We start from the raw sequence: 45,457 nt of genomic DNA, 5'->3' as shown, positions 1-45,457 counted from the left end.
GCGGCAGTCGGCAGCGAGGGAGTGTCGGTCCCTCGCGCGATGATTGATTCGGGGGCGACTGCGAACCGACACGCCCGACCGCGTGTGTCAACCCCCGCGGTCGGGCGTGTCCAAACTCGACTGCCCCCGACTGCAATGATCGCGCGAAGGTACGACAACGCCGCCACACGAGTGAAACTCGCGCGGGGGAGCGAGGACGGCAGCGGCAGCGAATGTCGGTGGCTCGCGCGATCATTTGAACCGGGGGCGTTTGCGCCGCGACACGCCCGAGCGCGGGGGTCGGGGCGCGGGCTCGCGTTGCCGGGTCGACCGGGTGTTGCGACTTCCGCAAATGTCGGGCGCTGCTGGCGGCGGTAGGCTCAGGGGATGAGCGATCGGTCGGATCGGGGCTATGAGGGCCCGCCCGTGAATGTGCCGCCGCCTCCTGGGTGGCGGGTCGAGGCGGTTGCGTTGACCGCTGAGCCGCGGCGGGTTCCCGCTCAGGATCATGCCGCCATCGACGCCGCCGAGCAGCGGGCGCGGTTGCTCACCCATTGGCTCGCGCTCGCCGCCGTCGCGCTCATGTTCACCGTCCTGGTCATCGGGCTCCTCAACACCTGAACCCCGCCGCGACTCCTCAACGCTCCCCCGCCGCCGCGTTCGCGCCGCCCCCTCGACACGCGAAGGCCCCGCCGGGCGAAGCCCGGCGGGGCCTTTCTGCTTTCAGGGGTTCCTAAACCGTCCCGCCCCAGATCATCTCCGCTCCCGAGTGGCCCGACTGGAAGACCCACCAGGCCGACAGGAGCAGCAGCGCGAGCACGATCAGGCCGAAGACGAACATGATGACCTTTCGGCCCGTCGCCGCGGGGTCGTCGGCGTTCATCGGGACCGTGTCGCCCTCTTCCGAGGCGGCCGGGGCGGGCGAGTCGCCGCCCCGCTTCAGAGCCGCCCGCCGACCGCGGTCGAGGCCGGCGAAGAGGAACCACATCGGGATGAGCGCCACGAGCGTCCAGAAGAGCCAGTAGCCGTAATCGTGGTGCTGCTGGACCGCCTCGGGCCAGCCGTCGGGGTACTTGTGGTCGGCGAGCTGCTGCCCGCTCCAGATCGAACCGTACGCCGCAGCGGGGGTGACGAGCACCAGCGCCGCCACGGTCCACCCCACGAAGCGGCGGACGGGAGGCACGAAGAGGTAGGTCAGGCCGAGGAGCACGAGCAGGGCGACCAGGATGATCGGCGCGTGCACCGCCAGCGGGTGGACGGGCAGATCCAGAATCGTCGTCATAGAGTTCATTGAACCCTAAAGCGACTACCAACCGAAAGCGCCGGGCGAACTTTGGAAGTGGGCGGCGTAGCTCAGCACCGCGTCGGCGATGAGCTGCACCGCGATCGCGGCCAGGAGGACACCCGCGATGCGCGTCAAGACCTCGATGCCCCCGCGCCGCAGGATCTTCACCAGCACCCCCGAGAAGCGCATCACCAGGAAGATCGAGACGTGGATGACGACGATCGCCAGCGCGATCCACAGGTAGTTCGCGTTGGAGTCGGCCTGCTGCACGAACAGGATGACCGCCACGATCGCGCCCGGCCCGGCCAGCAGGGGCGTGCCCAGCGGGACCAGCGCGATGTTCGAGGTGGCCGACTCGGAGGTCTCGTCGACCTTGCCGGTGAGCAGTTGCAGCGCCACCAGCAGCAGCAGGAGCCCGCCCGCGCCTTGGAGCGCGGCGAGGTCGATGTGCAGATAGCTGATGATCTGCTGGCCCAGCAGCGCGAACAGCGTGATCACGCCCAGGGACAGGCATGTCGCCTGGAGCGCGGCACGGCTGCGCTGGCGCTGGTCCATCGTCCCGGTCAGCGCCAGATAGATCGGCACGATGCCGGGAGGGTCCATGATGACGAACAGGGTCACCAGGACCGTCAGGAAATACTCGACTCCACCCACACGGCGAGTATGGCAAGTTCGCCAGGTCACAGCCCCGAATTCGGCGGCTCCTGTTAGGTGGCGCTCATCGCCGGGCCGTTCAGCTCGCGCTGTAGACGGGCATGACGGCGCCGTCGGGCACGGCCAGCTCGGCGAGGAACGGCTCGTCGCCGGTCACGTTGTCGATGAGCAGCCAGGTCTCCTCGCCGGGGTTGCCGGTGATCAGCCAGCGTCCGAACGGGTCGGACCAATATCCTTCGACGTTGTAGAACCGATCGTCGTAGCCGCCGAGGTCCATGTACTCGGTCGGGTCGGCGTACATGAACCGCAGGTTCGCGACGGCGCTGGAGACCAGGTCGGCGTCGGCCGCGGCGTCGGCGAGCGCGTCTTGGATCAGTGCGGAGTCCAGATTCCCGCAGGTCTCGTCGTCGGGCGCGGTGAAGTCGCCGGGATTGAGGTCCGATACGCACACGAATTCGGGATCGGCGAAGTCGGCGATCACGGCCGTCTCGAACCCGGCCTCGCTCACCGATTCGAGGCCCCAGCCCATCTCGTAGTTGAAGTGGTAGGTGCCCACGCCGTCCTGGCCGGTGGTCGACCGCAGGTCGCCGGTGAAGACGGTGGTGGTGTCGGTCCAGTCCTCCAGGGTGAGCTCGTAGCTGGTGGTGAACTCGGTCAAGGCCTCTTCGACCTCGACGACGCCTTCGGAGAAGACGTACGTCTCGGTCGTGTAGTCGTCCATCGGCGTCGCGAGCGTGTACTCGGTGCCCGCGCTGTTGACCGTGGTGCGGGTGTCCTCCGACTGCTTGCCGATGGTGCTGCCCATGGTGCCGTCGACGGAGGTCAGGCCGATGTCGTGGGCCGTCTCGTAGAGGTAGGAGTCCGAGAGGCGGAAGACCTGTACCGGTTCGGTGTCGGTGAGCGGCACCAGTTCGCCGTACTCGTTGAGCACCTCGAACCCGAGGTCGGTCTCGACGAGGAACTCCATCGAGAGCTCGGCCTGCGCCTCGGCGGTGCTGGTGTCGGCCGCGGTGAGGCCGTTGTCGCCGTTGAGGCCCATCCAGGGCTGCCACACGACGACGGCCGCGCCGAGGACGAGGAGGCTGGCGCCGCTCGCGGCGGCGCCGATGCGGCGGCGGCGCTTGATGCGGCCCGCGCCGGAGATCGCCAGGGCCGCGAGCCCGGCGTCGTCGTAGTTCTGCGGTGCGCTCGCGGCCACGTCGGCGAGGCCTTGGCGCAGCAGAGACTCTATGTCCCCGCTCACGCCGCCTCCCGGGGTTCCATCGCGAGGCCGAGCGCCGAGGCGGGCGTCCCGAGCCGCTTGCGCATGCCCGCGAGCGCGCGGGAGGCCTGGCTCTTGACGGTGCCCACGCTGATCCCGAGGGTGTCGGCGATCTGCTGGTCGGAGCGGTTCTCGTAGTAGCGGAGGACGAGGACCGCGCGCTGGCGCTTGGGGAGCACGGCGATGTGGCGCCACATGGCGTCGCGCATCGCGGTGTGCTCGGTGAAGTCGCGGGAGTGGTCGGGGCGGTCCTCGAACACCTCGGTGGGCTTCTCGCGGTTGGACCGCTTGCGCCACCAGGAGGCGTTGGTGTTGTAGAGGATGCGACGGGCATAGGCGTCGACCGAATCAGTGGTTCTGATCCGTCCCCACGCCAGGTAGGTCTTCGTCAAGGTCGTCTGCACCAGGTCCTCCGCTGTCGCCCAGTTCCCCGTCAAGAGGTACGCCGCTCGGTGCAGTGCGGCAGAGCGCGCTGCGACGAACTCGCGGAACTCCTCGTCCTGCGACGATTTGGTCTCGCTCACGAGTCTCCCTCGGGGGGGTCGAACAACAGACGACATACCCCCGGCGGACGGTTGCCCCGTAGGGCGGAATTCTGCCAAAAGATGGGTGTCATTGGCAACCGAGGGTCGGTATGAAGGTGAGTATACGAAGTATCTGCAAGGCGGTGTGGCCCGGTATAGGGGGGCGCGACGGGCGTCATGGGACAAACGCGAACGCCCACCGGCCGCGGCCGGTGGGCGTCAGGTCTTGAAACGGTTTAAGCGTCGGCGTCCTTGCGGACGGGTTCTTCGGGGATGAGGTCCTCTTCGGGCTCGGCCTCGCGCTCGTCGACCGCTTCGGGCTCGTACATCTCCTCGCACATCTGGAGGTAGAGCTCGTTGGGGTTGGGCAGGTGCGGGACGTTGCGCAGGGCCTGGTCCTGGCCGGCGGACTCGATGATGAACTCGCCGTAGTTGAGCATCCGGCCCATCGGGGTCTGCGCGTACTTCATGTCGGTGACGCGGCCGAGCGGCATCATGGCCACCGAGCGGGTGATGACCCCTTGGATGAGCATGATCCGCTTGTTGGTGAGGATGAACCGGTCCATGTACCAGTCGAGGATCTTCCAGCCGACCGCCCCGAGGATGAGCAGCCACACCACGACCGTGATGGTGAGCGCGGTGTCGCCGCTCTGACTCTTGATCAGCAGGCCCGAGACCAGGCCCATGATGAAGGTCGCGAGCGTCCCGGTGACGTACCAGGGCATGAGGTGGACCCAGTGGCGGCGCCACTCGCCGCGGTACTTCTCGGTGGGGAACAGGTAGCGCGCGGAGATCGGGGACGGGACGTCGGGGACGGTGGGGGCGCGGACCCCGGCGAGCAGGCTCCCGGAGAGCCCGTCGTCGAAGCGGACGCCGTCGATGTCGCTCGCGGCGGCGGCGGGCGCGCCCGGCCCGGAGGCGAAGCCCGGCGGGTACTCGCGCGTGGGGGCGTCGGCGCCCGGGGCGGGGCCGTCGGAGGGGGCGCGCGGGCTCGGGGGTGGATCCAGCGGCTCGGTGTCCTTGTGGTCCCCCGAGCCGCCTGCACCGAATTCGGTCATGGCGTGGCCGTGATCAGGTCACGAGGTTCGTGAAGAACGCCGCGAAACCGTTGGCGGCGTCGAGGATTCCGCCTGCGAGGTTCCCGACCACGTCGCTGGCTTCACTTGGCCTGAAGGCTACAAAGAACACCAGGAACGCAAGTCCGCCCCAAGTCAGAAACTTCTTCAACTTCCTCACCCCTCCCGTCAAGGGTCCTGGCCGATCGTTCGTCTGGCGCAGGCTGGCACGAGTCTAGCGTACGAGCAGGACTCGGCTTTCAGTTTTGTGAACGGCCCCTTCGGCGTGAACCGAGGCGGCCGATCGCGGGATCCAGTGTAGCCAAGAGGCTCCACTTTCGCCCGACTCCGCCCGTCTACCAGCGGAATAGCCTATTCGTTTGTACCCACGGGAGCTTACCCCAAGTGACTTCCGGCTGGCTCAATGTAGGCGGATCCCTCTCGTTCGCCGGGGGAAGCGTCAGGTATCCGACAATCCGGCTCGCGAGGGGACCCTTCTAGAATGCCACCGCTGTATGACATACGGGGGTCCGCGAAGGGTCGGATTCCAGACGGTCCGCCCTAGGGCCGCTGCTCGAACACGTGTTCCCTCACCCACGCGTGCATGGCGATACCGCTGGCCACGCCCGCGTTGATCGAGCGGGTGGAGCCGAACTGGCTGATCGAGCAGACCACCGAGCAGGCCTCGCGCACCGGTTCGGACAGTCCCGGGCCCTCCTGGCCGAAGACCAGGACCGCCTTGCGCGGCAACGAGGTCGTCTCGATCGGGACCGAGCCGGGGAGGTTGTCGATCCCGACCACCGCCAGGCCCTCGGCCGCGGCGCGGGCCACGAAGTCCTCGACCGTGGGGTGGTGCTCGACATGCTGGTAGCGGTCGGTCACCATCGCGCCGCGGCGGTTCCAGCGGCGCTTGCCGACAATGTGGACGGTGTGGGCCAGGAACGCGTTGGCGTTGCGCACCACCGTGCCAATGTTGAAGTCGTGCTGCCAGTTCTCGATCGCCACGTGGAAGTCGTGTCGCCGCGCGTCGAGGTCGGCCACGATCGCCTCACGGCTCCAGTAGCGGTAGGCGTCGACCACGTTGCGGCGGTCGCCCGAGCGCAGCAGATCCGGGTCGTAGCGGGGGTCCTCGGGCCAGGGGCCCTCCCAGGGGCCGACACCGACCGGGCCCGCGTCCTCTCGGCCGAAGTCCTCGTCAGTCACGCCGACCATTGGAGCACGAAGGCAGGGCGCCGCCCCGGCGGCTACGGGGGAAACCGGCCGGGGCGACGGATACATACTAACGAGCGGACGCCTGCGAGCGAGCACACACCCAACTGAATTCCCTTGCCGCAGAAGGAAATCGGGTCGTAGAACGCCCCGCGTCACTCAAGTCCCGCGGCGCTTGCTCAGCGGCGCGTGAAGGCCCGCAACGCGTCCGGATTGGCCAGTGCGTCCTTGGCGATCGCCTCGTCGGGCTTGACGCCTTTGAGGATCTTCTTGACCGGGACCTCGACCTTCTTGCCGCTGAGCGTGCGCGGCACGGCCGGGACCTCGATGACCTCGTCGGGCAGGTGCCGCGGGGACAGCTGCCCGCGCAGCGCCGAGGCGATGCGCTTCCGCATCGCGTCGTCGAGCACGGTCCCTTCGGTGAGGGCCACATAGAGCAGCAGTCGGTCCTCGCCTGGATCGTCCAGGTGGACCACGAGCGAGTCGGCCACGCCTTCGACCGCCTCGACCACCGCGTAGAACTCCGAGGTGCCCATGCGGACGCCGCCGCGGTTGAGGGTGGCGTCGCTGCGGCCGGAGATCACCGCCGAGCCGCGGTCGGTAATGGTGATCCAGTCGCCGTGGCGCCAGATCCCGGGGAAGTCGGTGAGATAGGTGTCCCGGTAGCGGTGCTTGAGCGGGTCGCCCCACAGGCCCACCGGCATCGAGGGCATCGGTGAGGCGATCACGAGCTCCCCCTCCCGGCCGATCCCGGGGTTGCCTTCGGGGTCGAAGGACTGCACGTCCGCGCCGAGCGCGCGGCACGACAGTTCGCCGCGCCAGACCGGGACGGTGGGCGCGCCGCCGATGAAGCCGGTGCACAGGTCGGTGCCGCCCGAGAGGGACTGGAGCTGCGCGGTGGGGCTGATCGACTCGTACACGTAGTCGAAGCCGACCGCCGGGAGCGGGGCCCCGGTCGAGCCGATGCCGTGCAGGCGCGAGAGGTCGGCCTCTTCCGAAGGTTTGATGCCGCGGGAGCGGCAGGCCATGAGGAACGGGGCGCTCGTGCCGAAGAACGTGGTGCCGGACTCCTCGGCCAGGCGCCACATCCCGGCCGGGTCGGGCATCCCGTCGAACAGGACCACGCCCGCGCCCACGATCGGGGCCGAGACGAGGTAGTTCCACATCATCCAGCCGGTCGTGGAGTACCAGAAGAACCGGTCGCCCACGCCGAGGTCGTGGTGAAGGGCGTGCATCTTGGCGTGCTCGATGGCCATGCCGCCGTGCGAGTGCACGATGGCCTTCGGCAGGCCCGTGGTGCCCGAGGAGTACAGGATGTAGAGCGGGTGGTCGAACGTGAGGGCATCGAACTCGACGCCCTCGTCGTAGGCGCAGAACCGGTCCCAGGTCTCGCCTTCGACCTCGGCGTCCGGGTGCAGGTACGGGAGGGTCACGAACGCGGCGAGGCCGTCCAGGCCCCGCACGACCCGCTTGAGGTCGGCGGTGCGGTCGATCTCCTTGGGGCCGTACTTGTAGCCGTCGACGGCCACCAGGACCTTCGGCTCGATCTGCGCGAAGCGGTCGAGGACGGCCTTCGCGCCGAACTCGGGGGCGCAGCTGGAGAAGACCGCGCCCAGGCTCGCCGAGGCGAGCATCAGGGCGAAGGTCTCGGGGATGTTCGGCATCCAGGCCGCGACGCGGTCGCCGCGCTGGACGCCGTGGGCCACGAGCCCGGCGCGGGCGCGGGCGGTGGCCTCGCGGAGGTCGGCGAGGGTCCACTCGACCGGGTCGCGCGAGTCGGAGTAGGCGCGCACGAGCACGTCGTCCTCGGCCACGCCGGGAGCCGAGAGCACGGCCCGCGCGTAATTGAAGGTCTGGTCGGGGAACCACACGGTGTCGGGCATGGTCTCGTCGGCGAGCACCCGGTGCTCGGGGACGGTCTCCCCGAGGCCGAAGTACTCCCACACCGCGCCCCAGAACGGGCGCAGATGCTCGACCGAGTACTGCCACAGCGCCGGGTACCCGGTGAGGTCGCGCTCCTCGCGGCGCGACAGCCACTGGCTGAAACGCCCGATCCGCGTCGACTCCACCGCGTCCGCGCGCGGCAGCCACAGCACCTCGTTGGTCACGATCGCCTCCTGCTTTCCACAACGTTGTGGCCCACAGCACTATCGTGGCACGGCTCAGGTTCTGTCCGCCGCTGGGGGATCGTTTGGGCGGATTCGTCCTTTGCCTATGTGCCTCAATCGAGTTCGTCCTCGATGTAGCGCTCGCGGGTAACGTACAGCCCCGCGGCGAAAAGGACCACCACGAGAGCGGCCACGAACGTGAACGGCACCGACCACGAACCGGTGAGCCCGTAGACCCAGCCGACCGCGAGCGGCCCCGACCCGGCGATGAGGTACCCGCCGGACTGGGCGAACGAGGACAGCGCGCTGGTCCCGGCCGGGGTGCGGGCGCGGAGCCCGAACAGGGTCAGGATCAAGGGGAACACCGAGGTGCCCACGGCGAAGAACGCCATCCACAACCAGGTGAGCGGGCCGCCCCCGGCGAGCCACAGCCCCGCGAGCGCGGGCGGGTAGCAGGCCATGAGCAGCAAGAACACCGGGCGCGGGCCCCAGCGGACGGTGAGCATGGGGACGAGCACCGAGACGGGGATCTGCACCGCCGTCAAGAGGCCGAGCATGGACCCCGCGGTGGCCGCGTCCATCCCGTCGGAGGCGAGGATCGTGGTGGTCCAGCCCATGAGGATGTACGCGATGGCCGACTGCGCGCCGAAGGCCAGCAGCATCATCCACGCCAGGCGGGAGCGGCGCACGCCGTGGAGGCGGCCGATCGGCTGGGCTCCGGCCGCGGCGGGCGAGGGCCGCCACAAAAGCCAGGGCACGATCGCGATGAGCGCGGGGAGGGCCCACACGGCGAGGGCGATGCGCCAATCGCCTGCGAGGTGCTCGATCGGGGCGGTGGCCGCGGCCGCGACGGCGGTGCCGACCGCGAGCGTGGTCGAGTACGCGGTGGTCATGAGCCCGATACGGTTCGGGAAGTACCGCTTGACGATGACGGGCACCGCGACGTTGCCGATCGCTCCGGCGGCGAGCGCGAGGAGGCTGAACGCGAGGAAGAGCCCGGCGTTCGGGGCATAGGCGCGGGCGACGAGGCCGACGCTCATCACGATGAGCGCGCCGGTCAGGAGCAGGCGGGGACCGAAGCGGCGGGCCAGGCGCGGGGCGAGCGCGCCGAGTCCGGCGAAGGCGAGCACGGGGAGCGTGGTGAGGAGCCCGGCGACGGTCTCGGACATGCCGAGGCCGACGCGCAGTTCGGCGAGGATCGCGCCGACGCTGGTGACGGCGGTGCGGAAGTTGAACGCGGCGAGGACGACGCCGGCGAGGAGCAACCATGCCAATTGACGGCTCGCAAGCTTCGCCGAAGGGAGGGCAGCGGCGACGGCTCGCCCCGGAGGCGCGGGGTCGGCGATCTCGGCGTGCGGGGTGGGGGCGGGGTGCTCGTCGGGGTGTCCGGCGTCGGGCCCTGCGAGCTGGGCGTCGGATTCCTCGGCGGCGCCGGTCGCGGTGGCGTCGGTCGTCACGCGGACGGCTCCTTCCGAATTCGGGAGGCGGGCGGTGGTCCGGCGGGGTGGAAACCGTTGTCCGACTGGTTCGCGAGCGCGGTGGTGCGTCGTGAGCAGCCGGGATAGAATCGAGTCAATTCATGGGATGAATTGACGGCCTGTCAACGGTATCGCGACGGCTGTCTGCTTTAATCCTTCTAGTGTTGGGAAACACGCACCCTCATGGCCGGTCCCCGCGCGCCATGCGAGCACTCCGGGAAGGTCAGGTCCGTCTGTGGCACTGCAGTCGACACGCAAGTCCGCCCTCGTCGATCAGGTGATCGACCAGCTGCGGCGGCAGATCGCCGACGGCGAGTGGGGACTGGGGTCGCGGATCCCGACCGAGAGCGAACTGGCCGAGCTGCTCGGGGTGGGCCGCAACACCATCCGCGAAGGCGTCCGGGCGCTGGCCCACGCGGGGCTGCTGGAGATCCGCCAAGGCGCCGGGACGTTCGTGGTGGGCCGCTCCGAGGTCACCGCGGCCGTGCGCCGCCGGATCGCCGCGAGCCCGGCTTCGGACGCGATGGAGGTGCGCCGGGGCCTGGAGGTCGAGGCCGCGCGGCTCGCGGCCCTGCGGCGCGACGAGGCCGACATCACGCGGCTGCGGATTCTCCTCGCCGAGCGCGAGGCCACGCACGAGGTGGGCGACACCGAGTCGTTCGTGGCCGCCGACATCGCGCTGCACCAGGCGGTGGCCGAGGCCAGCCACAACAAGCTGCTCGCCGAGCTGTACACCGAGCTGGCCGAGTCGCTGCGCGCGACCGTGCGGGCCGGGCTCGGGCCGATCCTCGCCGAGGAGCCGCACATAGACCACTCGCGGGCCGTGGAGGCCATCATCGCCGGGGACGCCGACCTGGCCGCGGCCGAGACCGCCGCGTACCTCCGGCTGCTCATCGACGACTGACCGCGGAGGGAAACCGGTTCCGGGAGATAGAGTCGGTACTGGTGCTCGTTCGAGCCCGCTGACCCGAGAGGAAGACCCATGCGCCTGTCCGCCCGCGTCGACTACGCACTGCGAGCCGCCGTGGCCCTCGCCGGATACGGCGAGCGCTGGGTCTCCGCGGAGCAGATAGCCGAGGACCAGGCCATCCCCCGCAAGTTCCTGGAGTCGATCCTGCTCCAGCTGCGGCGCGGCGGCATCGCGACCTCCAAGCGCGGTTCCGAGGGCGGGCACCAGCTCGCGCGACCGGGCGACCAGATCAGCCTGGCCGACGTGATCCGCGCCGTCGACGGCCCGCTGGTGGGCGTCCGCGGCGAACGGCCCGAAGAGGTCTCGTATTCGGGGACGGCGACGGCGATGACGAACGTGTGGATCGCGCTGCGCGTCTCCGAGCGCAACATCCTCGAATCGGTCTCGCTTTCGGCCGTGGCGAACGACGACCTGCCGACCTCGGTCACCAAGCTTCTCGAAGACCCCGACGCCTGGGTCATCCGCGGCGCCTGACGCGTCGGGGCCGCGCGCACCGCGCCGGGCTGGCAGAATCGGCACGTGAAATTCCCTGACCTCGGCGCCTGGTGGGACCGGGTGCTCGTGGCCACCCGCAGGCGGTCCAACCTGGTCGATCACGCCTGGCGCACCGGCGAGCGCTACGGCGAGGTCCACTGCGGGCAGCTGGCGGCCGCCATCTCGTACTACGCGTTCTTCGCCGCGTTCTCGATGTCGCTGTTGGCGTTGGCGATCTTCGGGTACCTGCTCAACTACCCCCACATCTACGAGTCGGTCGAGACCTGGCTCTCGACGAACCTGCCGGTGATCGACATCGGGGTCCTGGAGAGCTCCCGCCGCTCGGTCACCATCTTCGCCGCGGTCGCGCTGGTCGTAGCCGGGGTCGCGTGGGTGCAGTCGGTGCGCGCGTCGATCCGCCTGGTGTGGGGCCTGGACGCGCAGCCGGGGAACCCGTTCCTGCGCTGGGCGATCGACCTGGCGATCCTCGTCGGCGTCTCGATCCTGCTGTTGATCACGATCGGCGCCACGGCGGGCGCGGAGGTGGTGCTGGCGTGGCTGGACTGGGACCAGGCCACCGGCAACGTCGCGCTCTTGGTGCGCGGGGTCTCGGTCGTGGTGGGCCTGGTCGCGAACGCGCTGCTCGCGGCGGTGCTGCTTCAGGCGCTCCCGCGCGTGGTGATGCTCCCCAGGCGCGTCATCTGGGCCTCGCTCGCGGTCTCGATCGGCATGGAACTGCTCAAGACCGCCGGCCGCGTCTACGTCCTCCACGTCTCCGACCGCCCCGCCTACCAGGCCGTCACCACCGCCGTCGGCCTCCTCCTCTTCCTCTACCTCTTCAACGTCATGCTCCTCACCGCGGCATCCTGGACCGCCACCTCCCTGCGCGGCAAAGCGATAGACCTCTACGAAAGAACCGCGATCCCCAACGGCCACGGCAGACTCTTCGGCACCGAGGACAAACCCGAGAAAGAACAAGGGCCCGAACGCTGAAGCGCCCGGGCCCTTGTCGGTGTCGTGCTACCAGTTCGCGGCGGCCTTGCGGCGGCGCAGGACCACGAACGCGATCGCACCGGCGATGAGCGCGCCCGCGGCCGAGGCCACGACGGCGGTCAGGGCCGAACCGGTGACCGGCAGCGGTTCGGAGCCGGCGGCGTCGCCGACCGACAGCACGGCCGTGTTGTTCGCCAGATTCGAGTCGAGCACCGGGTAGTCGGCCTCGTTCATGCCCGGCCAGTACTCCTTGAACTCCTCGAAGTCCCAGCCGGTGGTGTCTAGGTTGGCGACGACCAGTCCGTCATCGGCGGAGGCGCCGTCGGCCACGACGACCGGGATCTCAATCTCGAGCGCGGTGTCGGCGGCGATCGATTTGTAGAACCAGCAGATCACGTCGACCCGCTCGACCCCGAAGAGGGCGGGATCGAAGTTCTGCGACCATTCGAATTCAACGAAGGACGCACAGCTGTATCCCTCACCGTCGATCCAACCCTCGTAGGTCTCACCGACAGAGACGCCCTCAGGCAGTTGAACGGTCACGCTGAAGTTGCCCTCGCCGCTGCCCGGGTGGTGGCGCGCGAAAGTGGCCGCCGGGCCGAGGTTCTCGACCGGAACGCTGAGGGTCGTCGCCTCGGCACCAAGGTTTTGGTCTGCGATCGCCAGGTCGTAGGCGTGCTCGGTGGAGCGAATCTCCAGGAGCCCCCAGCCTTCGGCACTCTCCTTGTCGGATTCGACGAAGCCGAGTTCCCGGTCCGAGTCGAAGTACTCGATCTCGTCGGCGGCGTAATGCACCGGCGACGCCTCGATCCAGGTCCGGTACGTCACCGGGCCGGGCGCGTCCTCGCTGAGCGCAACGGCGATCGGGGTCGCAGGGTCGAGCTCGTAGACGACACCTGGTTCAGGGGCGAAGTCGGGCAGCGCGCAGAGAATGTAGCTCTGCTCGACCAGACCGCAGTTGCTGTACTCAGCCGCCGCGGTGAGGAACTCCTCGTACCCTTGGATCGACACGTACAAGCCCTTGAACGTGGTCGAGGTCGGGTTCGAGAGAGCGACCTCCGGCGTGATCACGGTGCCGGGCGCGACGTCCGAGTGGCTGGAGACCTCGACCTCGTAGAAGAAGTACTCGTCTTCGTGGGTTTCGAAGACCCAAGTGCCGGTGATGTACTCGGTGTCGTATCCGTCGGCGGTGATGCTGATCGTGTATTCGATCTCCTCGCCGCTGGGAATCCCGCCGTCGATCGCCAGGTCGAAGTCGACTTCGGCGCCGGAACCGGCGCCGACATCGGTGTAGTTGCAGGCGAATGCGGTGCCGTCGGAGAAGCAGGCTTCGCTGTCGGCCTGCAATGTGATGCCGTACTGGTACGGCACCGACAGCGTGACCTGCAAGTCCGCAATGGTCTCGCCGGCTTCGAGCTCCGGGTACAGGTAGAGGAACCCGGGCTGGGCGACACCGGCCTGGTCGCCACCGGTGTACCAGTACTCGGCATTGGGATGCGCGCCGTACACGAATGCGTAAGGCGGAGGGTCGGCCTGCGCGGCCGGGGCTGCGACTGCGATGCCGAGGGCGGCTACCGCCGCTGCGGCTGCGGCGAGTCGACGGATATGGGGGGATGTCATGTTGCTCCTGTGAGCGTCAGGGGGGTTATGGAGACCGGGTTGTTGGCCCCGGCCGCTCACTGAACGCCCCACAGGCCTCACTGGTTGAGTTCAGGAAGCGTTCTTTATGGAAGCGTTACCGTCCACTCCGGTCAGACGACGAACCGGCCCGGACAGGGTTGTCCGGGCCGGGAGGCTATAGGATATATCCTATAGGATATTTTTTTCGCTACGCCGTGGTGCAGCGTTGGTTGTTCATGAGGAACATGCCGGGGGCATGGGGGTTGCCGGTGCCTTGGAAGCCGAGTTGTTTTGTCGCGCCGGGTTGGAGCGGGGTGTTCCAGAAGGCGGGGGTGGCGGTCGCGGTCGTGCCGGTTATCGCGATGTCGCCGCCCCAGGCGTAGGCCACCGTGTCGACGCCGCCGGAGCGCCAGGTGAGGTCCCAGGCGTCGATCGCGGTGGTGCCGGTGTTGGTGACCTTGACTTGGACCACGAAACCGTCGCCCCAGTCGGCGGCCACGTCGTAGTCGACCTCGCAGGAGGCCGAGGCGAACGGGGCCTCCGACGCGTCGCGGGTGGACGTGGCATCGACCGAGCGCCACTGCGGCTCGTCCATGTCGTAGCCGAGGAAGAAGCTCGGCCACGGCGGCTGGTTGTAGGAGAGGTTCTGCCACGACACCGCCAGGCGGTACTGCGGGTCCTGCATGAGAGTCGGGAACGCGTACTCGGTCTCGATCACCGTGGTGAAGATCCGCACCCCGTCATTGGACTCCTTGCGCAGCACGACCTCCTCGCGCCAGTCGCCCAGAAGGTCCGCGGTCAGGACCGGATTGCCCTTGGTGCCGTTGTTCGACTGCACCCCTTCGGGAGTGAAGATCTCCTCCTGCGTGCCGGTAGCCGGGTCCCACTCGGCGATGAACGGGTAGATCGGGGTGTACGACGGCTCGTCGAACTCGTGGTCGAGGATCTCCCGGCCCAGGTCGCCGTCCCACCAGACCATGAAGTTCGCCGACGGGATCGAAGTGCCGATCAAAGTTCCGTCCGCCGCGCGCAGCTCGCCTTCGCGCGAGTCCCACGCGCCCGTGGTGCTCGCCGCCCAGCACTCCGCGCCCGGATACGCCGGGTCGATGTCGCCGCACGTGCCGCGGCCGGTGTCGCGCGTGCCCGGGATCGACCACAGCACCTCGCCGGTCTCGCCGTCGCGCAGCGCCGCCGCGCGGTTGCCCGAAGACGACATCGACTCGAACGGGCTGAAGACCTCCAGGCCCTCACGCGAGGGGTCGAAGTCCGAGACGTGCAGCGCGTCGCCGTGCCCAAGGCCCGCCGACTGGAGGATCGTGCCGTCGTCGTTGAGCGTCAACGAGCCGTAGACGATCTCGTCGCGCCCGTCGGCGTCCACATCGGCCACCGACAGCTGGTGGTTGCCCTGGCCCGAATACTGCGCACCCCAATCCTGGGAGCGGAACGCCCAGCGCTCGACCAGCTCGCCGCCTTCGAGGTCCCACGCCGTGAGCTCCATCTTGGTGTAGATCCCGCGCGCGGTCACCAACGACGCCGAGTTCCCGTCGAGATAGGCCACCGTGCCCAAAAGCCGGTCCACGCGGTTGCCGTAGCCGTCGCCCCAGTCCGCGGGGTTGCCGCGATCGGGCTCGAAGTCGACCGTGTCGATCGCCGCGCCGCTCGCGCCGTCGAAGACCGTCAGGAACTCCGGGCCGGTCAGGATGTAGCCAGAGGAATTGCGGTGGTCGGCGTCGGCGTCACCGATCACGGTCCCCGCGCCGTCCACCGTGCCGTCCGCGGTCTTCAGCGAGACCTCGGCCCGCCCGTCGCCGTCCAGGTCGTACGCGGCCAGGAACGTGTAATGCGCCCCAGCCCGGACGTTCACCCCGAGGTCGATGCGCCACAGCAGCTCACCGGCCAATGTGTACGCGTCTACGTATACGTTGCCAGTGTAACCGGCATGCGAGTTGTCCTTCGCGTTCGAGGGATCCCACTTCTGGACCAGCTCATAGGTGCCGTCACCGTCCAGGTCGGCCACCGAGGCGTCCCCAGGGCTATACGTATACGCAACCCCGTCCGGGGTGGTCCCGCCTTCGGGGCGGTCCATGTCCACGTCGATGAACTGGTCTGCCAGGACGGTGAACGCGTCGGTGTAACCGGTCTCCACGCCGTCCTCGACCGTGGCGATCCAATAGGTCGAGTTCGCCGTGCCACCGGAGTCGGTCAAGTTCGTGGCCTCAGTCGGCTCGGGGTTGAGCAGGACACCGTCGCGGTAGACGTTGAACCCCAGCTCGCCGTCGGTGACCAGGCTCCGCCACCCGACGTACACGCCGCCGTCGACCGCCACGGCCACCGGGGCGCGGTCGAGGTCCTCGACCTGGGCCGCGCAGTCCTCGCACGGCTCGTCAGGGCCGTTCCCGCCGGTGTCGGGCACGTCGCCGATCCTGGTGAGCTCCAGACCGTTCAAGTGCCCGGTCTGACCGGACACGACCGCGTTCAACTGGCCGTCCTCGACGATGATCCCCTCGAAGTCCTTGGTCAAGATCGTGGTCGACCCCGAGTTCGCGGCCCCGAAGTCGATCCCCTCGAAGCTGAGGTTCGAACGCGCCGAACCGAGGTAGTCCCCCACGGTCACCCGCGCGGTGTAGAGCCCGTCGGGCACGTCCACCGTGAACTCGTACGAGCCGCCGAACCAGGCCACGAAGTCGCGGCCGACCGGGTCGGCGTCCCCGCCCCGGTCGCGGTCGATCGCCGCGGCCATGTCGGTCGTGAAGCCGTAGCCCTGCGCCGCCGAATAGGACGTGGCGCGGTTGACCTCGGTGTAGCCCTCGGCCACGACCTGCGAGGCCGGTCCGAAGTCGAACTTCCAGCCCGCGCTGGCGGTGGTGACGCTCAAGGACGCCGAGCGCTCGGACTCGCCCTTGCCGTTGACGGCGGCCACCGCGAACTCGTACGCGGTGTGCTCTTCGAGCCCTGAGACGCGGCCGACGCCGACCGTGGCGGTGGTGCCCAGGCGCCATTCGCCGCCCGCCTCGCGCACGTAGACGCGGTAGATGTCAGCGCCGTTCGCGGTCCAGTTGAGGGTCACGCTCGCGTTCGCGACCGTGGCGGCCACCAGGCCGGTCGGCGATTCGGGCACGTCGGCCGGGGGCTCGACGTCGACCACGTGCTCCGAGAGCGGCAGGCCGAGCTCGGCGGTCTCCTCGGCGACCAGGCGCGCCATCTGGATCGCGCCGTACTCCTGGAAGTGGGTGTCGTCGGCGGTCCCGGTGGGCCGGTTCGGGTAGACCCCGGCCGGGACGTGCAGGAACACCGACTTGGCCTCTTCGGGGCCGATCTCGTTCAGGTAGGCGCGCGAGGAGGCCGAGAGGTCGACCATCGCCACGCCGGTCTCCTCGTGGAGCTCGTAGACCTTCTCCACGTACTCGGGGAAGGACACGTTGAACTCGCCGGTCTCGGCGTTGAAGCTGCGGCGCGAGACGGGCGTGACCAGGACCGGGATCGCGCCCTTCTCGATCGCGCCCGCGATGTAGTGGTCGCGGAGGTAGACCTTGTAGTCATCGGGCGGGGTGTAGCGCTCGGGCACCGAAGCGGTGGCGTCGTTGTGCCCGAACTGGACGAAGAGGTAGTCGCCGGGCTGGATCTCGTCCAGGATCGCGTCGAGGCGGCCCTGCTCGATGAACGAGCGCGAGGAGCGGCCGCCGATGGCGTGGTTGGCGATCGTGACCTCATCGTCGAAGAAGCGGTCGATCACCTGGCCCCAGCCCGCCTGCGGCTCGTAGTAGGGGTCGTAGGTCTGGACGGTGGAGTCCGAGGCGAGGTAGACGGTGATGCCGTCCGCCTCTTGGGCCCTGGACGGGGCGCCCGCGGAGAGGACGCCCGCGAGCGCGGTCGCGCCGGCGGCGGCCACCGCCAGGGCGCGCCGCCACCGGGGCTGAGGAGTCGCTGACCTCATTGTCACTTCCAAAGTGCGAGGAGGGAGCAGGCCTGGAACTCGAAATGAATCGTTTCAATTCGGGGATCGAATCCCGGGCAAGCGATTGCAGTTGACGCGACCGTACCGATCGAGGAAAGCGATGTCAATACATGTCGATACTTGTGGCACTGCGCGGAGGATTCCGGCGGGTTCCGTCCGCCGCCCGGAATCCTATATGATATATCCTATAGGATTGTCAGGCCGGGAGCAGCGGTGCGAGGCGTTCAGCGGCCGCTTCGATGTCGATCCCCTGGGCCGCGAGCCAATCGTCGTCGAAGTACGTGGCCCCGTAGCGCTGGCCCGAGTCGCACAGCAGCGTGACGATGCTGCCGCCCTGGCCGCATTCGCGCATCTCGGCGATGATCGCCAGGGCCGCGACGAGGTTGGTGCCGGTGGAGCCGCCGAGGCGGCGGCCCAGGCGCTCCGAGGCCCACCGCATGCAGGCGATCGACTCGGCGTCGTCCACTTTGACCATGCGGTCGACCAGTTCGGGGATGAACGAGGGCTCCACCTTCGGGCGCCCGATCCCTTCGATCCGCGAGCCGCGGCCCGCGACCGCTTCGGGGTCGGTCGCTCGCCAGCCGTCGAAGAACGCCGAGTGCTCGGGGTCGACCACGCACAGGCCGGTGGCGTGGCGGCGGTAGCGCACGTAGCGGCCGATCGTGGCCGAGGTGCCGCCGGTGCCCGCGCCGACCACGACCCAGGTCGGGATCGGGTGGCGCTCCAGGCGCATCTGCTCGAACACGCTCTCGGCGATGTTGTTGTTGCCCCGCCAGTCGGTGGCCCGCTCGGCGTACGTGAACTGGTCCATGAAGTGCCCGCCGGACTCATCGGCGAGCCGCTCGGCCTCGGCGCACACCTCGGCGGGGTCGGCCACCAGGTGGGCCTTGCCGCCGTAGAACTCGATCTGCGCGATCTTGGACGGACTGGTCGACTCGGGCATGACCGCCGTGAACGGCAGCCCGAGCATCCGCGCGAAGTAGGCCTCGCTGACCGCCGTGGAACCGCTGGAGGCCTCGATGACCGGCGTGCCCTCGTCGATCCAGCCGTTGCAGATCGCGTACAGGAACAGCGAGCGCGCGAGCCGGTGCTTGAGCGAGCCGGTCGGGTGGGCCGACTCGTCCTTGAGGTAGAGGTCCACGCCCCACTCGGGCGGGAGCGGGAACGGCAGCAGGTGGGTGTCGGCCGAGCGGTTCGCGTCGGCCTCCACTGTGGTGATGGCCCAGTTGACCCAGAGGCGGTCGCGGGAGCGGTCAATCGAGTGCATCGGCGTCGCCTCCGGGCACGGCCTGGGGCCGGTCCTCCCATTTGGTCGAGAGCGTGATCGTGGTCCGGGTCTGCGCCACGCCTGGGATCGCGCCCACGCGGTGGATCAGGCGTTCGAGGTCGCCCATCTTGGGGACGCGGACCTTGAGCTGATAGCACTCGACCCCGGCGAGGAAATAGCACGATTCGATCTGCGGAATGGCGCGGAGGCGTTCGCAGATGTCGCTGTGGTCGGCCGCGTTGTCGGGGATGATGCCGATGAGGGCCGTGATCCCGAGGCCGATCGCCTCGGAGTCGACTACGGCCTTGTAACCGGTGATCACGCCGTTCTTCTCGAGTTTGGTGACGCGGTCCTGCACCGAGGGAGCGGTGAGACCGACCCGCCGCGCCAGCTCGGCGTACGAGGTCCGTCCGTCCGCGCGCAGGAGGTTCACTATGGTCTGGTCGATCTCGTCCACACCGCCCAGGATAACCAGAGTTGCGAGTTGCGCTCTGTGCCTACCTCATACCCGCGAACTCCTAGAGCGTCGGAATCAGCCCAGAGCGCCGTTGTCATACGCGTGGTACTTTCAGGCAAAACCTACCGACCGAAAGTATGTCCAAGAACTCATGGCAGGTTTGACTGAATAGTGGTGTAATGGGTTTAACGCACGAAGTGAGTCTTCATCACGGGGAGGAAGAAATCATGGAGACCGAGGACCGCCTACTGACACCCGGCGAAGTCGCCTCACTGTTCCGCGTCGACCCCAAGACGGTCACACGCTGGGCCGCCGCCGGTCGCATCGGGAGCATTCGCACACCCGGCGGTCACCGGCGCTTCCGCGAGTCGGAGGTCCGGGCCCTGTTGGAAGGCGACGCCGGAGCGCAGACCGCATTTGAGACCGGTAACGCAACACAGTGAACCGCCTGGTCGTGCCCGCGACCGAACTCCGATCGAAGATCGGGCCACGGCATCGCACACGAGCCGTGAATCCGCCCGCTACGGCCGTATCTGCCAGCCGTAGAAGCCCGAGCAGCGGCCCCAGGCCGTAGATTCACCTGGCACAGGCCGGTCCCGCGAGACTCCACCGCCGCACACGGCGGGCGCTCGCAGCGGGCCGGCTTTTCGCTTGCCCGCGAAACGTCCATTCAGTCCGGTGAGGGCGGCACGCGGGAATTGTCATTCCATTTCGGAGTCGATTTGCTCTATTTAGGGCAATTGTCCACACATTGAAGTCGGATGAACACCCTGAGTCGCCATACAAGGTTCCAATCGGAAATTTCTGGATTCTCTGGGAGCGAGACCCTTGACATCACAGTGAGACATAGGCAAACTTCGATGTGAAGTTGGGAGCGCTTCCGCAAACCCGGTACCCGCGGAGCCGTTCCCGCCGACCGTCACGCCGACGACCAAGGGAAGGCAGACGACAATGAGTCGAAGCAAGCAAAGGCGCTGGGGGGCGATCACCGCCGTGGCCCTGGCCGCCACCGCGGGCGCCGTCGCGGTGAACACCGCGGGCGCCGAGGAGGTCACCTCGGACGCCGACGCCGCGCAGGCCAAGGTCGACAACCCGTACGAGGGCGCGCAGGTCTACGTCAACCCGATCTGGGCGGCCAACGCGGCCGCCGAGCCGGGCGGCTCGGCCATCGCGAACGAGCCCACCGGCGTCTGGCTCGACCAGATCAGCGCCATCGAGGGCAACGACTCCCCCACGACCGGCTCCTACGGCCTGGCCGACCACCTCGACGAGGCCGTCGCCCAGGGCGCGGACCTCATCCAGGTCGTGATCTACAACCTGCCCGGCCGCGACTGCGCCGCGCTCGCCTCCAACGGCGAGCTGGCCGCGGACGAGATCGGACGCTACAAGAGCGAGTACATCGACGAGATCGTCGCGATCCAGGCCGACCCCGCCTATGCGGACCTGCGGATCGTCAACGTGATCGAGATCGACTCGCTGCCGAACCTCATCACCAACGTCTCACCGCGCGAGACCGCGACCGAGCAGTGCGACACGATGAAGGCCAACGGGAACTACGTCGACGGCGTCTCGTACGCCGTGGCCGAACTCGGCGCCCTGCCGAACACCTACAACTACATCGACGCGGGCCACCACGGCTGGATCGGCTGGGGCGACGACAACCCCGAGTACGACAACTTCCGCGCCTCCGCGGCCCTGTTCGGGTCCCTCATCGGGCAGAACGGGATGACCGCCGACCACGTCACCGGCTTCATCTCCAACACCGCGAACTACTCGGTGCTGGAGGAGCCCTACTGGGAGGTCGACCAGAACGTGGGCGGCCAGCCGCTCAACCAGAACCCGGACCTGCCGTGGGTCGACTGGAACGACTACAACAACGAGAAGGACTTCACCGAGGCCCTTCGCACCGAGCTGATCGCCAACGGCTTCAACTCGAACATCGGGATGCTCATCGACACCAGCCGCAACGGCTGGGGCGGCGACGTGCGCCCCACGGGCCCGTCGTCCTCGACCGACCCGGTGACCTTCGTCGACGAGTCGCGCATCGACCAGCGCATCCAGAAGGGCAACTGGTGCAACCAGGCCGGTGCCGGCCTCGGCGAGCGCCCGCAGGCCTCGCCTGAGGCCTGGATCGACGCCTACGTGTGGATCAAGCCTCCGGGTGAGTCCGACGGCGCCTCCGAGGAGATCCCGAACGACGAGGGCAAGGGCTTCGACGAGATGTGCGACCCCGACTACCAGGGCAACCCCCGCAACGGGAACAACCCCTCGGGCGCTCGCGACGACATGCCGATCTCGGGCCACTGGTCTTCGGAGCAGTTCCAGGAACTCCTGGAGAACGCCTACCCGCCCGTCAACTAGGGCAAGGCAGGAGTCCCGGTCGCAGGGCCGGGACGGGCGGACCGGCACTCCGCCTTGAGGAAGACGGCGGGGCCGCGCGCGAGCGCGGCCCCGCCGCCGTTTTTTCGGGGCCGATCTCCGGCTCTGCGCGGGAGCGTTTTCACTGATTCAAGCGCTTGCCTGTCGGCAGGTCGCCTTCGATTCGGTTGCCCGAACGGACGTCGGGTTCGAAATATCCTGGCGGAGCTCTTGACAGTTCATCAATATATCGGAGATTATCAATACACATCTTGGGAGCGCTTCCCTCGATGGGCACCCGTTTCGGGCCGCCGTCGGCGACCCACAGACCCCGGAGGACTACAGCACATGCAAGTACCCAGAAGAAGAAGGAGACTGGCGCTCACCGGCGTGGCCGTCGGTGCGCTCGCCGCGGGCGGGCTGACCTTCGTTTCGGCGAACCAGGCACTCGCCGAAGAGGGATGTCAGGTCGACTACAACGTCATCAGCGAGTGGGGCGGCGGCTTCCAGGCCAACGTCGTGATCTCGGCCGGGACGGCCATCAACGGCTGGGAGGTCGAATGGGACTTCCCGGCCGGCACCACCGTCTCCAGCGCGTGGAACGTCGACTGGAGCCAGAGCGGCACCCGCTTCACCGGCGGCGACGTCGGCTGGAACGGCTCGATCGCCTCCGGCCAGAGCGTCGAGGTGTTCGGCTTCATCGGGAACGGATCGTCTACCGCGCCCGGGCAGTTCACCGTGAACGGCACCGTGTGCGGTGACGGCGACGTCGACCCGACCGACCCGCCGGACCCCACGGACCCGCCGACCGACCCGCCCGTGGGCGACAAGGTCGACAACCCCTACACCGGCGCGAACGTCTACGTGAACCCGCAGTGGTCGGCGAACGCCGCGGCCGAGCCGGGCGGCTCGGCCATCGCGAACGAGCCCACAGGCGTCTGGCTCGACCAGACGAGTGCGATCTGGGGCAACGACTCGCCGACCACCGGTTCGATGGGTCTGGCCGACCACCTCGACCACGCGGTCGCCGAGGGCTACGACCTGATCCAGGTCGTGATCTACAACCTGCCCGGCCGCGACTGCGCCGCTCTGGCGTCCAACGGCCAGCTCGCTCCCGACGAGATCGACGAGTACAAGAGCGAGTACATCGACGAGATCGTCGCGATCCAAGGCGACCCCGCTTACGCGGACCTCAAGATCGTCAACGTGATCGAGATCGACTCGCTGCCGAACCTGGTGACGAACGTGTCGCCTCGTGAGACGGCCACGCCCGAGTGCGACGTGATGAAGGCGAACGGCAACTACGTCGACGGCGTCTCGTACGCCGCCGCGGAGCTCGGCGCGCTGCCCAACACGTACAACTACATCGACGCCGGTCACCACGGCTGGATCGGTTGGGGCGACGACAACCCCGAGTACGACAACTTCCGCGCCTCGGCCGCGCTGTTCGGTTCGCTGATCGGGCAGAACGGGATGACCGCGGACGACGTCCACGGCTTCATCTCCAACACGGCCAACTACTCGGCGCTCGAAGAGCCGTACTGGGCGGTCAACCAGAACGTCGGCGGCCAGCCGCTCAACCAGAACCCCAACCTCCCCTGGGTGGACTGGAACGACTACAACAACGAGAAGGACTTCACGCAGGCGCTGCGCACCGAGCTCATCGCCAACGGCTTCAACTCCGACATCGGCATGCTGATCGACACCAGCCGCAACGGCTGGGGCGGCGACTACCGCCCGACCGGCACGTCGAGCTCCACGGACCCGGTGACCTTCGTCGACGAGTCCCGTATCGACCAGCGCATCCAGAAGGGCAACTGGTGCAACCAGGCCGGTGCCGGTCTCGGTGAGCGGCCGCAGGCCGACCCCGAGCCCTGGATCGACGCCTACGTGTGGATCAAGCCCCCCGGTGAGTCGGACGGCTCCTCCGAGCTGATCGACAACGACGAGGGCAAGGGCTTCGACCGGATGTGCGACCCGACCTACGAGGGCAACCCGCGCAACGGCAACAACCTCTCGGGCGCTCGCGACAACATGCCCGTCTCGGGCCACTGGTCCTCCGAGCAGTTCCAGGAGCTGCTGGAGAACGCCTACCCGCCGATCAACTAGCTGAGTGGGGCCCGGGCAGCCGGGCCCCGCTCCCCGACCTCACTCTCGGTTCCTTCCGGTGACCGGGCCCCGCGGGACGGCGGGGCCCGGTCGTGAACGCGGCGAAGCCCCGGCCTTTCGGCCGGGGCTTCGCGTCGTGTTCAGGCGCTTGGGGACTCGCAGAGCGGTCCGCCGATGCCGCGAAGTACGTAGTCGATGAACTGCTCGACGGTCTCGGGGCGGTTCAGCTCGTTGTAGTGCCCGTAGACGAAGATCGTCAGCATCGGGCTGATGAACATGGCCACGGCCAGGTCGAGGTCGACGTCCTCGGCCACGTGGCCGCGTTCGGCCCAGTAGGCGAACGTGTCGCGGATGAACAGGCGGCGCTGCTCGACCATGAGGTCGTGGTGCTGCTTGTACTCCGGTTCCTTGACCGCGATCATCATGCACTTGAAGACCTTGCGGTCCCTGGCCCCGAACGTCTTTCGCATGTTGTTGGCGATGTGGACGAGGTCGGCGCGCAGCGAGGTGCGCGGCATCGTGGCCGGGATCGGGGCCTTGAGGCGCTCGACGGCGGTCACGATGAGCTCCTCCTTGGAGCTCCAGCGCCGGTAGATCGTGGCCTTGGAGACCCCGGAGCGTTCGGCGATCGCCTCGACGCTGACGTCGGCGATGGTCCCGTGCTCGGCGATGAGGTCCAGGGCGGCCTCCAGGATGGAGAGGCTCACCGCTTCGCTGCGGGGGCGGCCCTTGGCGGGGGCCGACGGCGCGGCGTCGGTTCTGGTCATTTCATCGCTGAGCTCGGGAGGCATGACTCGATTCTCCCTCAGACCTCGACGTACTCGGGCTCGGCGGCCGGTGAGGTGGCCGACTCGGCGCCCTGGCGGCGCTTGCCGGGGAAGTACAGGGCGATCACGAGGAGGCCGACGAACCCGACGGCCCCCGCGACCCACGCGGTGGAGTGGAGCGCGGTGATGAACGAGTCGTTCGCGGCCTGCACGATCGAGGCGTCCTGCGGGATCAGCCCGGTCTCCAGCGCGCCGTAGGTGGCCGCGTAGGACTCGGTCGCGGCCGAGGGCAGCTCGGGCGCGGCCTGGCCGATCTGGCTCTGGTAGGTCTGCGCCATGATCGTGCCGAGCACGGCCACGCCGAGCGCGCCGCCGACCTGGCGGAGCGTGTTCGCCAGCGCGGAGCCGACCCCGGCCTTCTCCTTGGGCACCGAGGACATGAGCGTGTTCATCGCGGGCGGCATGAGGTTGGCCATGCCGGCGCCGGTGATGAAGAACAGGACGATGACGACCCAGACCGAGGTGTCGGCTTGGAAGACCGTGGCGGTGACCACGGAGTTGGAGATGACCAGGAGCATCGCGACGATGCCGACGGTCTTGGCGCCGAAGCGCTGCACCAGGGTGTTGGACAGCGGCGCGAAGATGAGCATCGAGGCGCCGAACGGCAGGAACAGCAGGCCGGTCTCCAGCGGCGAGTAGCCCTTCAGGATCTGGAGGTAGAAGGTCATGAAGAACATCAGGCCCATCATCCCGAAGAAGGTGAGGGTGATGATGGCCGAGGACGCGGAGAAGCGGGTGTTCTTGAACAGCTTCATGTCCAGGGAGGCGTGCGGGATGCGCCGCTCCCAGAGCACGAACGCGGCCAGGACGATCACGCCGAGGGCAATGGTGCCCCAGACCTCGATGCCGGTCCACGAACCGGCGTCGCCGGCTTCGATGATGCCGTAGGTGAGGCTGACGAGGCCGATCATCGAGAGGGCCATGCCGACGAAGTCGGCCTTGGCCTGGCTGCCCTTGGATTCGGGGGCGAGGATCGCGATGGCGATGAGGCCGAAGATGACGATCGGGACGTTGATGAGGAAGACCGAGCCCCACCAGAAGTGGTCCAGGAGCGCGCCGCCGACGATGGGGCCGATGGCCCCGCCGATGCCGACCGCGCCGGTCCAGATGCCGAGGGCTTTGGGGAATTCCTTGGCGGAGAACACGTTTCGCAGGAGCGAGAGCGTGGAGGGCATCATGATGGCCGCGCCGGCGCCCATGAGGGCGCGGTACCAGATGAGCTGGTCGGGGGTGGTGGAGTAGGCCGACAGCAGCGAGGCGATGCCGAAGACGACGAGGCCGGCCAGGAGCATGCGCTTGCGCCCCAAGCGGTCGCCGATGATGCCGGAGGCGAACAGGAGCCCTGCGAAGACGAGGGTGTAGGAGTTGATCATCCAGGCGAGGTCGCCTTGGCTGGCGCCGACGCCTTCGTTCGGGTCGGCGAGGGTCTTCATGGCCACGTTGAGGACGGTGTTGTCGAGGACGACCACGATGAGGCTGAGGACCAGCACGCTGAGGATGGCCCACCGGCGGGGGTGGCCCTGGTCGTCTGTGTCGACGACCGGTTCGGAACGGGTTTCGCTCACTGGGTTTCCATTCTGCGGATGGCACGGACGCGTTCGGGCTTCGTCGCCTGCGGGCGTCGTGCTGTGATTGTCCGCCGCGGCGCCGACCGGGCGGTGAGTGTTATGCAGTGGTGACGCGCGGCGGGCGGGCGGTGTGACGCGGGCCCGGGGCGCGAGGGTCGCTATGCGCGGAGGATCGAGATCCTCTTGTGGTGTTGACTCTGAGCGTACGACGTTCAGAAACGATACGGTACCGTATCGTAATACGTGTCACAGGAAATCGTATCGGCGGGGTCCGACGACGCGTGCCGTGTTCACTCCGCTTCGGGGGAGGCGGGCGGGCCGGGCCCCGGGTGGTTGAATGGGCCTCGTGGCACCCAAGTTCCCGTACGAGGACCTCCAGTCGTTCCTGGCCGCCCTCGAAGCCGACGGCGACCTCAAGCGGATCCAGGTCGAGGCCGACCCGAACCTGGAGATCTCCGAGATCACCCAGCGCGTGGTCAGGGACGGCGGCCCCGCGCTGCTGTTCGAGCGCCCGACCGGCAGCGCGATCCCGCTCGCGATCAACCTGTTCGGCACCGAGGAGCGCATGGCCAAGGCCCTGGGCGTCGCGAGCCTGAACGAGATCGGCGACCGCATCGGGGCCCTGGCCAAGCCCGAGCTCCCGGTGGGCTGGGCGGGCATCCGCGACGGCCTGGGCAAGCTCATGCAGCTCAAGTCGGTGCCGCCCAAGAAGATCCGCAAGGCCCCGTGCCAAGAGGTGGTCCTGACCGGCGAGGACGTGGACCTGAACCTCCTCCCGGGCCTCCAGGTGTGGCCCGGCGACGGGGGCGTCTTCCACAACTTCGGGCTCACCCACACCAAGCACCCCGAGACCGGCAAGCGCAACGTCGGGCTCTACCGGCTCCAGCAGCACGATGCGCGCACCATCGGGCTCCACTGGCAGATCCACAAGAACTCCACCAGCCACTACGCCGAGGCCGAGCGCCTGGGCGAGCGGCTGCCGGTGGCGATCGCGATCGGGCCCGACCCGGTGATGGCCTACGCGGCCACCGCGCCGCTCCCGCCGGACATCGACGAATACCTGTTCGCGGGGTTCCTGCGCGGCGAGCGCGTCGAGATGGTCGACTGCCTGACCGTGCCGCTCCAGGTCCCGGCCAACTCGCAGATCGTGCTCGAAGGCTGGGCCGAGCCCGGCGAGCGGCTGCCCGAGGGCCCGTTCGGGGACCACACCGGGTTCTACACGCCCGTCGAGCCGTTCCCGGTGATGCACATCGAGACGATGACCATGCGGCAGAATCCGATCTACCACACGATCGTCACCTCGGCTCCGCCGCAGGAGGACCACGGGCTCGGCAAGGCCACCGAGCGGATCTTCCTGCCGCTCATCAAGATCATGATCCCCGAGGTCGTGGACTACGACATGCCCGCGGCCGGGGTGTTCCACAACTGCGTGATCGTCTCGATCGACAAGAAGTTCCCCAAGCAGGCGCAGAAGGTCATGAGCGCGATCTGGGGGCTCCAGATGATGAGCCTGACGAAGCTCATCGTGGTCGTCGACGCCGACTGCGACGTCCACGACTACCGCGACGTCGCCTGGCGCGCTTTGGGGAACGTGGACTACTCGCGGGACCTGCTGCTCACCGAGGGCCCGGTGGACCATCTCGACCACGCGTCGTACCACCAGTTCTGGGGCGGCAAGGCCGGGATCGACGCCACCACGAAGTGGCCCGAGGAGGGCTACACGCGGGGCTGGCCCGAGGCGATGGAGATGGATCCCGCGGTGAAGGCCACTGTGGATCGTCGTTGGAGAGCGTACGGAATTGACTGAGACACTGCCCAAACCCAACCACGTCAAGGACTTCCTCAAGCTCGTGGCGTTCGAGCACTCGGTGTTCGCGCTGCCGTTCGCCTACCTCGCCACGCTCACGGTGATGGTGCTGGAGGACGCGTTCAGCTGGTGGGTCCTGGTGCTGGTGACCGTGGCGATGGTGAGCGCGCGGACGCTCGCGATGGCCGCCAACCGGATCATCGACCGCGGGATCGACGCCCAGAACCCGCGCACCGCGGGGCGCGAGCTGGTGACCGGCAAGGTCTCGCTGCGCACGGCCTACGTCGGCTGCGCGGTGAGCCTGGTGCTCCTGCTCGTCTCGGCGGCGCTGCTCAACCCGTTGTGCCTCATGCTGAGTCCGCTCGCGGTCGCGCCGCTCATCGTGTACCCGTACGCGAAGCGCTTCACGAACTACCCGCACGCGGTGCTGGGCCTGGCCCAGATGGTCGCGCCCGTCGGCGCGTGGCTGGCCGTGACCGGCACGTTCGAGGGCTCGGGCCCGGCGATCGTGCTCGGTGCGGCCGTGGGGCTCTGGATCGGCGGGTTCGACCTGATCTACGCGTGCCAGGACGTGGAGGTCGACCGCGAGATCGGCGTCCACTCGACCCCGGCCAGGTGGGGCGTGAAGGCCTCGCTGCACGCCTCGTCGGTGACGCACGCGATCGCGTGGGGGCTGTTCGCCTGGTTCGGGTTCCTGACCGGTTTCGGGTGGCTGTACTGGATCGGCCTGGGCGTGGTCGCCGTGGCCCTGGTGTACGAGCACGCGGTAGTCAAGCCCGGCGACCTCTCGAAGGTCAACCGGGCCTTCTTCACCGCGAACGGCTTCGTGGCCGTGGCGCTCTTCGCGTTCGCCCTGGCCGACCTGCTGCTGCGTTAGTTCGCGTTGGCCAGCGCCGAGGCCGAGCGGCAGCCGACGATCGCCGGGGCTTCTCGGATCAGGGCGTCGTCGTCGATCGCCTCGACCATGAAGCGGGCGAAGTCGGTGCGGCGCACCAGGTTGCTCTCCAGAACCGGGTCGCCGACGTGGCGGCTCCAGACCGGGAGGCCTTCGCCGGGACCCTCTTCGAGGTCGCAGCCGCGGACGACGGTCCAGCGGGTGTCGCTGGCGAAGATCGCGTCGGTGGCCCGGTACTGGTCCTGGATGTCGACCAGGCGCGTGACCTTGAGGATTCGGGCGAGGGCCAGCGCGGCCTTGATGCGCCACGAGTAGCGGTCTTCGCCATCGCGGGTGATGTGCCAGCCGCATGAGAACACCAGGCGCGCTTCGGGTTCGGCGTAGTCCATGACGGCTTTCGCGGTGCCCGAGGAGTAGTCGTGCACGCCCCAAGGGACGAGCACGGCCAGGACCGCGTCGCAGCCTTCGACGGCTCGGGCGATGACCTCGCGATCGTTGGTGTTGCCGCCGTGGACGGTGATGCGGCTGGCGTAGTCGTCGAGTTTGGGGACGCTCTTCTCGCGGCAGACGCCCACGACCTCGTAGCCGCGGTCGAGTGCGTGCTGGACCATGTAGCGACCGAGCTTCCCGGACGCGCCGACAATGCAGACGCGCTTGCCGACGCCGGTCTGCGGGACGATCTCCATGGGTTCCATGTCGTGCTCCTCGTTCGAAGGGTGCTTCTGCCTTTACACTGTACAGGAAAACCGTACGGTGTAAAGTACGAAGCCGCAGCCTCATCGAACAGGAGCCGCCCGTGACCGACCCAACCGCCCGCCGCGACCCTCTGAGCCGGGAGAAGGTGCTGCTCACCGCGGTGTCGATGGCCGATGAGGGCGCTGGTTCGGTGCCGAGCACCCGCAAGCTCGCCGAGAGGCTCGGGGTGCGGGCCATGGCGCTGTACCACCATTTCCGCAACAAGGACGAGCTGCTCGACGGCATGGTCGACCTGGTCTTCTCCGAGGTCGAACTCCCCGAGCCGGGCGCGGACTGGCGGACGGCGATGCGCCAGCGCGGCGACTCGATGCGCGCTGCGCTCAAGCGCCATCCGTGGGCGGTGGGCCTGATGGACTCCCGCTTGAGCCCCGGCCAGGCCACCTTGCGCCACCACGACACGGTGATCGGGTGTCTCCGGGCAGGGGGATTCACGATCACCGGTGCGGCCCATGCATTCTCGATGATGGACAGCTACATCTACGGCTTCGCGATCCAAGAGCACGCTTTGCCGCTGGACGACAAAGGCGGCATGGAAGAGGCGGCCGAGGAGATGATGACCCTGGTGCCCGCCGACGAGTACCCGCACCTGACAGCTATGGCGGCAGAACACGCCCTCAAGCCGGGTTATGACTACGGCGACGAGTTCGGCATCGGTCTTGACCTCATCCTTGAAGGTTTGGAGGGTAAGCGGGGTGTTTGGTGAGGTGACGGGCTTGTTCGGCTAGTTTCCGGTGTGAGGGGGTCGGGGTTCTTGCGGCGGCGACAACGGGGTGTGGGGCCGGGCCGGGCGGGATCTGCGGCTTTCCGGTGTGGCTTGGGCCCGGGTCTTTTGGCGGCGACAACGGGGTGAGTGGATGGGTGGGGCGGGTGCTGCGGCTTTCCGGTGTGGGTTGGGCCCGGGTTGTTTGGCGGCGACAACGAGGCGTGGGGCCGGGTGGGGCGGGGAATGCGGCTTCCCTGCGCGGGTTGGGCCCGGGTTTTGGGGGTGGGTTGGTTTTGGGCATGCTGGTGCCCCAGGCGTTTAGGCCTGTTGTTTGGCGGTTGTGAAGCGTTCCCTGCATCGCGCTTTCGCTGCTTTGAGGGCGGCGTGTGCTCGTTCCCTTGAGACCGCTTCGGCTCTGGCGTCCAGGTCCGGTTTCATGGTCTGCGGCCATTCGGTCCGGTAGAGCCCGGTCGGGAACACATCCCAGTCGGAGTCTTGGTTCTCCGCGTCGATGTCACGATCGGTGCGCCAGTCCTCGCAACCACACCCGGTCGCGCATTGATTGGCGGCGGTGCCGGTCGTGTCGTGATCGTGGTGAGTGATGAGTGCTTGGCCGGGGCCGGTTTTCTCGACCGTCCAGCCTTGGGTGTGGATCCGGCCATGATGGAAGCGGCACAACAGGATGAGGTTATCGGCGGTGGTCTCGCCGCCGTCGGCCCAGTGTTGGATGTGGTGGGCTTCGGTCCAGGCGATCGGCCGGTCGCATCCGTACCAAGCGCAACCCTGGGGTTGCTCGAGTTCGAGCTTCCTGCGGAGGGCGGTGTTGGGGAGACGCAGGGCTCGGCCGAGTTCGATCGCTTCCCCAGTCTGGTAGTTGAACACCGAGGGGATCACTCCTGCCTCGCACGCCAGCAGGCGGGCCTGAGCGACCGAGACCGGGCGGCCTTCCAAGGTCGGGATCCGGTCAGTGTCCTTGCCCTGCAACGTCTCAATATCGACAGCCAAGTCAAGGGTCGCGGTGTGGCCGTGGCGTGTGGCCGCCTCGGGGCTGGTGCCGTATCCGGCCAAGAGCTGGTGAAGGGTCTCGGCATCCCGGTTCGCCTTCGCAGGCAAAACACCCTCAGCGTCGGTCTCATCCTGCCTCGGCGGCGGGCAGGCGGTCTTCAAGTACTTGTCGAGCAGGCGCCCGGTCTCATCGGCGAGTTCGCCTGAGAGCGACCACATGCCGTTGCCCTGCTCAGTGAGTTCGATCCATTGCAGGGACTGCTCCCCGAGGGTTTCGAGCAGCTCGGTCTCCTCGGCCAGGTGCGCGGCGAGTTCATCGAGATGCCGCTGGAGGTCTTTGAACGGGGCATGGGCGCAGTACTGGGCGATCAGCGCTTCAGGCGTCTCGCAGGAAACCTCAGGGTCGAAGGGGGAGACCACCGGGGCACGGAACGGGGTGCGGGCGAACAAGCGCATCGCCGGAGTCCGGTCGAGCTGCCGGACTGCGAACGCCACTTGATCAATCCGAGCATTCCCAGCGGTCGCGGCACTAGAGAGGACCTGGAACTTGCGGGACAAGCGGGCGATCGCCGCGATGTCAGCGGCGGTGCGGGTGTGGAAGTCGAACTTCGCGCACAACCAATCCCGCAGCCCCGAGTACCCGTCGACATCCCGGTGGATCTTCCACGCCTGCGCCTCAATCACCGCAGACAACACCCGGGCATGGAAATCATTGATCGCGCTCGCGGCTTCATCGAGGACGCTCCGGATAGCAGCGGTCTTCTCGGAACGGGTAGGAGTGGGGGTACAGGCTGCCATTGGAAACACCTCCTCGAACGATCTCGTGGTTTTCGCTTGTTCGTGCTGATTCAATACTAGAACCCCACGAACACACTGTCATCACCCACAAGGGGAAAGACCACTCATATTCCCAGGTCACAGCCCCCGCGCGCCGCGCCACGAACGGGCCCGGCCACGCAAACCCACCCCGGCTCCCGCTCACCCTTTTGTCGCCGCCGCCTGAACCCCAACCCGAACGGGCCCGGCCACGAAAAGCCACCCCAGGCCGCCGCCCGCCTCGTTGTCGCCGCCGCACTAACCCAGGCCCGAACAGGCCCGGCCACGAAAACCGACCCCAGGCCCCCGCCCACCCCGTTGTCGCCGCCAAAAAACCCGCACCCACCCGCCGCAGAAAGCCGAGCACCAGCCAGAACCGGCCCCGCACCCCGTTGTCGCCGCCGCCCGAACCCCGACCCAAACGAACCCGGCCACAACCAAACCCATACTCACGAGTACTCAATACTAGCGAGTATGCTAAGTTTCAATCATGACCGACTCCACCCCACCCCCCATCGCCAGACGAACGCCGCGCGCTGAAGTCCAGCGGCGCCTCCGTGAGGCCGCTGCGCAGGAGTTCGCCGAGCGTGGATACAGCGAGAGCCGCTTGGAGGACATCGCTGCTCGTGCTGGGTTCACCAAGGGCGCTGTCTACTCGAACTTCAAGTCCAAGCAGGAATTGTTCGGCTCAGTTCTGGCCGATCGGGCCGATGCCGAGCTCGGTGCGGTCATGGCGCGGCTCGATGGCGGCGACGACGTACACAGTGCCGCTGCGGATGCGGCGCGGCTCGTTGCGGGCGAGATCACCGGGGATGTCGAGCGTGGTCAGCTTGGTCTTGAGTTCGCGTCGCGGGCTCGGCGCGATGCGCGGGTTCGGGCGGTTCTCGCTCCGCTCCGGCGGACTCAGCGGCAGGCTGCCGCCGAGGCGATCGCCACTGTGGCCGAACGGTTGGAGGGCGGCACCGCCGTCGATCCCGAACTGGCCGGGCTCATCGTCCACTGCCTGTGCAACGGCCTGTCGATGGAGTACGCCGTCGATCCCGAGCGCGTCGACGCCGCGACCGTCGAGGCGGCCATCAGCGCCACACTCACCGCGCTCCTCGCAGCTGAGCGACCCGGGGGAACCAAATGAGGATCACGCCCATCGCGACGGCGCTCGGACTCGCTCTGACCGCAGCACTCGGCGGTTGCGCCACCGGGACCGACGAGAGCACTTGGCATCTCGGCGCCTTCAGCGGCGACCTGACCATCGAAGTCACGAGCGCCGAGCTCGACATCCGCGAGGCCGAACCAGGCGAAGCGGAGGATGCCATCACGGTCACGCGCCACGCCACCTCCGGCCGCGAGGTCGAGGCCGACCCGACCCTCGACGACGGCACGCTCGACCTGACGGCCGACTGCGGCTTCAGCCTGTTCGGTGACTGCACGATCAGGTACGAGGTCACGATCCCCGCCGCGACACCGGTGACCGTCAACGGCGACAGCGGCTCGGTCACCGCCAGCGCCCTGAGCGTCGCGACGACCATCAGCACCGACAACGGCGCGATCTCGATCGAGAATGCCGCGGGTCCGCTCGATCTGCGCACCGACAACGGCGCGATCACCATCGCCGATGTTTCTTCCGGGAGCGTCGAAGCAGTCTCCTCGAACGGCGCGATCGACCTCGGTTTCAGCACAGCCCCCGACCAGGTGCGAGTCACGACGGAGAACGGCACGGTCACCGTCACGGTTCCCTCCGCCGAATATCAGGTCACGACGACGACCGACAGCGGCGATGTCGACAACGGGCTCGCCGAAAGCGAGGCCAGCCCCCACCGCATCGACGTCACCACCGAGAACGGCGCCGTCAGGCTGCGCACCGCGGATTGACCGCCGCGCCCAATGGGGAGCCGGGGACGAAGAGGCCGGGACGAAGAAGGCGCGCTCCCCCTTGCAGTGGGGAGCGCGCCGGGTTGTTCGGGCCGGGAGTTAGGCGAGGTCGCCGGACTTGATCCCGGTGACCAGCGCGCCGAGGTCGGCGGTGCTCACGCGGAGGCTCGCATAGCTGTCGGCGACAGGAGACTTCGTGTCCCCCAATGCGACATCGCCGCCGACGACGGCGACCGCCACGCAGTTGCCGTTGCCAGAGCCGTTGCTGCGGCTGCTCTTTCGGAACAGATCACGCGACCAGCGACCGGTGGTGCCAGCACCATGACTCATTGTTCCACTTCCTTCAACTTCTTTGAGACCTGCACAATCGTCTGCTTCTCAGGCAAGGCGTCCTGCCAAAGCAGGTCGTAGATGCCTGTAAACGAGTCTATGTCAGGGGTCTCCGCAACGACCGCGCCCACAGGAGTCTCAACATGCAGCAATGTGGGCCATGACTCATGCATCTCTAGGATCGTGAAGCTGCTGGTTACACCACGGATGTTGTGCGCCGCCGAGGCCATTGGGAAGATCCGAATCTCCACATTTGGAAGCTCTTGGAGCTCAAGCAGATGCTTGAATTGCGAGGCATGTACCGATGCCGGTACTCCAGGAAGTCGCTGGTGAAAAACCGACTCATGGATCAAGAATCGAGCGGCCGGACCGGCGGACCTTCGCAGAAGCGCCCCACGCTGGAGCCGGGCCTCGATCAGGTTCGCGATCTCGCCTTCCGAGAGATCACCTGAGCCAGCCCGAATGAGCGCCTCGGCGTAGTCGGGATGCTGAACCAGGCCAGAGAAAACCGAGGTTTGGAAGTCATGGATCGCCTGCGAGTTGTTCTCCGCCCATACGAAGTCAGCGAACGCCTGGTCGGAGACCAGGCTGTCCCACCATCCTCGCTGAGCGACATTCTCGGCGATGTGGACAAGCTTCGCTCGTTCAGCACGCTCCGCCACACCGAAGAGGTCCATCAAACGCAGCAGCGTGTCGGTCTTCACCGGGAAGGTTCCGATCTCGAACCGGTTGACCGTCGTCGTGCCGCAATCGAGGTAGTCGGCGACATCCTTGATGCCGAGATCCTTGTTCTTCCGCAGGTCACGGAGCTTCTGCCCCAGCCACTTCGCCCGCCAGGTGGGACCTTTCGGTTCAGTCATCTCGCCTCCTCGGGGAACTTTCGTAGACCCTAACACCCAAAAAGTCAGCAACACTCCACAGATGGCCTTGACACGACAAGTGGTACTACACCATCATTATGGAAGTCGCGTCAATGATCGCGACGAGAAGCCTGGTTCTGAGGCTTGGGTGGGATGACTTGCAGGGCAAGGGTTCCGTTGGGTGGAGCGGAGCCTTGCCGCCTTCCCGGGCCGGGCCCGTCCGGTCTGGTGGCGCCTCGGCGCCGGTGGGACCGGGCCGGGCGGGCATCTACAACCGCACACATCAACTACACATGGCTGCACACAGACAGCGGCCCGCCGAGAAAGCTTGGAACCTAGACCGGCGGGCCGCGCAACCTAGAGAAAGCGAGGCTTCTCATGGGTCTTATCAGCGTACCTTCCGATCCAATCCCCGGCTGGGCCAAGATCGACCTGCAACTCCACGAACCCATCCGGAGCTGGTTCGGGTTCGGGCGCTTGCGTTGTGCCTGGTGCGGCGCTCCCTGGGGCCGTCACGGTTGCCCCGAGCGCGAATTCGCAGCCCGAGTCTTCATCGCCGCCGCCAGCGCCGCCCAGCGAGAGGCCGCGCTCGTCTCAGGGGAACTCACCGACGCCGACCTCCAGCTCCGCTGGTCGCGCCCGACCCGCCACCGCCGGAGGCCCAAACCCGTTCCCCAACCTCGCCCGCTGCTCGGGGTGGTGGGCTGATGAGCAACCGCACGCCGACCGACCGCTCGGTCATGATCCGTCGCGGCGGGCACTGCTTCCGCTTCATCCCCGACCTCGCCGAGGGCGAAGTCCGCATCATGCTGCTCTACAGCTCCCAAGCCGAACCGGTCGGCGTGGTCCGCTCCCTCCGAGGAGCCCCCACCGCCGACCTCGACGACGGCTGCCCCACCGAACTCCGCACCGACGCCCTCCGCCTCGCCCGCGAGGTCTTCTTCCGCGCCGACTACCAACAAACCTGCTTCACCCAAGCCAAAGCCGCCATCCGCAAGCGCGCCAACCAACACCGAACCAGCTAAGCCCCGGCGACGACGGCGGTACCAGAGGTACGCCAGATCTACAGGGCCTCCGATCACCGCCACTGCGCCGCATGGCCGGGGTCTGCGCTCGGCCTCGGGGTGTGTGGTGGGGAAGGTCAAAGGCGGCAGCGACAGCGAGCCGGGTGGTCGGGTGGGGTCGATCGGTGGCATTCGGGTGTGTGGTGGGGAAAGTCAAAGGCGGCAGCGACAACGGGGTGAGTGGTCGGGTGGGGTTGGTTGAGTTGCTTTGCGGTGCTTGGGGTTCGGGTCGAATGTGAGTGTTGTGTACCCCTGTGGGTGATGACGGTGACCCGTGGTGGGTGGGATGATTGGGGTACGTACAGGGACATGGTTTTCGTACGGGTGGCGTGTTGGGTGCAAGCAGACTAAGCCAAGCCTCTGGCCCGCTCGTCACTGCGGCGAAGATCGAGCCGACCATCTCGCGCTCCCGGTTTGCTTTCGGGGGTGGGTCGAACTCAATCCTTGGTGCGATCGGGTTTGGGTCGCTTCCGGCAGCTTGTCTCAGAGCGGGACATGGGATCAGGGAGGGCCCAGAGATCACTTGGTCGGGATCACCCTGGCCAGGAGGCAGTGTCGGTAGAACGAGGCACACCGTATCGAGGCGGTCAGGACTGGCAAGGGAGCACGACACTCCCTCACCGGGTATCCACTCCCGGGCCAGACCACTCGAGACAACCACGACGCAGCGATGAGGGCAACCTGCTACGGCCTTGCCACGGAGACAAGGACACCGCACCACCCCCACGCACGCCGTGTACCGGCCCACACCGCAAGGCGAGGGCCACCTGAAGCGAGGGCACGAAACCGACAGGCCGAAGGCCCGACACGCCATGGCTTGCCACCGCGAAGGTGAAGAGCCGAAGCGGCATGGGCGCAACGCCAAGGAGGCGGAGCGCCGAGGCCGTATGGGCCAGGGCCGAAAGGCACCAGGCCTGAGGAAGAGTGGGCGCGACGCCGAAAGGCCGAGGGCCGAGGCAGCATGGGCACGAAAAGCGAAGGCCACCACCGGTCAAACCCGGCATCACGAACCCGGGTCACGAGGAAGCGGAAGGAGGTGAACAGCGATGCAGCACACCACGACCATCAGCATGTCCGACACGGGAACCGCGACCGGCACTTCCACCATGCCCACCGCGACCGCCAACAGCCACACCACCACCGCCACCGACGCTCCGGGACACACCCACACCCACGCCGGCCAGGCCACGACAACCCAAGCCGCACCGCACTCCACCTCTTCATCGCCGCCGCCCGAACCCCGCCCCGATCGGACCTAGCCCCGACAAACAGCCCGCAGCGCCCTCTCGCCCCTTCGTCGCTGCCGCCTGAACCCGGGCCCAAACCGGCCCGGCCCCGAGAACAGCCCGCACCATTCCCCCACCTCTTTGTCGCTGCCGCCCGAACCCAGCCCCGATCGGGCCTAGCCCCGACAAACAGCCCGCAGCGCCCCCTCACTCCTTCGTCGCTGCCGCCCGAACTCGGGCCCAAACCGGCCCGGCAACGACAACAACCCGCGCCAACCCCTCACCTCGTTGTCGCTGCCGCCTGAACCCCAACCCAAACAGACCGGGCAGCCGCAGAACCCGCCCGGCCCAGCGGCCACCTCGTTGTCGCCGCCCTCACTAACCCCAACCCCACCAGCCTCGAAGCCGAACGCCCACGGACAGATCTCCGGGCAGGATTTTCAGTCGAACTGGTGCATGCAGGATGCCTAATAGGACTGCGATACTGATACATACACATGTTCGCAGAGCCCGCGTCCAACCCCTGATCATGCCTTTCGAACGGAGATCCATGCCGCGTACCCGTTTCGGCGACAGCGCCATCGAGCAAGAAGTCCTTGCCCAACCCCAGTACCGCCGGGCAGTGTGGGGAGCGCGGATCGCATTCCCCCTCTGGGTTGCCTGCATGCTCGGCTTGGTGATTGATTCCGGGGCATGGAGCCCGGAACTGCTCGGTTGGCTCTTCCCTGTGACCATGGTGCCGCTCGGATTCGCCGTGTTCAACGTGTTTGTCCTCAACGCGTTCATCACCGGCGACAAGGGGTATCGAACATTGCCGATCTCAGCGCCCGCCGCCAATGACCTGTTCTGGCGCACGGTCAACCAGATGTGGCTCGAAGCGCTGTTCATCACGCGAAGGAAGCGAATCAACGGGCACGGACCGAACACCTAAACCGGCACCGACAGTCCTTCCCGACTGAGCCACGCTCTTCGGCAAGTTGGTTCTCAGAAGGCGGCCAGGTTGAGGGTGATGAGCACTGCGGAGAAGGCGAGGGCTGCGAGGAGCATCAGGGTGTATGACGCAGCTGTGGCCTTGGTCCATTGGCGTTTTGTTGCTGTGATGATGAAGGTCAAGGTGGTCAGCAGTGTCAGGCCGACCGTTCCGATTGACAGGGCCGCAACCGTCGTCAGTTCTGCGGAGGCGGTGCTCAGGTGTTGGTTCATCAGGTTCATGTCCGTCATCAGGGTCATCATCAGGGTGAGCATGCCCAGGGCGGTTCCTGCGAGGAGCCAGGCCAGGACTGCCGTCGCCGTGCGCAAAGCCGGGTTGCGGTCGCCTCTGCGGAAGAGCTTCACGATGGCTCGGATGGTGAGCGTCAGGAAACCGACCACGAGGATCAGTGCGCCGAAGGCCAGACCCGCGAGGTGGATCGGGGCCGAGTCGTACCAGGGGACGGGGGTGTAGGCCCTGGTCGGGCTTTCGCTGGAGAGCATCAGGCCGTCTGCGGTGAAGGCGATCGTGGCGGTGCCGTCTCGTTCCTGGAACAGGTCCTCGCCTACCGGGACCCAGTGCCGCTCTTCGGATGAGAGACCGGTGGTGACCAGCTCGCCTTGCTCCGCCCGCACGGTCACCGGGTCGAAAACGCGGATCAGTTCGGTGAAGTCGGAGTTCGAGGTGCGGGTGCTGACGTACTCGCCGGTGTAGCGGTCGAGGTCGCCCACCTCGACCGGGGCGAGGGTCGGCGGGTCGGGGAGCGCGCCGAGTTCGGTCAGGACGTCGTCGAGGATCGCTGAAGCGTCGTCCTCCACGTCGCCGTCCGCCGGGCCGTCGCCGTTGTATCCCAGGTAGAAGCCGATGCCTTGCTCGGGGACGAGGACCATCGCGTTGTGGTAGCCGGGGACGTCGCCGCCTTTGAACCAGACGCCCTCGTTCGCTCCCGCGAACTCTTCGAAGCTGAAGCCCATCCCGGGCATGCGGTCGTCGGGGCCGAACTGGCGGGTGGTCATCTGCTCGGCCACGCCCTCGCCGAGGGCCGGGTCCCGTTCGATCACCGCGATCATGAAGCGGCTCATGTCCTCCACCGAGGTGAGCACCCCAGGGCCGGAAGGCGTGCCCGGGGAGAGGCGGCCCGCGGTCGGGATCTGACCCTCCGCGTACCGGTAGCCTTCGGCGACCTCAGCGCCCTTGGCGGGCTCGGCGCGGACGACCTCGCTGTCCTCCATGCCGAGCGGCGCGAACACGTGCTCGGCCACGTAGTCCTCGTAGGACTGCCCGGAGGCCTCCTCGATGAGGACGCCCGCGAGCACCATGTCGTAGTTGTTGTAGGTGACCACGGCCCCGGGTTCGCGCCGCCGCTCGGGGACGGCCTCCTCGGCGAACTCGGCGAGCGTCGGCATGTCCTCGGGCGCCCAGCGACTCCAGCCGAGGATGCCGTCCTCGAAACCGGAGGAGTGAGTGAGCAGGTGCCGCAACGTGATCGGCTCGCCCGGGTAGGTGTCCGGGATCGCGAACCCGGTGAGGGTGTCGTTGACGTCGGCGTCGAGGTCGAGCGCGCCCTCGTGCACGAGCTGAAGCGCCGAAGCGGTGGTGAACAGCTTCGCGATCGACCCCGTGTAGTACGCGGTGTCCGCCTCGAACGGCGCTCCGTCCACGACGGCCTCGCCGTAGGCCTCGGTGAGCACCGCCTCGCCGTCGACCACCAGCGCGGCCGTCGCGCCGGGGAGTTCGATGTCCTCCAGGAACTCGGCCATGCGGGCGTCGATGAGCTCGGCGACGGGAGCGGGGGCGTCCTGGGCGTTCGCGGGCGCGGCGGTGAGCACGGCGCCGAGGGCCAGCGCCGGGACCAGGAGGGATGCGGGCTTGATCATGCCTAGAACGTTATTGGGACACAGGGGTTCTCCCAATGCAGCAGACCGGCCGGTGTCCGGTAGGGCAGGCCCTACCGGTGAGATCGACGAGTATCAAGACGGTCTCGACGCTGGACTTCAGGGTGCCCGGTAGTCCAAGATGAGGCCATGTGGCCCCGATCGACCGATCTCATCCCTCCGGGGAGGGCCTCGTGCATCCCCTGATCGGCTACCTGATCGCCGTGGGGCTCTTCGCGATCGGGCTCTACGGCGTCCTCACTCGACGCAACGCCGTCATGCAGCTCGCGGCCGCCGAACTCATGCTCGGCGGCGTGCACCTCGTGCTCGTGACCACCGACCTGGTCCAAGGTTCGCTCACCGGACAGAGCTTCGCGCTGTTCATCGTGGTCATCGCGGCCGCCGAGGTCGGAGTGGGGCTGGCGCTGATCCTGAACCTGTGGCGCGAGCGGGCGAGCATCGACACCGACGACCTTCCCGAGGAATCGTCCGGCGGTGAACGCCCATGACCGCCGCCGTGCTGCTCGTCGCCGTCCCGGCCCTGCTGGGCCTGGTCGGGCTGCTCGTGCGCGACCGAGGCATCGCCCGAGTGCTCGCGGTCGCGGGGCCTTCGGCGGCACTGGGCGTCGCGCTCTGGTGCGCGTTCGCGAATCCGGTGGGCGCTTTGACGTTGGCGGACTTCGGTTCGGTGCAGGTGTCGGCGGCGTTCGACCTCTCCCCCACCGCCGTCGCGGTGGCGCTGGCCTCGGTGTTCGTAACAGTCTTGGTGCAGGTCTACTCGGCGGCGTACCTGAGGGACGATCCGCGGTATGCGCCGTTCGCGGCGCAGGTGAACCTGTTCCTGGCCGCGATGCTGCTCGTGGTCTGCGCCGACGACCTGGTGCTGCTGCTCGTGGGCTGGGAGGTCATGGGCGCGTGCTCGTACCTGCTCATCGCCCATTACGCGAAGCTGCCCGCCGCGCCGGGCGCGGCCGCGAAGGCGTTCTTGGTGACGCGGTTCGGCGACGTGGGCTTCGTGCTCGGGGTGATGATCCTCGGGGCTGCGGCCGGGACGTTCCGCATCAGCGAGATCGAGGTCGGCGGCGGGACGGCAACGGCCGCGATGCTGCTGATCCTGTTGGGCTGCATAGGGAAGTCCGCGCAGTTCCCGCTCCAGATCTGGCTGCCGCCGGCGATGGCGGGCCCGACCCCGGTGTCGGCGCTGATCCACGCCGCGACGATGGTCGCGGCCGGGGCGTACGTGCTGACGCGGCTGCTGCCGCTCTGGCCCCCGCAGCTGCTGCTGGCCGTGGCGGTCACGGCCGCGGTGACGATGGTCGGGGCGGGCCTGTGCGCTCTGGCGGCGCGGGACCTCAAGGGCGTGCTGGCGTGGTCGACGGTGAGCCAGGTCGGGTTCATGTTCGCGGCCGTGGCGGTCGCGGCCGGTGACGCGGCGCTGTTCCACCTGGTCTCGCACGCGGCGTTCAAGGGCCTGCTGTTCCTGGCGGCCGGGGTGGTGATCACTTTGGCGGGCACGGGAGGTTCGCTGCGGGACACCAGGCTGCGGCCGCGCGAGGCCCCGTTGGCGTTCTGGGCGGTCACGATCGGCCTGGCGTCGATGGCGGGCCTGCCGCCGCTGGGCGGGTTCTACTCCAAGGAGACGGTGCTCGGCGCGGCCTACGAGGCGGGGACGCCCGCGGGCGTGGTCGTGTTCTGGGCCGGGGTGGTGGCGAGCATCCTGACGGCGGCGTACGCGGCGCGGCTGTGGCTGCTGCTGTTCTGGCGCGCACCCATGAAGCGAAGTCCACTCCCGACGGTGTCGCGATCTGAGTCGTTGAGCCTGTGGGCGTTGATGGTCGCGACCGTGGGCATCGGCGTCGTGTATTACACGGGGCCGTTCCGCTTGCCGCCGCTGCACTTCGACTTGATGGCGTTGCTGCTGCTGGCGACGGCCGGCGGGGTCGCGGTGGTCGCCGACTCGTGGTGGCGCGACCGCTCGCGGGCGAAGCGGCGCGGCGGCACCGACATGGACCCGGCGCGAATCCTGGGCCGGGCGCGACCGGCGCTCGCTGAGGGGTTGTACGGGGAACGCTTGGCGGCCAAGACGACGCGGGGATTGGCGCGGGCGGCGAGCTTCGCGGCGTCGGCGTTGGACGAGCACCTCGTGGACCGGACCGCGGTGGAGGGCTCGGCGCGGGCGACCTTGGCGGCGGCCCGCGAGACGGCGGCCGGGCACCGGGGCGGGCTCGTGCGGTACCTGCGGATCAGTGTGGCGGGCACGTTGGTGGTCGCGGTGGTGGCGATCGGGGTGAGCTTGTGGCACGGGTAAGGGCAGCGGGCGGCACCACCGGGACGGCGACGGCGAAAAACCGTACTCTCTTGCGACGCTTGGGAGGCCGCTAATGAGCGCGCTTCTCGTTGTGGCCGTGGCGCTTCCACTCGTCGGATCGCTGGCCGTGTGGGGGTTGCGGCGCGAACCGTTTGCGCATCGAATTGGCGTAGCCGCTGCCGGGCTTTCACTCGTCACGGTCGCGTTGCTGCCGATCGGGCGCGCGGGGAGCGGGTGGTGGCATGAGCTCGGGTTCGCCTGGGCCCCTTCGCTGTACCTGGACTTCGCGCTCGCGGTCGACGGCATCTCGTGGCCGCTCGTCGCGCTGACCGCGCTCCTCGGACTGCTCTGCTGCCTCCACAATGCACTCCATCGCGACACGTCGGCGACCCTCACGTCACTGCTGCTCGCGGTGCAGGGCGCTTCGACGCTCGTGTTCCTTGCCGACAACCTCGTCCTGTTCTTCATCGCCTTCGAGGCCGTGCTGCTGCCGATGTGGGCGATCATCCACCACTTCGGCAATCCGGCCGCGCGGCGGCACGCGGCCGCCAAGTTCGCGCTGTTCACCGTCGCCGGATCGCTCCTGATGGCCACCGGGCTGTTCGCGGCGATCGCCGACACCGGGAGCGCCGGGCTGGGGGCGATCATCCGCGGCGGGGGCGTCTCGGCCGATGTGTCGCTGCTCGTGTTCGCCTTGCTGGCCATCGGGTTCGCGGTCAAAGCGCCGCTGTGGCCGCTGCACTCGTGGCTGCCCGACGCGCACACCGCCGCGCCGACCGTCGGGTCCGTGCTGCTCGCCGGGGTGCTCCTCAAGCTCGGCACGTACGGGCTCATCCGGGTCGCGGGCGGTCTCGCGCCCGAAGGGGCCGCCGAGGCCGCGCCGGTGCTCGCCGTCCTCGCCGCGCTCGGGATCCTCATCGCCGGACTGGTGTGTCTGCGGCTGCCCGAGCTCAAGCGGCTCATCGCGTACTCCTCGGTGGGGCACATGGGGTTCGTGGTCCTCGCGTTCGCGGCCGGAACGGAGGCGGGCATCCGGGCGGCCCTGTTCGGGAACCTCGCACACGGGCTGATCACGCCGCTGCTGTTCTTCCTCGTCGGCGCCGTCAAGGACCGCACCCACACCGGGCGTCTCGATGCCCTCGGCGGGCTTCGGATCGCCGCGCCCGCGCTCGCCGGGCTGCTCGGGTTCGGGGCGCTGGCCTCGCTCGGGCTGCCGGGCCTGGCCGGGTTCTGGGGCGAGGCGTTCACCGTCTACGCGGCCGCCGAGCGCGGCGGGGAGTGGATCGCGCTGGCCGCTGCGGCGGCGTTCGGGGCGTTCCTGGCCGCGGCGTATCTGCTGCGGATGCTCAAGCGGGTGAGCCACGGGCCGGTGGCTCCGGCGGCGCTCGGGATCGGCGACGTGCGCGTCGCCGAGGCCGCGATCTGGGCCCCGCTGGTGCTCGGGACGCTGGTGCTCGGGCTCGCGCCGGGGCTGGTGCTGCACCTGTTCGCGGGAGGGCTGCTGTAGATGCGGGTCCAACAGATCGACCACGCGGCGCTGCTGCCGCTGTACCTCGCGGCGGGGGCCGCGGTGCTCGCGTTGTTCGCGGGCCGGTTCGCCAAGGCGGCCATGATGATCGGGCTCGCCGCGGCCGGAGCGGCGGCGGTGTGGGTCGGAGTCGGTCCGGTGCGGGAGACGTTCGCCGTGGGCGAGTGGCACTCCTATGTGGCCGATGCTCCCGCGATGGGCGCGGCGGCGCTGTTCGCCTCGCTCGCGGTCCTGGTGGCGGCCCTCAGCGGGCGGCAGGCGAGCGAGTACTGGTTCCTGCTGGCGGCCTCGGCGGCGGGCGCGATCGCGCTCGCGGGGGCGCGGGACCTGATCGGGCTGATCGTGGCGCTGGAGACGTTGACGCTGCCGCTGTACGTGCTGGTGACGCGGCCGGGCCGCGCGGGCGCCGAGGCGGGGGTGACGTTCCTCATCGCGTCGGTGACGTCCTCGGCCACGGCGCTGATGGGCGCGGCACTGCTGTACGCGGCGGGCGGGACGGTGCACCTTGGCGGGTTGGCGGCCGAGCTCGCGGGCGCGCACGCGGGGCTGACGGCAGCCGGGGTGGCGCTGCTGCTGGGCGGCTTGGCGTTCAAGCTCGCGGCGGTGCCGCTGCACGCGTGGGCGCCGCTGGTGCTCGAACGCGCGCCGCTGCCGGTGGCGACGTACCTGGCGAGCGCGTCGAAGCTCGGCGGCGCGGTCGCGGTGGTGTGGGTCGTCCATTTCGGGCTCGCCGGAGCGCCGGAGGCGCAGCGGAGCGCGGGCCTGGTGCTGGTGGTCCTGAGCGTGGGCTCGATCGCGGTGGGGAACCTGGCGGCACTGGTGCAGCGCCGGACGGTGCCGCTGCTGGCCTGGAGCGGGGTGGCGCACGCGGGGTATGCGCTCGCGCCGTTGGCGGTGCTGACGACGGCGGCGGGTCGGATGGACGCGGCGGTAGCGGCTTCGGCGGCGTTGGCGTACGCGGTGTTCTTCGTGCTGTTGGAAGCCGGGGCGTTCGCGGCCCTGACGGCAGTCCGCCCGCAGACGCAAGGAATTTTCGCAGCTCAAGAACGTCGTACCCCTGAGGAAGTATTGAAATCGGGGGATCCCCAGGGGTCCGATTTGAAGGCAAATGCCGGAAAAGCCGGAATCATGGCGGCGGTGAGCGGAGCCGGAAGCGGCGCGGGCGGTCGCGTCGTGAGCACGCGAATCGGCGGCGAGGAGGCGGGCGACGCGGGCGACGCGGGCGACGCGGGCGACGCGGGCGACGCGGGCGACGCGGGCGACGCGGGCGACGCGGGCGACGCGGGCGACGGACG

At 68.3% G+C, this 45,457-nt stretch carries 39 protein-coding genes; 19 read left to right on the top strand and 20 right to left on the bottom strand.

All coding sequences use genetic code 11. The features are described from left to right. Positions 1–450: 450 nt before the first annotated feature. Entirely contained in the window at positions 451–600 is a 150-nt protein-coding gene (locus AB0B28_RS21400; RefSeq protein ID WP_360124308.1) for a hypothetical protein, read from the top strand. A 112-nt stretch (positions 601–712) separates the two neighbouring features. Here AB0B28_RS21400 and AB0B28_RS21395 read toward each other — a convergent pair whose 3' ends face one another. The 9 genes from AB0B28_RS21395 to AB0B28_RS21355 all read right to left on the bottom strand — a co-directional run bounded on the left by AB0B28_RS21395 (position 713) and on the right by AB0B28_RS21355 (position 9,532). Further along, entirely contained in the window at positions 713–1,261 is a 549-nt protein-coding gene (locus tag AB0B28_RS21395) for a hypothetical protein (protein ID WP_360124305.1), read from the bottom strand. A 24-nt stretch (positions 1,262–1,285) separates the two neighbouring features. After that, positions 1,286–1,918, bottom strand: coding sequence for a MarC family protein (locus AB0B28_RS21390; protein WP_360124302.1), 633 nt, complete (start codon positions 1,916–1,918; stop codon positions 1,286–1,288). A 79-nt stretch (positions 1,919–1,997) separates the two neighbouring features. After that, on the bottom strand, positions 1,998–3,161 hold the full coding sequence (locus tag AB0B28_RS21385; RefSeq protein WP_360124299.1) for a hypothetical protein: 1,164 nt from the start codon (positions 3,159–3,161) through the stop codon (positions 1,998–2,000). Continuing rightward, complete coding sequence (locus AB0B28_RS21380) at positions 3,158–3,703, bottom strand: SigE family RNA polymerase sigma factor (RefSeq protein ID WP_360124296.1); 546 nt, start codon at positions 3,701–3,703, stop codon at positions 3,158–3,160. The genes AB0B28_RS21385 and AB0B28_RS21380 overlap by 4 nt, the downstream gene beginning before the upstream one ends. Positions 3,704–3,939: 236 nt before the next feature. Next, positions 3,940–4,761 (bottom strand): PH domain-containing protein, encoded by an 822-nt coding sequence (locus AB0B28_RS21375; protein WP_360124293.1) that lies wholly within the window; start codon positions 4,759–4,761, stop codon positions 3,940–3,942. 13 nt (positions 4,762–4,774) lie between these two features. Continuing rightward, on the bottom strand, positions 4,775–4,939 hold the full coding sequence (locus tag AB0B28_RS21370; RefSeq protein WP_360124317.1) for a hypothetical protein: 165 nt from the start codon (positions 4,937–4,939) through the stop codon (positions 4,775–4,777). Between the two features lie 380 nt (positions 4,940–5,319). After that, positions 5,320–5,961, bottom strand: a complete 642-nt coding sequence (locus tag AB0B28_RS21365; protein WP_360124290.1) for an RNA methyltransferase — start codon at positions 5,959–5,961, stop codon at positions 5,320–5,322. 185 nt (positions 5,962–6,146) lie between these two features. Next, the gene (locus AB0B28_RS21360) at positions 6,147–8,075 is read right to left on the bottom strand and encodes an acetoacetate--CoA ligase (RefSeq protein WP_360124287.1); all 1,929 of its coding nucleotides are present in this window, start codon (positions 8,073–8,075) and stop codon (positions 6,147–6,149) included. A 113-nt stretch (positions 8,076–8,188) separates the two neighbouring features. Further along, the gene (locus AB0B28_RS21355; protein ID WP_360124285.1) at positions 8,189–9,532 is read right to left on the bottom strand and encodes an MFS transporter; all 1,344 of its coding nucleotides are present in this window, start codon (positions 9,530–9,532) and stop codon (positions 8,189–8,191) included. Between the two features lie 256 nt (positions 9,533–9,788). Between AB0B28_RS21355 and AB0B28_RS21350 the strand changes: the two genes are divergently transcribed. The 3 genes from AB0B28_RS21350 (at position 9,789) to AB0B28_RS21340 (ending at position 11,990) form a co-directional block, all read left to right on the top strand. Further along, on the top strand, positions 9,789–10,457 hold the full coding sequence (locus tag AB0B28_RS21350; protein ID WP_360124282.1) for a FadR/GntR family transcriptional regulator: 669 nt from the start codon (positions 9,789–9,791) through the stop codon (positions 10,455–10,457). Positions 10,458–10,535: 78 nt separating this feature from the next. Continuing rightward, positions 10,536–10,997 carry an Rrf2 family transcriptional regulator gene (locus AB0B28_RS21345; protein WP_360124279.1) on the top strand — a complete coding sequence of 154 codons (462 nt, stop codon included), beginning with the start codon at positions 10,536–10,538 and terminating at the stop codon, positions 10,995–10,997. A 45-nt stretch (positions 10,998–11,042) separates the two neighbouring features. Further along, positions 11,043–11,990, top strand: coding sequence for a YihY/virulence factor BrkB family protein (locus AB0B28_RS21340; RefSeq protein WP_360124276.1), 948 nt, complete (start codon positions 11,043–11,045; stop codon positions 11,988–11,990). Positions 11,991–12,017: 27 nt separating this feature from the next. Here the strand turns inward: AB0B28_RS21340 and AB0B28_RS21335 are convergent, their stop codons facing one another. The 4 genes from AB0B28_RS21335 to AB0B28_RS21320 form a co-directional block, all read right to left on the bottom strand. Beyond that, complete coding sequence (locus AB0B28_RS21335; RefSeq protein WP_360124273.1) at positions 12,018–13,610, bottom strand: LPXTG cell wall anchor domain-containing protein; 1,593 nt, start codon at positions 13,608–13,610, stop codon at positions 12,018–12,020. Positions 13,611–13,818: 208 nt separating this feature from the next. Next, entirely contained in the window at positions 13,819–17,544 is a 3,726-nt protein-coding gene (locus AB0B28_RS21330) for a cellulose binding domain-containing protein (RefSeq protein WP_360124270.1), read from the bottom strand. 217 nt (positions 17,545–17,761) lie between these two features. Further along, positions 17,762–18,832: a PLP-dependent cysteine synthase family protein gene (locus tag AB0B28_RS21325; protein ID WP_360124267.1), complete on the bottom strand. Its 1,071-nt coding sequence runs from the start codon at positions 18,830–18,832 to the stop codon at positions 17,762–17,764. Next, positions 18,819–19,289 carry an Lrp/AsnC family transcriptional regulator gene (locus tag AB0B28_RS21320; RefSeq protein WP_360124264.1) on the bottom strand — a complete coding sequence of 157 codons (471 nt, stop codon included), beginning with the start codon at positions 19,287–19,289 and terminating at the stop codon, positions 18,819–18,821. The genes AB0B28_RS21325 and AB0B28_RS21320 overlap by 14 nt, the downstream gene beginning before the upstream one ends. Positions 19,290–19,516: 227 nt before the next feature. Here AB0B28_RS21320 and AB0B28_RS21315 point away from each other — a divergent pair, with 227 nt between their 5' ends. From AB0B28_RS21315 to AB0B28_RS21305, 3 genes are all read left to right on the top strand, one after another. After that, positions 19,517–19,732: a BldC family transcriptional regulator gene (locus tag AB0B28_RS21315; protein ID WP_360124261.1), complete on the top strand. Its 216-nt coding sequence runs from the start codon at positions 19,517–19,519 to the stop codon at positions 19,730–19,732. A gap of 508 nt (positions 19,733–20,240) precedes the next feature. Then, positions 20,241–21,650 carry a glycoside hydrolase family 6 protein gene (locus AB0B28_RS21310; RefSeq protein ID WP_360124258.1) on the top strand — a complete coding sequence of 470 codons (1,410 nt, stop codon included), beginning with the start codon at positions 20,241–20,243 and terminating at the stop codon, positions 21,648–21,650. Between the two features lie 345 nt (positions 21,651–21,995). After that, complete coding sequence (locus AB0B28_RS21305) at positions 21,996–23,756, top strand: glycoside hydrolase family 6 protein (protein ID WP_360124256.1); 1,761 nt, start codon at positions 21,996–21,998, stop codon at positions 23,754–23,756. 140 nt (positions 23,757–23,896) lie between these two features. Here the strand turns inward: AB0B28_RS21305 and AB0B28_RS21300 are convergent, their stop codons facing one another. Both AB0B28_RS21300 and AB0B28_RS21295 read right to left on the bottom strand, forming a co-directional pair. Further along, a complete protein-coding gene (locus AB0B28_RS21300) occupies positions 23,897–24,547 on the bottom strand; it encodes a TetR/AcrR family transcriptional regulator (protein ID WP_360124253.1) in 651 nt (216 codons plus the stop codon). 14 nt (positions 24,548–24,561) lie between these two features. Beyond that, positions 24,562–26,148 (bottom strand): MFS transporter, encoded by a 1,587-nt coding sequence (locus AB0B28_RS21295; RefSeq protein ID WP_360124250.1) that lies wholly within the window; start codon positions 26,146–26,148, stop codon positions 24,562–24,564. Positions 26,149–26,488: 340 nt separating this feature from the next. Between AB0B28_RS21295 and AB0B28_RS21290 the strand changes: the two genes are divergently transcribed. Both AB0B28_RS21290 and mqnP read left to right on the top strand, forming a co-directional pair. Further along, positions 26,489–27,958 (top strand): menaquinone biosynthesis decarboxylase, encoded by a 1,470-nt coding sequence (locus AB0B28_RS21290; RefSeq protein WP_360124247.1) that lies wholly within the window; start codon positions 26,489–26,491, stop codon positions 27,956–27,958. Next, entirely contained in the window at positions 27,951–28,835 is an 885-nt protein-coding gene (gene mqnP, locus AB0B28_RS21285) for a menaquinone biosynthesis prenyltransferase MqnP (RefSeq protein ID WP_360124244.1), read from the top strand. The genes AB0B28_RS21290 and mqnP overlap by 8 nt, the downstream gene beginning before the upstream one ends. On the opposite strand, the gene AB0B28_RS21280 is transcribed toward mqnP, so the two are convergent. Continuing rightward, positions 28,832–29,539 carry an NAD(P)-binding oxidoreductase gene (locus tag AB0B28_RS21280; protein ID WP_360124314.1) on the bottom strand — a complete coding sequence of 236 codons (708 nt, stop codon included), beginning with the start codon at positions 29,537–29,539 and terminating at the stop codon, positions 28,832–28,834. The genes mqnP and AB0B28_RS21280 overlap by 4 nt on opposite strands. Before the next feature lie 110 nt (positions 29,540–29,649). Between AB0B28_RS21280 and AB0B28_RS21275 the strand changes: the two genes are divergently transcribed. Then, positions 29,650–30,312, top strand: coding sequence for a TetR/AcrR family transcriptional regulator (locus AB0B28_RS21275; RefSeq protein ID WP_360124242.1), 663 nt, complete (start codon positions 29,650–29,652; stop codon positions 30,310–30,312). 318 nt (positions 30,313–30,630) lie between these two features. Here AB0B28_RS21275 and AB0B28_RS21270 read toward each other — a convergent pair whose 3' ends face one another. Further along, a complete protein-coding gene (locus AB0B28_RS21270; RefSeq protein ID WP_360124311.1) occupies positions 30,631–32,001 on the bottom strand; it encodes a DUF222 domain-containing protein in 1,371 nt (456 codons plus the stop codon). 622 nt (positions 32,002–32,623) lie between these two features. Here AB0B28_RS21270 and AB0B28_RS21265 point away from each other — a divergent pair. Continuing rightward, positions 32,624–33,265, top strand: a complete 642-nt coding sequence (locus AB0B28_RS21265) for a TetR family transcriptional regulator (RefSeq protein ID WP_360124239.1) — start codon at positions 32,624–32,626, stop codon at positions 33,263–33,265. Further along, positions 33,262–34,002 (top strand): DUF4097 family beta strand repeat-containing protein, encoded by a 741-nt coding sequence (locus AB0B28_RS21260; RefSeq protein WP_360124236.1) that lies wholly within the window; start codon positions 33,262–33,264, stop codon positions 34,000–34,002. Before AB0B28_RS21265 ends, AB0B28_RS21260 begins: the two co-directional genes overlap by 4 nt. A 99-nt stretch (positions 34,003–34,101) precedes the next feature. Here AB0B28_RS21260 and AB0B28_RS21255 read toward each other — a convergent pair whose 3' ends face one another. Together AB0B28_RS21255 and AB0B28_RS21250 are read right to left on the bottom strand one after the other, a co-directional pair. Beyond that, positions 34,102–34,332, bottom strand: a complete 231-nt coding sequence (locus AB0B28_RS21255) for a DUF397 domain-containing protein (protein ID WP_360124233.1) — start codon at positions 34,330–34,332, stop codon at positions 34,102–34,104. Further along, positions 34,329–35,192: a helix-turn-helix transcriptional regulator gene (locus AB0B28_RS21250; protein WP_360124230.1), complete on the bottom strand. Its 864-nt coding sequence runs from the start codon at positions 35,190–35,192 to the stop codon at positions 34,329–34,331. Before AB0B28_RS21250 ends, AB0B28_RS21255 begins: the two co-directional genes overlap by 4 nt. A 707-nt stretch (positions 35,193–35,899) precedes the next feature. On the opposite strand from AB0B28_RS21250, the gene AB0B28_RS21245 reads away from it, so the two are divergent. From AB0B28_RS21245 to AB0B28_RS21235, 3 genes are all read left to right on the top strand, one after another. After that, positions 35,900–36,217 (top strand): hypothetical protein, encoded by a 318-nt coding sequence (locus AB0B28_RS21245; RefSeq protein ID WP_360124227.1) that lies wholly within the window; start codon positions 35,900–35,902, stop codon positions 36,215–36,217. 1,085 nt (positions 36,218–37,302) lie between these two features. Beyond that, entirely contained in the window at positions 37,303–37,515 is a 213-nt protein-coding gene (locus AB0B28_RS21240) for a hypothetical protein (protein WP_360124224.1), read from the top strand. A gap of 517 nt (positions 37,516–38,032) precedes the next feature. Next, positions 38,033–38,413 (top strand): hypothetical protein, encoded by a 381-nt coding sequence (locus AB0B28_RS21235; RefSeq protein ID WP_360124221.1) that lies wholly within the window; start codon positions 38,033–38,035, stop codon positions 38,411–38,413. A 53-nt stretch (positions 38,414–38,466) separates the two neighbouring features. Here the strand turns inward: AB0B28_RS21235 and AB0B28_RS21230 are convergent, their stop codons facing one another. Beyond that, positions 38,467–40,329 carry a serine hydrolase domain-containing protein gene (locus AB0B28_RS21230; protein ID WP_360124218.1) on the bottom strand — a complete coding sequence of 621 codons (1,863 nt, stop codon included), beginning with the start codon at positions 40,327–40,329 and terminating at the stop codon, positions 38,467–38,469. A gap of 191 nt (positions 40,330–40,520) precedes the next feature. Here AB0B28_RS21230 and nuoK point away from each other — a divergent pair, with 191 nt between their 5' ends. The 4 genes from nuoK to AB0B28_RS21210 form a co-directional block, all read left to right on the top strand. Next, positions 40,521–40,835 carry an NADH-quinone oxidoreductase subunit NuoK gene (nuoK, locus tag AB0B28_RS21225; protein WP_360124215.1) on the top strand — a complete coding sequence of 105 codons (315 nt, stop codon included), beginning with the start codon at positions 40,521–40,523 and terminating at the stop codon, positions 40,833–40,835. Continuing rightward, positions 40,832–42,634, top strand: a complete 1,803-nt coding sequence (locus AB0B28_RS21220; protein ID WP_360124212.1) for an NADH-quinone oxidoreductase subunit L — start codon at positions 40,832–40,834, stop codon at positions 42,632–42,634. Before nuoK ends, AB0B28_RS21220 begins: the two co-directional genes overlap by 4 nt. A gap of 73 nt (positions 42,635–42,707) precedes the next feature. Then, positions 42,708–44,141, top strand: a complete 1,434-nt coding sequence (locus tag AB0B28_RS21215; protein WP_360124209.1) for an NADH-quinone oxidoreductase subunit M — start codon at positions 42,708–42,710, stop codon at positions 44,139–44,141. Further along, on the top strand, positions 44,142–45,457 hold a 1,316-nt coding region (locus tag AB0B28_RS21210), incomplete at its 3' end, for a proton-conducting transporter membrane subunit (RefSeq protein ID WP_360124206.1).

The organism is Glycomyces sp. NPDC046736 (assembly GCF_040645615.1).
Classification (GTDB): domain Bacteria; phylum Actinomycetota; class Actinomycetes; order Mycobacteriales; family Micromonosporaceae; genus Glycomyces.
This window is presented reverse-complemented; position numbering and strand designations above follow the sequence as displayed.

Coding starts and splice junctions, on each gene's coding strand:
- AB0B28_RS21395 (WP_360124305.1), bottom strand. CDS start 1,261: ATGACGACGATTCTGGATCTGCCCGTCCACCCGCTGGCGGTGCACGCG.
- AB0B28_RS21375 (WP_360124293.1), bottom strand. CDS start 4,761: ATGACCGAATTCGGTGCAGGCGGCTCGGGGGACCACAAGGACACCGAG.
- AB0B28_RS21345 (WP_360124279.1), top strand. CDS start 10,536: ATGCGCCTGTCCGCCCGCGTCGACTACGCACTGCGAGCCGCCGTGGCC.
- AB0B28_RS21335 (WP_360124273.1), bottom strand. CDS start 13,610: ATGACATCCCCCCATATCCGTCGACTCGCCGCAGCCGCAGCGGCGGTA.
- AB0B28_RS21330 (WP_360124270.1), bottom strand. CDS start 17,544: ATGAGGTCAGCGACTCCTCAGCCCCGGTGGCGGCGCGCCCTGGCGGTG.
- AB0B28_RS21325 (WP_360124267.1), bottom strand. CDS start 18,832: ATGCACTCGATTGACCGCTCCCGCGACCGCCTCTGGGTCAACTGGGCC.
- AB0B28_RS21315 (WP_360124261.1), top strand. CDS start 19,517: ATGGAGACCGAGGACCGCCTACTGACACCCGGCGAAGTCGCCTCACTG.
- AB0B28_RS21310 (WP_360124258.1), top strand. CDS start 20,241: ATGAGTCGAAGCAAGCAAAGGCGCTGGGGGGCGATCACCGCCGTGGCC.
- AB0B28_RS21305 (WP_360124256.1), top strand. CDS start 21,996: ATGCAAGTACCCAGAAGAAGAAGGAGACTGGCGCTCACCGGCGTGGCC.
- AB0B28_RS21300 (WP_360124253.1), bottom strand. CDS start 24,547: ATGCCTCCCGAGCTCAGCGATGAAATGACCAGAACCGACGCCGCGCCG.
- AB0B28_RS21290 (WP_360124247.1), top strand. CDS start 26,489: ATGGGCCTCGTGGCACCCAAGTTCCCGTACGAGGACCTCCAGTCGTTC.
- AB0B28_RS21280 (WP_360124314.1), bottom strand. CDS start 29,539: ATGGAGATCGTCCCGCAGACCGGCGTCGGCAAGCGCGTCTGCATTGTC.
- AB0B28_RS21265 (WP_360124239.1), top strand. CDS start 32,624: ATGACCGACTCCACCCCACCCCCCATCGCCAGACGAACGCCGCGCGCT.
- AB0B28_RS21260 (WP_360124236.1), top strand. CDS start 33,262: ATGAGGATCACGCCCATCGCGACGGCGCTCGGACTCGCTCTGACCGCA.
- AB0B28_RS21255 (WP_360124233.1), bottom strand. CDS start 34,332: ATGAGTCATGGTGCTGGCACCACCGGTCGCTGGTCGCGTGATCTGTTC.
- AB0B28_RS21250 (WP_360124230.1), bottom strand. CDS start 35,192: ATGACTGAACCGAAAGGTCCCACCTGGCGGGCGAAGTGGCTGGGGCAG.
- AB0B28_RS21245 (WP_360124227.1), top strand. CDS start 35,900: ATGAGCAACCGCACGCCGACCGACCGCTCGGTCATGATCCGTCGCGGC.
- AB0B28_RS21240 (WP_360124224.1), top strand. CDS start 37,303: ATGCAGCACACCACGACCATCAGCATGTCCGACACGGGAACCGCGACC.
- AB0B28_RS21235 (WP_360124221.1), top strand. CDS start 38,033: ATGCCGCGTACCCGTTTCGGCGACAGCGCCATCGAGCAAGAAGTCCTT.
- AB0B28_RS21230 (WP_360124218.1), bottom strand. CDS start 40,329: ATGATCAAGCCCGCATCCCTCCTGGTCCCGGCGCTGGCCCTCGGCGCC.
- AB0B28_RS21220 (WP_360124212.1), top strand. CDS start 40,832: ATGACCGCCGCCGTGCTGCTCGTCGCCGTCCCGGCCCTGCTGGGCCTG.
- AB0B28_RS21215 (WP_360124209.1), top strand. CDS start 42,708: ATGAGCGCGCTTCTCGTTGTGGCCGTGGCGCTTCCACTCGTCGGATCG.